This window comes from uncultured Winogradskyella sp. (assembly GCF_947501905.1).
Lineage (GTDB): Bacteria > Bacteroidota > Bacteroidia > Flavobacteriales > Flavobacteriaceae > Winogradskyella.
The window spans coordinates 346,027-403,697 of record NZ_CANMXL010000003.1 but is presented as its reverse complement, the minus strand read 5'-3'; the positions used below and the strand labels follow the sequence as shown (position 1 = coordinate 403,697).

48 protein-coding genes (1 of these 48 running past the window's edge) are annotated in these 57,671 nt (G+C 33.6%); 22 read left to right on the top strand and 26 right to left on the bottom strand.

From position 1 onward, the window contains the following. The 4 genes in view from Q0770_RS08690 to Q0770_RS08675 are tightly spaced (at most 21 nt apart) and all read right to left on the bottom strand, a layout consistent with a single transcriptional unit that may run on beyond the window. On the bottom strand, positions 1–1,009 hold the 5' portion of the coding sequence (locus Q0770_RS08690) for a carboxypeptidase-like regulatory domain-containing protein (protein WP_299116026.1). It extends 395 nt beyond the left edge of the window; the window shows 1,009 of its 1,404 coding nt (coding positions 1–1,009); it begins with the start codon at positions 1,007–1,009; the stop codon falls past the left edge of the window. After that, positions 999–2,828 carry a lysophospholipid acyltransferase family protein gene (locus tag Q0770_RS08685; protein WP_299116024.1) on the bottom strand — a complete coding sequence of 610 codons (1,830 nt, stop codon included), beginning with the start codon at positions 2,826–2,828 and terminating at the stop codon, positions 999–1,001. The genes Q0770_RS08690 and Q0770_RS08685 overlap by 11 nt, the downstream gene beginning before the upstream one ends. A 21-nt stretch (positions 2,829–2,849) precedes the next feature. Beyond that, positions 2,850–4,100: an aspartate kinase gene (locus Q0770_RS08680; RefSeq protein WP_299116022.1), complete on the bottom strand. Its 1,251-nt coding sequence runs from the start codon at positions 4,098–4,100 to the stop codon at positions 2,850–2,852. Next, positions 4,101–4,577, bottom strand: coding sequence for a GNAT family N-acetyltransferase (locus tag Q0770_RS08675; RefSeq protein WP_299116020.1), 477 nt, complete (start codon positions 4,575–4,577; stop codon positions 4,101–4,103). 127 nt (positions 4,578–4,704) lie between these two features. On the opposite strand from Q0770_RS08675, the gene fbp reads away from it, so the two are divergent. Next, positions 4,705–5,709, top strand: coding sequence for a class 1 fructose-bisphosphatase (fbp, locus tag Q0770_RS08670; protein WP_299116018.1), 1,005 nt, complete (start codon positions 4,705–4,707; stop codon positions 5,707–5,709). A 48-nt stretch (positions 5,710–5,757) separates the two neighbouring features. On the opposite strand, the gene Q0770_RS08665 is transcribed toward fbp, so the two are convergent. Further along, positions 5,758–6,189, bottom strand: coding sequence for a TerB family tellurite resistance protein (locus Q0770_RS08665; protein WP_299116016.1), 432 nt, complete (start codon positions 6,187–6,189; stop codon positions 5,758–5,760). 102 nt (positions 6,190–6,291) lie between these two features. Between Q0770_RS08665 and mfd the strand changes: the two genes are divergently transcribed. The 5 genes from mfd to Q0770_RS08640 are packed head-to-tail and all read left to right on the top strand — an operon-like array spanning position 6,292 to position 13,039. Beyond that, the gene (gene mfd, locus Q0770_RS08660; RefSeq protein ID WP_299116014.1) at positions 6,292–9,621 is read left to right on the top strand and encodes a transcription-repair coupling factor; all 3,330 of its coding nucleotides are present in this window, start codon (positions 6,292–6,294) and stop codon (positions 9,619–9,621) included. Between the two features lie 36 nt (positions 9,622–9,657). Continuing rightward, a complete protein-coding gene (locus Q0770_RS08655) occupies positions 9,658–10,197 on the top strand; it encodes an ASCH domain-containing protein (protein ID WP_299116012.1) in 540 nt (179 codons plus the stop codon). Positions 10,198–10,203: 6 nt separating this feature from the next. Continuing rightward, the gene (locus Q0770_RS08650; protein ID WP_299116010.1) at positions 10,204–11,067 is read left to right on the top strand and encodes a DMT family transporter; all 864 of its coding nucleotides are present in this window, start codon (positions 10,204–10,206) and stop codon (positions 11,065–11,067) included. Positions 11,068–11,123: 56 nt separating this feature from the next. Beyond that, the gene (locus tag Q0770_RS08645; RefSeq protein ID WP_299116008.1) at positions 11,124–12,422 is read left to right on the top strand and encodes a thioredoxin-like domain-containing protein; all 1,299 of its coding nucleotides are present in this window, start codon (positions 11,124–11,126) and stop codon (positions 12,420–12,422) included. Between the two features lie 8 nt (positions 12,423–12,430). After that, positions 12,431–13,039 carry a hypothetical protein gene (locus tag Q0770_RS08640; RefSeq protein WP_299116006.1) on the top strand — a complete coding sequence of 203 codons (609 nt, stop codon included), beginning with the start codon at positions 12,431–12,433 and terminating at the stop codon, positions 13,037–13,039. A 159-nt stretch (positions 13,040–13,198) separates the two neighbouring features. Here the strand turns inward: Q0770_RS08640 and Q0770_RS08635 are convergent, their stop codons facing one another. Beyond that, positions 13,199–14,149 carry a nicotinic acid mononucleotide adenyltransferase gene (locus Q0770_RS08635; protein ID WP_299116004.1) on the bottom strand — a complete coding sequence of 317 codons (951 nt, stop codon included), beginning with the start codon at positions 14,147–14,149 and terminating at the stop codon, positions 13,199–13,201. Positions 14,150–14,282: 133 nt separating this feature from the next. Here Q0770_RS08635 and Q0770_RS08630 point away from each other — a divergent pair, with 133 nt between their 5' ends. Next, positions 14,283–15,284 carry an NAD(P)H-dependent glycerol-3-phosphate dehydrogenase gene (locus Q0770_RS08630; RefSeq protein WP_299116002.1) on the top strand — a complete coding sequence of 334 codons (1,002 nt, stop codon included), beginning with the start codon at positions 14,283–14,285 and terminating at the stop codon, positions 15,282–15,284. 17 nt (positions 15,285–15,301) lie between these two features. Here Q0770_RS08630 and Q0770_RS08625 read toward each other — a convergent pair whose 3' ends face one another. Continuing rightward, positions 15,302–15,697 carry a hypothetical protein gene (locus Q0770_RS08625; protein ID WP_299116000.1) on the bottom strand — a complete coding sequence of 132 codons (396 nt, stop codon included), beginning with the start codon at positions 15,695–15,697 and terminating at the stop codon, positions 15,302–15,304. A 115-nt stretch (positions 15,698–15,812) separates the two neighbouring features. On the opposite strand from Q0770_RS08625, the gene Q0770_RS08620 reads away from it, so the two are divergent. Then, a complete protein-coding gene (locus tag Q0770_RS08620) occupies positions 15,813–16,211 on the top strand; it encodes a hypothetical protein (RefSeq protein WP_299115998.1) in 399 nt (132 codons plus the stop codon). Here the strand turns inward: Q0770_RS08620 and pheS are convergent, their stop codons facing one another. After that, positions 16,212–17,231 carry a phenylalanine--tRNA ligase subunit alpha gene (gene pheS / locus Q0770_RS08615; RefSeq protein WP_299115996.1) on the bottom strand — a complete coding sequence of 340 codons (1,020 nt, stop codon included), beginning with the start codon at positions 17,229–17,231 and terminating at the stop codon, positions 16,212–16,214. Between the two features lie 92 nt (positions 17,232–17,323). Next, positions 17,324–17,680 (bottom strand): hypothetical protein, encoded by a 357-nt coding sequence (locus Q0770_RS08610; RefSeq protein ID WP_087492461.1) that lies wholly within the window; start codon positions 17,678–17,680, stop codon positions 17,324–17,326. Positions 17,681–17,804: 124 nt separating this feature from the next. On the opposite strand from Q0770_RS08610, the gene Q0770_RS08605 reads away from it, so the two are divergent. After that, positions 17,805–18,317, top strand: a complete 513-nt coding sequence (locus Q0770_RS08605; RefSeq protein ID WP_299115994.1) for a CvpA family protein — start codon at positions 17,805–17,807, stop codon at positions 18,315–18,317. Positions 18,318–18,367: 50 nt separating this feature from the next. Here the strand turns inward: Q0770_RS08605 and Q0770_RS08600 are convergent, their stop codons facing one another. The 12 genes from Q0770_RS08600 to Q0770_RS08545 all read right to left on the bottom strand — a co-directional run bounded on the left by Q0770_RS08600 (position 18,368) and on the right by Q0770_RS08545 (position 32,015). Then, complete coding sequence (locus Q0770_RS08600) at positions 18,368–18,997, bottom strand: carbonic anhydrase family protein (RefSeq protein ID WP_299115992.1); 630 nt, start codon at positions 18,995–18,997, stop codon at positions 18,368–18,370. A 13-nt stretch (positions 18,998–19,010) separates the two neighbouring features. Next, on the bottom strand, positions 19,011–20,882 hold the full coding sequence (locus Q0770_RS08595; RefSeq protein WP_299115991.1) for a SulP family inorganic anion transporter: 1,872 nt from the start codon (positions 20,880–20,882) through the stop codon (positions 19,011–19,013). Positions 20,883–20,888: 6 nt separating this feature from the next. Next, positions 20,889–22,472 carry a SulP family inorganic anion transporter gene (locus Q0770_RS08590; protein ID WP_299115989.1) on the bottom strand — a complete coding sequence of 528 codons (1,584 nt, stop codon included), beginning with the start codon at positions 22,470–22,472 and terminating at the stop codon, positions 20,889–20,891. Between the two features lie 76 nt (positions 22,473–22,548). Beyond that, positions 22,549–22,845 (bottom strand): hypothetical protein, encoded by a 297-nt coding sequence (locus tag Q0770_RS08585; RefSeq protein ID WP_299115987.1) that lies wholly within the window; start codon positions 22,843–22,845, stop codon positions 22,549–22,551. 53 nt (positions 22,846–22,898) lie between these two features. Beyond that, the gene (locus tag Q0770_RS08580; protein WP_299115985.1) at positions 22,899–23,657 is read right to left on the bottom strand and encodes a tetratricopeptide repeat protein; all 759 of its coding nucleotides are present in this window, start codon (positions 23,655–23,657) and stop codon (positions 22,899–22,901) included. A 1-nt stretch (position 23,658) separates the two neighbouring features. Then, positions 23,659–25,428 (bottom strand): BatD family protein, encoded by a 1,770-nt coding sequence (locus tag Q0770_RS08575; RefSeq protein ID WP_299115983.1) that lies wholly within the window; start codon positions 25,426–25,428, stop codon positions 23,659–23,661. A 15-nt stretch (positions 25,429–25,443) separates the two neighbouring features. Then, a complete protein-coding gene (locus Q0770_RS08570) occupies positions 25,444–26,274 on the bottom strand; it encodes a tetratricopeptide repeat protein (RefSeq protein ID WP_299115981.1) in 831 nt (276 codons plus the stop codon). A gap of 59 nt (positions 26,275–26,333) precedes the next feature. After that, positions 26,334–27,371: a VWA domain-containing protein gene (locus Q0770_RS08565; protein ID WP_299115979.1), complete on the bottom strand. Its 1,038-nt coding sequence runs from the start codon at positions 27,369–27,371 to the stop codon at positions 26,334–26,336. After that, positions 27,364–28,368 carry a VWA domain-containing protein gene (locus Q0770_RS08560; protein ID WP_299115977.1) on the bottom strand — a complete coding sequence of 335 codons (1,005 nt, stop codon included), beginning with the start codon at positions 28,366–28,368 and terminating at the stop codon, positions 27,364–27,366. The genes Q0770_RS08565 and Q0770_RS08560 overlap by 8 nt, the downstream gene beginning before the upstream one ends. Then, positions 28,368–30,068, bottom strand: coding sequence for a hypothetical protein (locus Q0770_RS08555; RefSeq protein ID WP_299115975.1), 1,701 nt, complete (start codon positions 30,066–30,068; stop codon positions 28,368–28,370). The genes Q0770_RS08560 and Q0770_RS08555 overlap by 1 nt, the downstream gene beginning before the upstream one ends. A gap of 4 nt (positions 30,069–30,072) precedes the next feature. After that, positions 30,073–30,939 (bottom strand): DUF58 domain-containing protein, encoded by an 867-nt coding sequence (locus tag Q0770_RS08550; RefSeq protein ID WP_299115972.1) that lies wholly within the window; start codon positions 30,937–30,939, stop codon positions 30,073–30,075. A 74-nt stretch (positions 30,940–31,013) separates the two neighbouring features. Continuing rightward, complete coding sequence (locus tag Q0770_RS08545) at positions 31,014–32,015, bottom strand: MoxR family ATPase (RefSeq protein WP_299115970.1); 1,002 nt, start codon at positions 32,013–32,015, stop codon at positions 31,014–31,016. Between the two features lie 195 nt (positions 32,016–32,210). Here Q0770_RS08545 and Q0770_RS08540 point away from each other — a divergent pair, with 195 nt between their 5' ends. Genes Q0770_RS08540 through Q0770_RS08525 form a run of 4 tightly spaced genes read left to right on the top strand, consistent with a single transcriptional unit; the run spans position 32,211 to position 35,634 of the window. After that, positions 32,211–33,077 carry an aldo/keto reductase family oxidoreductase gene (locus Q0770_RS08540; RefSeq protein ID WP_299115968.1) on the top strand — a complete coding sequence of 289 codons (867 nt, stop codon included), beginning with the start codon at positions 32,211–32,213 and terminating at the stop codon, positions 33,075–33,077. A gap of 13 nt (positions 33,078–33,090) precedes the next feature. After that, positions 33,091–33,840 carry an SDR family NAD(P)-dependent oxidoreductase gene (locus tag Q0770_RS08535; RefSeq protein WP_299115965.1) on the top strand — a complete coding sequence of 250 codons (750 nt, stop codon included), beginning with the start codon at positions 33,091–33,093 and terminating at the stop codon, positions 33,838–33,840. Beyond that, positions 33,837–34,469 (top strand): hypothetical protein, encoded by a 633-nt coding sequence (locus Q0770_RS08530; protein ID WP_299115963.1) that lies wholly within the window; start codon positions 33,837–33,839, stop codon positions 34,467–34,469. Before Q0770_RS08535 ends, Q0770_RS08530 begins: the two co-directional genes overlap by 4 nt. 31 nt (positions 34,470–34,500) lie before the next feature. Beyond that, entirely contained in the window at positions 34,501–35,634 is a 1,134-nt protein-coding gene (locus Q0770_RS08525; RefSeq protein ID WP_299115961.1) for an ATP-binding protein, read from the top strand. Positions 35,635–35,824: 190 nt separating this feature from the next. On the opposite strand, the gene Q0770_RS08520 is transcribed toward Q0770_RS08525, so the two are convergent. The 3 genes from Q0770_RS08520 to Q0770_RS08510 all read right to left on the bottom strand — a co-directional run bounded on the left by Q0770_RS08520 (position 35,825) and on the right by Q0770_RS08510 (position 40,060). Then, positions 35,825–37,012: a DUF1501 domain-containing protein gene (locus Q0770_RS08520; RefSeq protein ID WP_299115959.1), complete on the bottom strand. Its 1,188-nt coding sequence runs from the start codon at positions 37,010–37,012 to the stop codon at positions 35,825–35,827. A 2-nt stretch (positions 37,013–37,014) separates the two neighbouring features. Next, positions 37,015–38,382, bottom strand: coding sequence for a DUF1800 family protein (locus Q0770_RS08515; protein ID WP_299115956.1), 1,368 nt, complete (start codon positions 38,380–38,382; stop codon positions 37,015–37,017). Between the two features lie 124 nt (positions 38,383–38,506). Next, positions 38,507–40,060: an aldehyde dehydrogenase family protein gene (locus Q0770_RS08510; RefSeq protein WP_299115954.1), complete on the bottom strand. Its 1,554-nt coding sequence runs from the start codon at positions 40,058–40,060 to the stop codon at positions 38,507–38,509. Positions 40,061–40,293: 233 nt separating this feature from the next. Here Q0770_RS08510 and Q0770_RS08505 point away from each other — a divergent pair, with 233 nt between their 5' ends. The 5 genes from Q0770_RS08505 (at position 40,294) to Q0770_RS08485 (ending at position 49,960) form a co-directional block, all read left to right on the top strand. Next, positions 40,294–41,124 (top strand): SH3 domain-containing protein, encoded by an 831-nt coding sequence (locus tag Q0770_RS08505; protein WP_299115952.1) that lies wholly within the window; start codon positions 40,294–40,296, stop codon positions 41,122–41,124. Between the two features lie 29 nt (positions 41,125–41,153). Next, entirely contained in the window at positions 41,154–46,727 is a 5,574-nt protein-coding gene (locus Q0770_RS08500) for an alpha-2-macroglobulin (protein WP_299115950.1), read from the top strand. Positions 46,728–46,730: 3 nt separating this feature from the next. Then, on the top strand, positions 46,731–47,036 hold the full coding sequence (locus tag Q0770_RS08495) for an antibiotic biosynthesis monooxygenase (RefSeq protein WP_299115948.1): 306 nt from the start codon (positions 46,731–46,733) through the stop codon (positions 47,034–47,036). A gap of 85 nt (positions 47,037–47,121) precedes the next feature. Then, positions 47,122–49,470: a penicillin-binding protein 1C gene (gene pbpC / locus Q0770_RS08490; RefSeq protein WP_299115946.1), complete on the top strand. Its 2,349-nt coding sequence runs from the start codon at positions 47,122–47,124 to the stop codon at positions 49,468–49,470. A gap of 52 nt (positions 49,471–49,522) precedes the next feature. After that, positions 49,523–49,960, top strand: coding sequence for a hypothetical protein (locus tag Q0770_RS08485; protein WP_299115945.1), 438 nt, complete (start codon positions 49,523–49,525; stop codon positions 49,958–49,960). Between the two features lie 67 nt (positions 49,961–50,027). Here Q0770_RS08485 and Q0770_RS08480 read toward each other — a convergent pair whose 3' ends face one another. Continuing rightward, a complete protein-coding gene (locus Q0770_RS08480) occupies positions 50,028–51,089 on the bottom strand; it encodes an endonuclease/exonuclease/phosphatase family protein (RefSeq protein WP_299115943.1) in 1,062 nt (353 codons plus the stop codon). A gap of 136 nt (positions 51,090–51,225) precedes the next feature. Between Q0770_RS08480 and Q0770_RS08475 the strand changes: the two genes are divergently transcribed. The 3 genes from Q0770_RS08475 to Q0770_RS08465 all read left to right on the top strand — a co-directional run bounded on the left by Q0770_RS08475 (position 51,226) and on the right by Q0770_RS08465 (position 55,945). Next, positions 51,226–54,087 carry a TonB-dependent receptor gene (locus tag Q0770_RS08475; RefSeq protein ID WP_299115941.1) on the top strand — a complete coding sequence of 954 codons (2,862 nt, stop codon included), beginning with the start codon at positions 51,226–51,228 and terminating at the stop codon, positions 54,085–54,087. A 31-nt stretch (positions 54,088–54,118) separates the two neighbouring features. After that, positions 54,119–55,519: a DUF5689 domain-containing protein gene (locus Q0770_RS08470; protein WP_299115939.1), complete on the top strand. Its 1,401-nt coding sequence runs from the start codon at positions 54,119–54,121 to the stop codon at positions 55,517–55,519. Positions 55,520–55,582: 63 nt separating this feature from the next. Continuing rightward, entirely contained in the window at positions 55,583–55,945 is a 363-nt protein-coding gene (locus tag Q0770_RS08465; protein WP_299115937.1) for a hypothetical protein, read from the top strand. 120 nt (positions 55,946–56,065) lie between these two features. Here Q0770_RS08465 and Q0770_RS08460 read toward each other — a convergent pair whose 3' ends face one another. Further along, positions 56,066–56,590: a cation transporter gene (locus Q0770_RS08460; RefSeq protein WP_299115935.1), complete on the bottom strand. Its 525-nt coding sequence runs from the start codon at positions 56,588–56,590 to the stop codon at positions 56,066–56,068. A 178-nt stretch (positions 56,591–56,768) separates the two neighbouring features. Here Q0770_RS08460 and Q0770_RS08455 point away from each other — a divergent pair, with 178 nt between their 5' ends. Beyond that, on the top strand, positions 56,769–57,647 hold the full coding sequence (locus Q0770_RS08455) for a DMT family transporter (RefSeq protein ID WP_299115933.1): 879 nt from the start codon (positions 56,769–56,771) through the stop codon (positions 57,645–57,647). Positions 57,648–57,671: the final 24 nt, after the last annotated feature.

The following is a 57,671-nucleotide window of genomic DNA, read 5'->3' as shown; positions in this document are numbered from 1 at the left end:
TATCTAAACCATAATCCAAAGGCAAAGTATCACCTATGCGTTGATTACCCATAGCGCCATTAAAAAACAGAGCTTGTACTGGAACAAAATTTCCAAATTCATCAACGTAAAATTTATCTGTTTTTGGTATTAAATCCGATTGTGATTTTCCTCTATGAGTAACCGTTAATTTTCCAGATAATTTTACTTCTTTAAAATTTGTACTATCTAAGTCTTTTACAACAATATGTTCGGGAGTTTTAACTCCAAAACCTCGCTTAAAGATTTTATATTTTTCTTTCTTTAAATCACCTCGAAAAATTGAACGCATAAAATGTTGTATAGAACCTCTATATACTTTTTCTCTTTGTTTAAGAATAGACTCTTTATTCTTGATATTTTCATCTTTATATAATGATGACCCTGAATAAAATGTAGAGTAAACATTAAAATCATTTCTAAAAAGATCTATGTAATTAAACACAACTTCGAAGTCCACAAGTTCGTATGTAATATGATACTTTAAAGCTCTATTTTCAATCTCAAGAGGCGCTTTTGCGCTTACAGTAAGTTGTTTCCCTCTTTTATCATATCGTAAAATTAAGTCGTCTTCATTAATAATTTTACAGGTTTTTCCATACTTAGAAGTGCCCAAAAATTGGTCTCTGAAAATTTTTAATTTTTGCTTTCGTGTTAAACCATCATCTGCTTTAATTACAACTTCATCTAGTTGATTAGAAGCTTCCTTTAATTCGACATTTAACAATGAGAGGTTTCTATAATCCGAAATAACGACTTTCTCATACCCAAGGTAAGAAATGATTAGTGGTGATTGTACCGCATCATTATAATCTATAGAAAAATCGCCTTTGGCATTCGTAGTAGTTCCAATGGTCGTATTATTAAAATACACCGAAACCATTTCTAGAGGTTCTTTGGTAGTGACATCAATAACTTTACCCTTTAAAGTTTGAGCATGAGTAACAAGGCAAGAAAAAAGAAGTAAAACAAACGTAATTCTACTTGTCATTGTTATCCATAAATTTACGTTCTAGCTCTGCTTGGAATTCTTCCATCACTGGTCTCACAGTACTTTCTGGCAGGTCTGCAATCTTAATATACATCAACCCGTCAACAGCATTATTAAACAAAGGATCTACGTTAAAGCCTATAAGTTTGCAATTTTGTTTGATGTATTTTTTTAGCAATACAGGTAGTCTTAATGCGCCTGGTTCAACCTCATCAATGATCTTATCAAATTTATTTAAATCGGCTTCTGTAGCATCAAAAACAAAATCTTTGTCTGCGTCTTTAAGTTTTACTTTAAATTCTTTTTTAGGATGAACATATTGAGCTACATAAGGATCATAATAATGCGATTTCATAAACTCAATCATCAGACTCTTAGAAAAGTTAGAAAACTGATTACTTATACTTACACCTCCAATTAAATATTTGTGTTCAGGATAGCGTAATGTGGTATGTACAATACCTTTCCAAAGTAAAAACAAAGGCATTGGTTTTTGCTGATACTCTTTAATGATAAATGCCCTTCCTAATTCTAATGCCTGACTCATCATTTTATACAACTCAGGCTCAAAACGAAACAGGTCCTGGAGATAAAATCCATCAATACCATGCGCTTCAAAAATCTTCGAGCCTAAACCCATTCTATATGCCCCAGCAACTTTTTTAGCATTATTATCCCAAAGAAACATATGGTGATAATAGGTGTCAAAATTATCTAAATCTATAGATTCATTAGTCCCTTCTCCGACTTCCCTAAAGGTAATCTCCCTTAGTCTTCCTAGTTCTCTTAAAATATTTGGAATATCAACTGCTGAAGCTAAATAGACTTCATAATTTTTACTAGTTAATAATCTGCAATCTTTTTCTTTTAGAAGCTCAACTTCATTAATCATAACCTCAGAATCTACTGGTGTTACTATACGTTTAGCTTGTTTTGGGACTTTTAATTGCGACTGAATATTATCTAAAATCTTAGGCTTGTCTTCAAAAGCACGAGATAACATGTATGTTTTTTGACGTATAAAATCAGAAAAGTCTTTTAAAGTGCTATGCTCTTTTTGAGCTTTTACAGAGATTTGTCTCCCAATCCTCACTTTAATTACACGACGTTTTTGAGTTAGCAATTCCGAGGGTAATTTTGCTGTACGAAGCGTATCACTGATTTTAGAGAGTCTATAAAATAATCTACTGTTTTTAGCATGAAAATAAATAGGGACAACTGGTACTTCTGCTTTTTGTATAAGTTTCATTGCCGCATCTTCCCAAGGTTTATCTACAACAAGCTTACCGTCTTTATATGTTGATACTTCTCCTGCAGGGAAAACACCTAACGGATGACCATTTCTTAAATGCATTATTGCATTTTTAAAACCTGTAATACTACTCGCTGCATCCTTTCGGTCTTCAAAAGGATTGACAGGCATGATGTAAGGTTTTAATGGTTCTATCCTATGTAACAAAAAATTAGCGATGATTTTAAAATCGCTTCGTTGTTCTATCATTAATTTCAACAACAAAATACCATCAATCCCTCCAAGTGGGTGATTAGAAACTGTGATGTATGGCCCTTCTTTCGGTAAGCGTTTAAGGTCTTCCTCAGGGATTTCGAACTTAATCTGAAAATCATCCAAAAGGCCATCTAAAAATTCAAGATCCGTTAAATGCTTGTTACGATTATAAATACGATTTAATGAAGATATTTTTAAGACTTTCATCAAAATCCAACCCGCAAAAGTTCCTAAGAGGCCATACTTGTCTGCATTAATAGCTTTTGCAACTTCTTTGGCGGACACAAGTCCTGTATTTGATGATTTACTCATATAAACAAATGTAATAAATGTTTAGGTAGTTACTATTTGAACGGTTTCTTGAGTTAATTGTTTCAGCAACACGGTTTTATCTTTTTCAAGTGATGAAATAGCATCCTCTGTAAAATGTCTAATAGTATATAGACTCACATTTTTATGACATGTTACATTGAATTTTGCCTTTAAATGCTGTAATAATTTTTCGAGATTATCATACGTGTTTTCTAAACATACTGAAAAACTAATTGCAGAATTCTGAATGACATCTACCTTCATTTTATACAAATGTAACAAGCTGAAAATCTCACTGATATTTTCCTCGACGATGTATGAAAAATCTAATGATGATAACGAAATTAAAACTTGATTTTTCTTAACTATAAAACAGGGGATTTCTGGCTCTAGTGTTTTGCCTTTACTCACACTAGTTCCTGACGCTTCTGGGTTTAAAAACGATTTTACATATAACGGAATTTCCTTACGTTGTAATGGTTGAAGCGTTTTTGGATGAATCACTGAAGCTCCATAAAAAGCCAACTCAATAGCTTCTCTGTAGGATATTTGATTGAGTAACTGAGCATTTTCAAAATAACGTGGGTCTGCATTTAAAACACCAGGTACATCTTTCCAAATAGTAACATTTGTAGCATTAAGACAATAGGCAAAAATTGCAGCAGTATAATCACTTCCTTCGCGCCCCAAAGTTGTCGTAAAATTATTAGCATCACTTGCTAAAAATCCTTGCGTTATATTCAGTATACTTCTATCAAACCTTTTAGATATTTGATCTTGGGTAGTATTCCAATCTATATTAGCTCTTCGATAATAACTATCCGTTTTAATAAATGACCGTACATCTAGCCAATTATTTTTCAATCCTATTTCATTGAGATAATAGCTAATTATCGTTGTTGATATTAGCTCTCCAAAACCAATAGTTTGGTCATAAACAAAGTTGTAATCTGGAGATTTATTGATTTTAAAGAAGCTATCTAATTCAGAAAACAGTGACTTTATTTTATCAAAAACTGGGTGTCTTTCGTTATCAAAAAGGTCGAGGAGAATCTGGTTATGAAACTTTTTTACGTCTTGTAAAGCACTTTGCAATTCGGGTTTATTTTCAAAATAGTTTTTAACAACTAACTCCATAGCATTAGTTGTTTTCCCCATAGCAGAAACTATGATAAGTGTATTCTCATAACCAACTGTTTTTAATACAGTAGCTACATTTTTTACACCTTCAGCATCTTTTACTGATGCGCCACCAAATTTGAAAATTTTCATTTATAATTTACTGATATAATTATCAATCGCAGCTTCGTCCATCTGCACCACATCCCAATCTCTCATCACATTTGCGCCTTTTTTCTCATAAAATGTAATAGCCGACTCATTCCAATCCAATACTTCCCAAGAGATACGTTTTACACCTTTTTGTTTTCCGTATTTAACAACTTCATCAAGCAAAATAGTTCCTAAGCCTTTTCCACGTAAAGCCTGACTGACAATTAAATCTTCAAGGTGTATAACCTCGCCTTTCCATGACGAATATCGTGGATATATCATTGCAATGCCTTCGACTTTATCATCAACTTCAACGACAAAGCAGACAAATTTTTGTTGTTTTCCATAACCGTCTTTTATGAGTTGTTCAACGGTTACCTCAACGGCATCGGGTTCTTTTTCGAAGATGGCCAATTCTTTAATAAGCTCGTAAACTCTTGGCATATCCTCTTGAGTGGCTAATCTAGGTTGATACATATACTTTTGAATAGGTTTCCAAATATAACTGAAAGTCTGTAGAATTTTCAATTTATTTACTCTACGAAAACGTTATAGTTAGTTAAAAAATCCGATATTTGCGGCAAATAAATCAATTTTCTAGTTCATGTCGCAACGTAACCAGACCTTAGGTGAGTTTATTATTGAAAATCAATCGTCTTTTAAATACACCTCTGGAGAATTATCTCGTCTAATTAACTCTATAAGGTTAGCCGCAAAAGTTGTAAACCATGAGGTAAATAAAGCAGGTTTAGTAGATATTATTGGTGCTGCAGGAGACACAAATATCCAAGGCGAAGATCAACAAAAACTTGATGTTTATGCTAACGACACTTTTATAAAAACTATGACCAAACGTAATATTGTTTGTGGTATTGCAAGTGAAGAAGAAGACGATTTTATTGCTATTAATAGTCAAGATGAAAATCACCAAAATAAATACGTGGTTTTAATCGATCCACTTGATGGTTCATCAAACATAGATGTTAATGTTTCTGTAGGTACAATCTTTTCGATTTACAGACGTGTAACTCCGGTTGGGACACCTGTCACTATAGATGATTTTTTACAAAAAGGAAATCAACAAGTTGCTGCAGGTTATGTTGTTTATGGCACATCTACTATGCTAGTGTATACAACTGGACATGGTGTTAATGGCTTTACATTAAACCCAGCCATTGGTACATTCTACCTATCTCATCCTAATATGCAATTTCCTGAAAATGGAAGAATCTACTCGGTTAACGAAGGTAATTATATTCACTTCCCAAAAGGCATAAAAGATTACATAAAATACTGCCAAATGGAAGAAGGTGACCGGCCTTATACATCACGATATATTGGGTCACTGGTTTCTGACTTTCATAGAAATATGATTAAAGGTGGTGTATACATGTATCCAAAAAGTTCTAAAAATGCAAAAGGAAAATTGCGTTTGTTATACGAATGCAATCCTATGGCGTTTTTGGCAGAACAAGCCAATGGTAAAGCTAGTGATGGTTTTACAAGAATTATGGATATTGACCCAACGGAACTTCACGAACGTGTACCTTTTATCTGTGGTAGTAAAAACATGGTAGAAAAGGCAGAAGAATTTATGCGTAATGCATAAAAAAAGCGAACATATCTGTTCGCTTTAAGTATATTTTAGAATCAATAATTACTGATTCATATTTTTCATTTTTTCAATAAAATCTTCTAAGTCTACTTTATAATGTACAAGTGTCAATGCTTTATCAGCAATATACTTTACATTTTCGTGGTTAAACCCTAAGCCTACACAAAGTTTTTCTAGTAAAGAAACTTGGTCTGACCCTTCTATATCATCTGCCCAAACCATACGCGCTAAATCATACAAACGCTCCAAACGTGTCTTGTAAGAATGTGGTGCATTTATTGGATGCGAATTATAGTCTTTAAGAATATCTTTATAATCGTGTTCTGTAATATCTAAGCGTGTAGCTAATCTATCTAAAAAAGCTTTTTCTGCATCATTAATAACACCATCGCTCATAGCTATTCTAACTATTGCTGCAAAGTGGTCTTGATTACGCTTTTGAAATCCGCTTTCGAATAAATCTGAAAATGACATATATCTTGTTTTTTTAAGTCGGCACAAATATAATTCTAATAAAAGATTTTCAATATAGATAGGCTTAAAAAATTTTATATTTGCACACTCAAAATAAGGACATTGAGTAAAGCAACAATTACCCAAACCTATGCACAGGCTTTGCAAACGCAAAATCTGCAAAATATTATTGCCAATTCTGAAGGAAACACTCACTTAAAAGGCTTAGTTGGCTCTTCGTTATCAATAGTAATTTCTGAAGCTTTTAAAACTACCGAAAAGCCATTTTTATTGGTTTTTGATGATAAAGAAGAAGCTGCATATTACTTAAATGATTTAGAGCAGTTAGTTAATAGTAAAGATGTATTATTCTATCCTGGTAGTTATCGCCGACCATATCAAATAGAAGAAACAAACAACGCTAATGTATTGTTACGTGCCGAAGTTTTAAACCGAATAAATTCAAGAAAAAAACCTTGTATAATTGTCACATATCCTGATGCGCTTTTTGAAAAAGTAGTCACAAAAAAGGAGCTTGAAAAAAATACACTTAAGATTGCCGTTGGTAATGAGCTAAGCATTGATTTTGTAAATGAAGTCTTATTCGAATACAAATTTAAGCGCGTTGATTTTGTTACTGAGCCAGGTGATTTTTCTGTTAGAGGAGGTATTGTTGATGTCTTTTCTTTTTCTCATGATGAGCCTTACCGCATTGAATTTTTTGGAGATGAAGTTGATAGTATCAGAACCTTTGATGTAGAGACACAATTATCTACAGAGCGTATTAAAAAAGTTAGTATTATTCCTAATGTTGCAAATAAGTTTATAGAAGAAAAACGTGAAAGCTTTCTAAAATACATTTCTTCTAAAACAGTTGTTTTCTCTAAAAATTCGTCTTTATTGTTCTCAAGAATTGATAGTTTTTACGAAAAAGCCATTGAAACATTTAATGCGCTTTCTGAAGACATAAAACACGCTTCTCCTGATGAATTGTTTTGTAATTCTGAATTACTAAAGCGCCAGTTTTTGGATTATAATTTAGTTGAATTTGGTAGTTCTGCTGTTTTTAGCAGTGACACCATTCAATGCAATACCAAGCCTCAACCCTCATTTAATAAGCAATTCAATCTACTAATTGATGACTTAAATGAAAACCACAGCAATGGTCTAACCAACTACATTGCATGTGTCAGCGAGCAGCAAGCCAAGCGTTTTCATGACATTTTTGAAGATTCTGAAAGAGAAGTCAATTACAAAACCGTCGTGCTTTCGCTTTATCAAGGTTTTGTTGATTTAAATCATAAGATTGCTGTTTATACCGACCATCAGATTTTTGACCGCTATCATAAATTTCATTTAAAAAATGGTTATGCTAAAAAGCAAGCGATTACTTTAAAAGAATTAACTAATCTTGAAATTGGCGATTACGTCACACACATCGACCATGGTATTGGTAAGTTTGGTGGACTTCAGAAAATAGATGTCGAAGGCAAAAAACAAGAAGCTATAAAGTTGGTTTATGGTGAACGAGATGTATTATACTTAAGTATTCATTCTCTCCATAAAATTACCAAGTTTAATGGCAAAGATGGTAAGCCGCCAAAGGTTTATAAACTAGGTAGCAAAGCATGGAAAACACTTAAGCAAAAGACCAAGTCTCGCGTTAAGGAAATAGCCTTCAACCTTATAAAACTCTATGCAAAACGTAAACTAAGAAAAGGCTTTCAATATGCGCCAGATAGCCATATGCAGCATGAGTTAGAAGCTTCTTTTATTTATGAAGATACACCTGATCAAATTAGTTCTACGGCAGATATCAAAGCAGATATGGAAAGTGAACGCCCAATGGATCGCTTAGTTTGTGGCGATGTTGGTTTTGGTAAGACAGAAGTTGCTATTAGGGCCGCTTTTAAAGCAGTAGATAATGGAAAACAGGTTGCCGTTTTAGTCCCTACTACAATTTTAGCTTATCAGCATTCAAGAACATTTAGAGAACGCTTAAAAGATTTTCCTGTTACTGTAGATTATGTCAATCGTTTTAGAACAGCAAAACAAAAACGCGAAACCCTTGAAGGTCTTGAAAAAGGAAGTGTTGATATTATAATAGGGACACATCAACTTGCCAACAAAAACGTAAAATTTAAAGATTTAGGACTTCTTATTGTTGATGAAGAACAAAAGTTTGGTGTTGCAGTAAAAGAAAGGCTTAAAACTATAAAAGAAAACGTTGATGTATTGACATTAACAGCAACACCAATACCAAGAACACTTCAGTTTAGTTTAATGGCTGCTCGAGATTTGTCGGTCATTACAACGCCTCCGCCAAACCGTTATCCTATAGAAAGTCATGTCATTAGGTTTAATGAAGAAACTATTCGGGATGCCGTGAGTTATGAGATTCAACGTGGCGGACAAATATTCTTTATTCATAACCGAATCGAAAACATAAAAGAAGTCGCTGGTATGATTCAACGTCTAGTTCCTGATGCTAAAATTGGCATTGGTCATGGGCAGTTAGATGGTAAGAAGTTAGAAGAATTGATGCTTGCTTTTATGAATGGCGAATTTGATGTTTTGGTAAGTACAACCATTGTCGAAAGTGGTTTGGATGTGCCTAACGCAAATACCATTTTTATAAATAATGCTAATAATTTTGGATTAAGTGACCTACACCAAATGCGTGGTCGTGTTGGCCGAAGTAATAAAAAAGCATTCTGCTATTTCATTACACCAGAATATTCTGCAATGACTACTGATGCTAGAAAACGTATTACAGCTTTAGAGCAATTTACGGAACTAGGTAGCGGATTTAATATTGCTATGAAGGATTTAGAAATTCGTGGAGCAGGTGATTTATTAGGTGGCGAACAAAGTGGATTTATTAATGATATTGGCTTTGACACCTACCAGAAAATACTAAACGAAGCTATTGAAGAGCTTAAAGAATCTGAATTTGCAGATTTATATAAAGACGATGGTAAGCCAAAAACCTACGTTAAAGATGTAACCATTGACACTGATTTTGAATTGCTTTTCCCAGATGATTACGTTAATAATATTACAGAACGTCTTAACCTATATACCAAGCTCAACGAGATTAAAACTGAAGAAACCTTACAAAAATTTGAATCTGAAATTATTGACCGTTTTGGAGAAATGCCTACTCAAGTTTCAGATTTATTAGATAGTGTACGTTTAAAATGGATAGCTACAGAAATAGGCTTAGAAAAACTAATTATGAAACAAGGGAAGCTTATTGGTTACTTTATCCAAGACCAACAAAGTGCATTCTATCAAAGTGATGGTTTTACCAAAGTATTGCAATTTGTACAAGAGAATGCACGGAGCTGCAAAATGAAAGAAAAAGAAACCCGTAATGGTTTACGTTTACTCTTAACTTTTGAAAATATCAAATCGACTTCACAAGCACTAACAACCTTATCCAAAATTTAAACTATTAATACTATCTTCAGAAGAAAATTGAAATCTATGAGAAATGTAGTAATTATACTTCTATTGGCTTTATTAAGCTGTAAAGGAGAGACTGAAAGTGAGATCGACCAAAGTGTTTACAATATGTGGGATGATTTTACCAAAGCTAACCCTGAATTTAAGCAAGAAGAACTTCCTGAGTCATGGTTTTTTCATAATAATAAAATAGATGCCAATAGATTGGCGCAATTAGTGGTCAGTGGCAAAAAACAAGCTGATTCAGGTTTGTATGCTTGGTACAAAGCCGCTAATGCAGACTTGCCATCGGTAGGCGCCAAACATATTATTACCAATTTTGAAGGTAAAGCACAAGCTATTATTCAAATCAAAAAAGTTGATACTATTCCATTTAATAAAATATCAGAAACTTATGCGAAGATGGATATGGGCACAAACATTTCTGCTCTTAAAAAATGGAAAAAAGCACATTGGGATTTCTTCTCTCAAACACTAGAAGAAAGTGGAAATAAGCCTACTGAAAATATGCTTGTCGTTTGCGAAAGCTTTGAAACTATTTGGAGTATAAATCATCAATAAATTTAATTGAAACAAAACACTCATACTAATCACTTGTTATGGCTCACAGTAGCCACAATTTTTATAAGTACATCTGGTAGTTTAGGCAAATTTATAGACATGCCAACGCCTGTACTTATCTGGTGGCGTTCTGGATTGGCAGCAGTTTTTCTGTTTTTATTCTGCAAATACAAAAGCATATCCCTGAAAATTGAATCAAAAAAAGACCGATGGACTTTTCTATTTGCTGCTTTATTTATGGCTGCACATTGGATCACCTATTTCTATGCCTTAAAATTGTCTAATGTAGCTATAGGTATGCTAACGCTATTTACATTTCCAGTTATTACTGCACTATTAGAAGCTGTTTTTACTAAGGTGAAGTTAGACCCAATACATATCTTACTTGGTATTCTTGTAATTATTGGCATATACATTTTAGCACCAGATTTTAATTTAGAAAGTGCTCAACTACAAGGCATTATATTAGGGCTATTATCTGCTTTGTGTTATGCCATAAGACTTCTTTTATTAAAAAATGAAGTCAAAAAATACAATGGCACTATGCTTATGTTTTATCAAGTAGTTATTATGACTATTGTTTTGATACCTGCTTTATTGTTTATGGATTCGTCTAATATCGGCTCGCAATATCCGTATGTATTAGTATTGGCCTTGTTAACTACAGCTATTGGGCATACTATGTTTATTAATAGCCTAAAATATTTTAAAGTAAGTACAGCTAGTATTATAGCAAGTACACAACCTGTTTTTGGAATTATTATTGCCTACTTTTTTCTAAATGAAATCCCTGCTTCAAATACTTTTATTGGTGGAAGTCTCATCTTAGCAACAGTAATTAATGAAAGTATTCGCTCTAAGAAAACATAAAATGTTATAAATTGGCGTGATAGTTGCGCATGCAACTGTATTCAAAATAAGTTTTCATGAAAAAATTAATATTCGCTTTTATACTACTCCCAACCTTACTCATTGCACAGCATAAAATCAGCGGTACATTTTCTCCTGCTGAAGACTATACCTATGCTTTTTTATATGAAGCGACACCGGATGGTGCTAATTATGTAAATCGTGCCCAATTAGATAGTTTAGGCAATTTTTCACTTTCCTTAGATGAAACTGCAAAAGCAGGTATTTATAAAATAGTATATGCGATTCCGCCAGAGGAAAATAATTTTGATTTGGTATACAACGGCAAGGAAGATGTCAACTTTACCTTTAGCCTTGATAAAGGCGTAGATTTCACGGAATCTTCAGAAAATAAATTATGGGATTCTTACCTTAATAGTATGGATGTCGTCAACCAAACTATTAGTAATTTTTATACTAAAGGCGGCACAGATAAAACTGCTTTTGCTTCTATTTTTAAAACCCTAAAAGAAACACAGCAGTCCTATGAAGATTTAGCAAAAGGAAAACTTGTAGAAGCGTTTATAAAAGCTAACAAACCCTACATTCCTGAGGCTTATGAAGACTTGCCAACCTACTCTAAAAGCTTAAAGGCTAACTTCTTTAAAAACGTAGATTTTAATGATTCTTTTTTACAAAGCTCTAGTTTAATTACAGACCGTATTAGTGGTTTTGTTTTTGGGATGTCAGCTAATCCTGATAACAAAACATATATGTCTCATGTTGATATTGTAGCCGATGCTATAAAAGATAGCGATGCAAAAGTACAATCGCCATTATTAGAGTTATTATGGCAAGAGTTTAAGCGTCGTGAAAATCATGATATGGCCAATTACATATCTGACAAGTACCTATTAGCTATAGCCAAATCGACAGAAAACAAAATTTTAGAACAGCAATTAACAAGTTATAAAAACACATCTATTGGTGCTATTGCTCCAGATTTTGAGATTAAACCTAACTTAAAACTCTCTGAGCTTAAAGGCGATAACTTTTATGTGCTTATTTTTTGGAGTAGCGGTTGCGGACATTGCCTTAACGAGTTACCAAAAGTAAAAACATTGTTCGACAATATATCTGGCACTAAAGTGATAGCTTATGGTTTAGAGAATGACAGTGTTAATTGGTCTGAAGAAATTAAAAAATACCCTGATTTTATTCACGGTATTGGCTTAGGTAAATGGGAAAACCCTTTAGTACAAACGTTTGCCATAGCGGCAACACCAACGTATTTTGTGTTAGATGCCAACAAAAAAATTATTGCTAAGCCTTATGATTTTGAGGGTTTGGAAGCTTTTTTTAACTCATCAAATTAATTTAAGTTATGAAAAAAGCTTTATTTCTTTTCTCAATACTAATGTTGAGTGGCTCACTATATTGTCAAGATTATATTCCTGCTGATAATTTTAAATTCAAATTCTTAAAAGCTAATAAAGCTAGAGGCGGAACTTATTATTACACAATTAAGGCCTCTAAAGAGGATAAAAAAATACAAGTTAGATTTAAAATGAAATCTATTTCTGGAGGAAAAGAAGATTTTGATCCTAATAAATTCTATTTAGTTTCTGACGAGTATAAAGTTAGAATGCGACCTTTGGATATTCGGCATAATTATGCCACAGGTTGGATTTTTATTGGGTTTGACCATTTAACAGATTTTCAACCGACAGATAAAAAATTAAAAGAGTGGATTTGTTACAAACCAGAAGTAAGAGATACCTTTAGAGATTATAAAATTGAAGGTTATGAAGATGTTTATCCTAGTATAAACTTTGGCACCAAAAGAAAGCCAAAAGTAGCTTCTCCTTATTTTGACCTAAGAGAGCTAAAATCTTGTAAAGTAGATCTATATTTTTCTGCACCAAAGAGTATGAAAAAATTCAGAATATATTATGGCGAAAAGCTTTTAGCTGATACAGCTATAAAAAAATAAAACGCCCAATCAACAGATGTCGACTGAGCGTTTTGAAACTAAATAACCAACCAAAATTTAGCTTCGTGTGTTCCTAGTTATTGTTTTCTAAATGTCACACGGAACATCTAGATTCATTTTTCTTTGATTCATCTATATACTTAGATGTTTCATTTGTATTTATTTACTTCGAGTATTTTCTCTTGGGTTATCTTTCTTAACCGTTTTTTGCTTACGTTTTTTAGGCGTATTTGCTTCTTGTACCATTCGGCCTTGTGCATTTTCAGTTCTTAAGAACTCAATATAACCTCGACCTTTAAACTCATATACAGTACCAGAATCTGCATGAAGCAATTCTATAGTTCCGTCATCTATAACGCTTAGATTGAAGAATTCATTGCTGAAAAAGTCATAATCAAGTGTTAAAGTTTTATCGTACAACGTACCTGGAACATCATTCACATTATATACGCCTGTATAATCCCAGAAAATGTTATTGGGGTTTGAGACATTTGCGTCTTGAGAGCTTCTAAACTCAGAATCGTTACCTGCTGATAAAAACTGTAAATAGTTTTCGTTATCAAATTCATTTAAAGCACCGAACTCACTTGTGTATGTTTTTTCCCAAGCTTCGTATTCCTGCAAGAAATAATGAATGTTATCATAGAATACAAAGTCATAATCAAAATTAGACCTTTGGTAACCATCCAAAAAGTATGATGTGTCTGTAAAAGGATTGTACAACTCAATGGTGTTGTTATCTATTTGATAGACATCAAAAGAATCATACCCATCCAAATCATGGTTGACATCTAATATCATATCATAAGTATTATAATTACCTATTGGTATTCCAAATCCGCTACCTTGACTGCCTATACCAACCAAATTATTATTGGCGTATAATGTACCATTTCTAAACGATAATGTAAATGCTATTTGCATAAACGGCACTTCTCCAAATCCTTGTGTGGCATTAACATCTACATACCATAACTCATAAGAGTTTAGTAACTGGTTTAAAGATATTGTTTGCGGGTTATTATCTGTAATAATTACCTCGTCCACAACACAAGATGTTAATAATGTTGCACTTAGTACAAATCCTAAAAGTAGTTTTACTGTCTTCATAATCACACGGTTTTAAAGTTTATACTAAAAGAATTTCAAAACGCGTGCCAAACTCTGTATCCTAGAACTGGCCTAGGTTTGAAAGCCTTATTATTTTATGTACTTTTGAAATAATAAGATGAATTAACTATCCATGGATAAAACCACAAAATATGCCGTATTTGGCGCAGGAAGTTGGGCTACCGCCATCGTAAAAATGCTTTGCGAAAACCTTGATGAAGTAGGTTGGTATATGCGAAGTGTTTATGCCAAAGAACATATTTTAAAAGAAAAGCACAACCCAAGTTACTTGAGCTCTGTTGAGTTTCATACAGAGCAATTAAAACTAAGCAACGATATAAATGAAATCGCAGATTGGGCAGATGTGCTCATTTTTGTTATTCCATCAGCTTTTATACATTCCGAATTACAAAAGTTAACCTCAGATATTAGTGATAAAGTTGTGGTCTCTGCAGTAAAAGGCATCATCCCTGAAACTGGATTATTAGTAGGTGAGCATTTTCATGATGTCTATAATATCTCTTTCGAAAACATTGCAGTCATTGCCGGGCCATGTCATGCTGAAGAGGTAGCTCTTGAACGTCTATCTTACCTAACGATTTCTTGTGCAGATGCAGATAAAGCGCAACATATTGCCAATGCCTTATCAAGCAGATACATAAAAACTAAAATTAGTGACGATATTATAGGTACTGAATATGCTGTAATGTTGAAGAATATCTATGCTATTGCAGCTGGTATTGCTCATGGTTTGGGTTATGGTGATAATTTTCAGAGTGTTTTGATGAGTAATGCCATACGCGAAATGAAACGTTTCATTAAAAAAATGCACAAGATGAAACGAAACATCAACAACTCGGCCTATTTAGGTGATTTACTGGTTACTGGATATTCAGTGTTTTCACGTAATCGTATGTTTGGCAATATGATTGGTAAAGGCTACACCGTAAAATCTGCACAACTAGAAATGAATATGGTTGCTGAAGGTTACTACGCTACAAAAAGTGCCTATTTATTAAACGAAAAGAACGTAAAGAAAACCCGACTTCCTATAATTAATGCAGTCTACACTATTTTGTATGAAGGGAAAAACCCTAAAAAGGTATTTAAAAAACTGACTGATAAGTTGGATTAGCGAATAGTTGTTACTATTTATTTCTTTAAAATCCCTTTCAATTGCATTAAAGGTAATTTCTGAAGTGCTTTTAGATTAATCGTGTTTTTTCTGAAAGTATATGTTTTATCAAACATTTGGTTACCTTCAAAAAAAGTGACTTTAAACACGTTGTTAAGCTCTAAAACCTTTTCTTGTAAATATTCAATCTTAGCGTAACTTCTTGCAGGTAGTTTTGCAATAGTATGACGCATTGGTGGTGTCATTTTATCATCATTATAACCTTGAGATACAATAAGTACCGTTTCTAAATCTTTGTCAGTATTATTGATGATGTAGGCATTCCAATCCAGAGTTTTGTATTCTAAATGTTGCTCTTGCACAACAGCAATGTGTACATCTATGACTTCTGGTATTTTAATGTCTTTTTTCACAATTCAAATATTATTTTAAGCTGCAAAGCTAAAAAACAGAACGTTAATTATACTATAAATAGATTTTTAGAAAAATCATAATTGCTAATTTAGAATCTCAATCAAATCAATCTTTATGAGACGCTTTTTTATTATTTCCTTTTTTGCGCTTACCATTTTTAGTTGTAACACTAAAACAGAAACTATAACCACTACGGAAAACGTAGAAATCTTAAACAATAATAAAGCTGAAGCACTTTTCTATTTTGAAAATAATTGGAAGGCTTTAAGAGAAAAAGCAATAACCAAAGACTACATTCTAGGTTTTGATATTATTGAAACTGAATTTTCTACAACCAATCCTTATCATATTAAGCTTGTAACTATTTATAAAAACAAAGCGCAATATGATGAGCGAGAAGCACATTTTCAAGAACTCATTAAAGAAGGTGGTCCTCTAAAATTACTTAACGATAAAAAACCAACTGAATTTAGAAAATCAGTATCTAGTTTTATTGAGCCTAAACAGGACTAATTATAACGCCGACTTAAACTGCTCTAAGAAACGTACATCATTTTCGCTTAGTAAACGGATATCGCTTATTTGATGTAGTAATAAAGCAATACGGTCAATACCCATACCAAAAGCAAAGCCTGAATACTCTTTAGAGTCAATACCGCAGTTGTCTAGCACATTTGGGTCTACCATACCACAACCCATAATTTCTAACCAACCTGTACCCTTTGTCATTTTGTAATCAGTTTCGGTTTCTAACCCCCAATACACATCTACTTCAGCACTCGGCTCAGTAAACGGGAAATACGATGGACGTAGTCTAATCTTAGATTTACCAAACATCTCTGTTGTAAAATATTGAAGTGTTTGCTTTAAATCTGCAAAGCTTACATCCTTATCTATATACAATCCTTCAACCTGATGGAAAAAACAATGCGAACGTGCAGAAATAGCCTCATTACGATATACACGACCAGGAGATATAGTACGTATTGGCGGTTTGTTTTCTTCCATGTAACGTACTTGCACAGAACTTGTATGTGTACGTAATAAAATATCTGGATTGGTTTGCACAAAAAACGTATCCTGCATATCACGTGCTGGGTGGTATTCTGGTAAATTTAATGCTGTAAAATTATGCCAATCGTCTTCAATCTCGGGACCTTCGCTGACATTAAAACCTATACGCGAAAAGATATCTATAATCTGATTTTTTACAATAGATATGGGATGACGAGCACCAAGAGCTATAGGTTCTCCAGGGCGAGATAAATCTCCATAAAGTCCATTATCTTCTTCTTGGCTTTCAAGAGCATCTTTAAGTGCATTAACTTTATCTTCAGCAGTTTTCTTTAACTGATTTATAGTTTGCCCAAACTCTTTCTTTTGCTCATTAGCTACATTTTTGAACTCTGCAAAGTACTCTTTCAATAGGCCTTTAGAGCCTAAATACTTAATACGAAACTGCTCTACTTCGTCTTTTGACTGTGCTGTGAATGCTTCAGCTTCTGCAATGAGTTCTTTTAACTTATCTATCATAGTTCCATCAATTGAATCCGCAAATTTAGGTTTTTTTTGCAAGTTACGGTAACTGAGTGCAATCGTTTTTTGGTAGCTGAGCGCAGTCGAAGCTATTCGATATAGTCCGTTTCTACAAAATAGTTGACAATAGCTTCTTTCATTAATACGCTTTGCTCTCCAGCCTTAAGGTGAGGCAGTTGTGCTTTTACCTTGTAATGTGGCCAACCGTCATCATCTACAAAATCAAATTCATAAAAACCATAAGGCTCTAAAAGCTTACAAATGGCAATGTGCATGAGGTCTAACTTATGGTCTTTTTTATAGTCACGATGAATCTGACCAAGTTCTTGAACGCCTATAAGATATATTATAGAATCGAGGTCCAAAGCATCACCATCTGCAAATTGGGTAGAGAGTTTTTCTACCACTAAATCCCAGCGTTCCTTTAATTGTTCATCTCTTGCCATAATTTATACCTCTATAATTGCGTTATAGAATTAGCAAAGTTAATCTATATTTGAATTTTCTCATTCTTTTTTTGAAGAATAGAGTCTAAAAAATTCAATTACTTTTGTTTAAACCGCTAGTATTATGAGTATCATTGATATTGTTTTGGGAGCTCTATTATTGTTTGGATTAATTAGAGGTGCCATGAAAGGTCTTTTTGTTGAAATTGCATCACTTTGTGCTTTAGTTTTAGGTGTTTGGGGTGCTATTCATTTTAGTTATTTTGCTGCCGACGTATTAGAGCCCAAAGTTGATTGGGATGAAAAAACCATAAATATCGTTGCTTTTGCAATCACTTTTGTAATTATTGTTTTAGCTATAAGCTTGGCTGGAAAAGCATTAACTAAACTTGCAGATTTTGCAGCACTTGGTGTACTTAACAAGTTACTTGGAGGTGTTTTTGGTGCTCTAAAAATTGGACTGATATTAAGTGTATTGCTTATTGTTTTTAATAAGTTGAATAACACATTACCTTTTATGGATGAAGAAGATTTAGAAGAAAGCATTCTTTATGAGCCTGTAAAATCATTGGCGCCAATGATTTTTCCGACTTTGATAAAAAGCGGAGAGGAATTAGTTATTGAAGAAAAAGCATAAAAAAGGTCGCTAAATAAGCGACCTTTTGATTTTTAATCAGTTGTTCTTTTCTACAACATATTAACCTTTCCAGTCTGTAAGCTATAAACACCTCCAACAATAGAAATTTCTCCGTTGTCTTCCATCTCGGCTAAGATTTGACTTTTCTCACGGATACGTTCAATGGTCAATTTTACATTATTCTCAACCGTTTGTGCAACAAAGGCACTGTTTGAAGAATTTGCTTCACCTTCAACCTCAACAGCAGATTTTTTTACTGCAGGCATTATCTTATCTAACATCTCCGTGATGTTTCCTAATTCAACACCATCACATGCAGCTTTTACTGCGCCGCAGCTTTCATGACCTAAAACTAGTATAAGTTTACTTCCTGCAACTTTACATGAATATTCAAGACTTCCTAAAATGTCTACATTCTCAAAATTTCCTGCAACACGTGCCACAAAAATATCTCCAATAGCTTGGTCTAAAACTGTTTCAACAGGCACACGAGAATCTATACAAGAAAGCACTACTGCTTTAGGAAATTGTCCTCCTGTTGTCTGACTCACTAATGCCGAATTATCTGTTGCTTGAGAGTTTCCTCCAACAAATCTTGAATTACCATCTAATAAGTCTTGTAAAACACCATTAGGTGTTAATCCGCTTTGTACGTCTTTTGTTATTGCTATATTTTTCATATTCGTTTGTTTTTTAATATTCGTCTTTTACGTTTTCTTTTATCCAATTAAGACATGTTTCAAAATCTTTGAAAATATACTCTGTTGGAATTAAATCTGGTATAATATCTATTCGCTCCATTAAAAGTTTTGGTTGCTTTAATATACCGGTCATCAGAATTTTTACATCCTGTTTTCTCAAATCAAAAAGTACATCCTCCATAGCGTATAGTCCTGATTGATCCATATAAGTTAACTTTTCCATACGAATAACAACTGTTTTAGCTGTCATTGGAATTTGCTTTGCTAAATGTTGAAATCCTGAAGTAGAACCAAAAAATAATGGTCCTTCAATATGCTTAATAACAACTTCTTCTTTTAAAGTTGAAGGCACTCCTGACTCATCTGCCCAAGGTTTTTCATGAAGTGGTTTTATTACTGACTTATTAGATGTAATGTCTCCTATCTTTTTCATAAAAAATAATGAGGCTAATACTAATCCAATACCAACTGCATATACCAAGTCCCATAAAGAAGATAAGACTAATACAACTATCATTATTAATACTTCTGAGCTCAATTTTAATGGACCAATATTGAGGTCTTTAGGTAAAGAAGGAATTGCTTTCAAGCCTTTATAATCTATAACACCAATACCAACTGTGATTAAAATTCCTGCTAAAACTGCAGCTGGGATTTTTGATGCTAGTGGCGCTAAAGCTAAAAGAATGATAAACAATAAAACTCCAGCTATCATTCCTGATAACTTCGTTTTTCCTCCTGAATTAATATTAACAACAGTACGTATAGTTGCACCTGCTCCTGGTATACCTCCAAATAATGAAGCTATACTATTTCCTATACCTTGACCTACTAACTCTTTATTAGGCTTATGCTTGGTCTTAGTCATGTTATCTGCTACAACGCTCGTTAGCAAAGAGTCTATAGACCCTAATAATGCTAATGTCAGCGCTGTGAAAAAATATGGTGTTAAACTACCCAAAGAAAAACCAGTGAAAATTTCGGATTTAAACTCTGGTAGTCCAGCAGGTATCTCAGGAATAGATATATAATCTAATCCAAAGCCTATAGCGATAGCTGTCATTACAACAAGAGCAACCAATGTGCTTGGGACTTTTGTGGTTATCCGCTTAAAGCCATAGATAATGAATACTGTAGACAGCGCCAATATAAGTTCTAACCAATTGATGTCTTTTAAAGCTCTTGGCAGCACTTTAATAGTCCCTAAAACTCCTGATGAATTTTTGCCAGCTATAGTTTTGGACTCATCAAATCGTTGAGATTCGGTTAAAGATTTACCGTGATTTACAGAAGCTTCATAATCACTAAGATTTAATATTCCGTTTTCTTTAGTGTCTTTTGTGTTATTTAAATATCTGGTTATTACCACTTCTTCAACATTGGGTTGAAACTCCTCTACAAATGCCTTATCTTCTTTTGGATAATATCCAATTGCTGGCAAGATTTGAGTTATTAAAATAATAACACCAATTGCCGTCATAAAGCCTGAAACTACAGGATAAGGAATATATCTTATATATTTTCCTAAACCCAATATACCAAACCCAATTTGTAATAACCCTGCAAATAAAAACACAGTTAAAATTGCAGGTAGAGCTTTTTCAAGACTGCCATTATTTGCGGCAATAATGCTTGCAATAACCACCATACTTACCGCAGTCATTGGGGCAGTAGGCCCAGATATTTGAGTATTGGTGCCTCCAAATAAGGCTGCAAAGAAACTTATAAATATGGCTCCGTAAATACCTGCGCTTGGCCCTAAACCTGATGACACACCAAATGCTAATGCCAATGGTAATGCAACAATACCAGCAGTTATACCTCCAAATGCATCGCCTTTAATATTTCCAAATAGGTTTTTCATCAATAGTTAATCAAAGAATTGTACTGATTTTTTTTCTAATTTAAAAAACTCAATAAAACTCTCTGGGTTTTCAACTATACCACGCTCAGAAACTAGCTTTATTGTAATGTTACGCTCTCTAGCTTTATATGCAAAGTCTTCGAGTATTTCAATGACATCATAATCTAGATATGTTGTTTTTCTAACATCTAATTCTAGGTAAGTATTTTCTGGAAGTGCATCTAATTCTCTTAAAATTGTAGCTTTATTAAAGAATGTTACTTCTTCAGCTAATGTCATTTTCATCTTACCATCATCAACATCTTCTCCTTCTTTATGTAAAAAGTGAGAATTTTTAAAACTGTGGTATAATGTAACAACGATTCCAATAGCTAAACCTATACCTATTCCCCATAATAAATCTTTAAATACGATAATTAGAACTGTAGCTATAAACGGAACAAACTGTTTCCATCCTGAAGACCACATGGCTTTAAAAGTCGATGGCTTTGCTAATTTATACCCAACAATAAATAAGACAGCAGCTAAAACAGACAACGGAATCATATTTAATACATCAGGAATAATAATCACAGAAATTAACAAGAAGAAACCATGAATTATAGCACTCATCTTAGTTCTGTTTCCAGACTGAATGTTAGCAGAACTTCTTACAATAACCTGAGTAATAGGAATACCTCCAACTAAACCAGAAAGTATATTACCAGAACCTTGAGCTAAAAGTTCGCGGTTGGTTGGTGTTACACGCTTTTCTGGGTCTAACTTATCTGTAGCTTCAACACAAAGCAGTGTCTCTAAACTGGCTACTAAAGCAATTGTAAACGCAGTAATCCAAACTTCTGGAGAACCAATTACGCTAAAATCTGGTGTTGTAAATTGCCCTAAAAAGCTATCAAAACTATTTGGAACAGGAACTTTTACCAAGTGCGAACCCGCAATTTCCATTGACGTGCCTTGCGCAACGATAAAGAAAACTACCCCAGCAACAACTGCTACTAATGGCCCTTGTACTAGTTTAAAAAACTGATGTTTATGTACTAACACCATTGACCATAGAATTAGTATACCCATAGCCACCAAAGCAATTATAGTAGAGCCAGCGCCCAAGTTTCCTGGAATACTTATAATATCCATAAATACATTACTGTCATTTCCAAACAATACAAAATTTCCTTCAGGGTCTTTATCTATACCAAAGAAATGAGGTATTTGCTTTAAAATTATAATAATACCAATACCAGTAAGCATACCTTTGATAACGGATGACGGAAAATAGTAACCAATGATTCCTAATTTAAGGATACTAAATACAATTTGAATTACACCTCCAAGTACAACAGCGACTAAAAAGGCTTCATATCCTAGAGATGCTATTGCAGCAAGTACTATTGCAGCAAGCCCGGCTGCTGGACCACTAACCCCAACTTGAGAACCAGAGATTGCACCAACAACAATACCTCCAATAATTCCAGCTATTAAACCTGCAAATGGAGGAGCATCACTTGCCACTGCAATTCCTAAACATAATGGCAATGCTACGAAGAAGACGACAATACTCGCTGGTAAGTCGTTTTTTAAATATTTAAACATAAAATAAAATTGAGAATCTTAGTTAAACTAAGAATGTTAAAATTGTGACCTTTTAAGGTCTTGATAATATTAGAATCTAAAGTGTAATTATCCAATCTGGGGGTGGAGAGATTAGATTTTTATGAGGCTTTTGATAGCTTTTAAAAAAATAACTATCATTCATTTTTAAAGCATCTGATATTGATTGCTGTTCTTCATTTACAACAGTTATATCAAAAAGCAATTTTAGGTTTTCCTTTTCTTCTTCTTCATTTTCCCCAAAAAAAACCGCAACATCTGCTGTGTCATCAATAGACAAAATTAAAGTTGGTGCTGATACTATTGCTATGAAAAGAAATGCAAAGAAAATGGCGGTTGTATGTCTGAATCTCATATTCATGAAAAAACGAAGATACCACATAGTAAAAACTTTTTTGTTAAAGTTTTTTAAAAAATGTTAAACAATTTTATATCCTCCGCTGGAATCCAACCTGAAGTCTTATCGGCAATTTCTATCTTATACCAATCTTCATAGCTTTCTAAAACCTGAACCTTAGTGCCTTCATGAAGTCTAAATATTTCTTCACTAGATTTATTAGGGTCTGCTTTTACACGACTTTCAGGTGCAAAAACTATAGCAGGATTATCTTTACTTTCTATAGCGTTTTTTTGAAATGCCATCACAACAGAAAATCCTGTGATAAAAAGCCCTAAAACACTAACAACAAATGCCATACGCTTTTGACTTGTAGCATAGGTAAAATGATATAACAAAAACAGTACTACAAAAATAAACACGCCACAAACTGCAATTACAGACCATATATCAGCAGAAAAGGTATTTACCATATTTTTAAAAATCCTTGAAAAACCAACATCGGGTACTTTATCTATGGCATCAATAGTCATATTCTGAGCAAACCCTAGGTTGTTTTTTATGTCTTGGTCATTAGGTCTAAGTTGCAATGCTTTTTCAAAATAAAAAATACTCGGTGCTACATTATTAAGCTTATAATGTGCGTTTCCTAAATTAAAATACAAATCAGCGGAATGCTCATCTGTTTTTAAAATAGTTTCATATTTCTTTATAGCCTCAGCATATTTCCCTTTATTATATAAAGCATTTCCTTCACTAAAAAGTGTATCATTTTGAGCATTAATAAAAACACTAAGGCAACATAATAATAGAACTAAAGTTACTCTCATACTATCTTATTTGCTTGTCTATTGCTCCAATGGTCTTGACCGATTTATCATAATCGTTTTGCATTGTAACCTGAGTTATAGGTGTGTATCTTGCCAATTCGCAATTTTCTAATATGGAAATAAATTCTGAAACAACAGATTGCTCAACATGACGCTCTAACAACAAATCTTGAATTTTTTCTTTATTAAAATCACTTGTTTCTATATGCAATTTTGCTTTTAAGTAATTATGAAATGCTTTTTCTAAAGCAATATAAAAAGCCTCTTTTTGTCCTAATGCTTTTTTAGCTTCACTTAAATATTTCTTAGCTAAACGATCTGCTTTTCTTCTTTTGTTACCTATAACATCTGCATTACGCTTTTCTCTATTATTTCTTAATAAAATAGCAATAGGAATTAATAAAAGCGGCAGCAATAGTAAAGACCAGAATAAGCTAGATTTAAAAAATGATTTTTTATTAGTAGCTACCCAATCAGAATTTGTTTTAATAAAAGCAAATGTATTGGAATTTGTAGTTACAGTTTGTTTGATGCTATTATCCGTTGAACTCTCTGATGTTGTTACAGATGACGGACCGTTAACCACATCTATAATTATCTCATTTGAAGTTAATCTTTTATAGGTTTTTGAGTTTACATCAAAATATGAAAATGACACTTGAGGTATTGGATATTTGCCTTTGTACTGAGGAACAATAGTATAAATGTCAGAAATACGACCTTGCATTCCACCTAAATTTGTTCTTACATTTTCAGCATGTTCTGGCTCATAAACCTCTAAAGAGCTAGGTACAGATAATTTTGGCAATTCGAATAACTTAAGATTTCCTTTGCCTGAAACTTCAACTTTAGCCTGAAGTGATTCTCCCGCATCAAGGCTCATTTTTGTGGAAGATACGTTTAATGTAAAATTACCAACAGCCCCATTAAAATCAGCTGGCTTGCCTTCTTCTGGTAATGGTTTTACATTTATAGTTCTACTCCCAGATGTAATACTTTGTGGTACTTTTCTAACTATTCTATTACCAAAAATATCATAACGACTTGTAGGTACTTCAACATTTAAATCTAGTACATAAGGCTCTAACTTAAGCTTCCCTGTTTTTTGAGGATATAACACCACCTTTTTAAGAACTACATATCTATAATCTTCATCATTATACTTTCCGTTTTCCGGCCTAAAGGCTTTTACTTCAATATTTTGATTCCAGAAATCTTTGTATTGTGGTGTTTGTTTATCTCCAACAATATTAGCCGCAACAGTTGGTGCAACATAGAGTTTGTAGATTACAGTAATTGCTTCATTGAGATAAGGATTAGCTTTAGATACCTCAGCAACTAAATGAATATTCTTTGAAGCAATATAAGCTGGGTCATTAGGGTTTTTTGGCTTTTCTATTGCTTTGGTAACTTTGATAGTTACAGGGAATGTTTTGTAGATTTTATTATCTATCTCAATTTTTGCCTGCTTTATTGTAAAGCTACCTTGCTTTTTTGGTGCTAAAAAATAGCTATATGTTTTTGTATATAAGCGTTTTCCGTTTGACCAAAAATTACTTACTGATGTATTAGGTCCGCCAACTACCTGAAAGTCTTTAAAGTCTGGCGGCACAAAGTTGTCACCATCTTTATTCATTTCAAAATCAATTCTTAAACGCTCATTGACACCAAGTTTTTTCTTGCTTACTTTAGCTTCAAACTTTATTTGCGCCATTGACAAGCTTGATACAAGCAAGAGAATTAATATAGATATGTTTTTGATGAATTTCATTAAACCAAACTAAGCTTACCAGTCTTTTTCTGTTTTTACTCTAGCGCCTTTCTGCTTTCTTGCATTTATTTTCTCTTGAACCTTCTGTTCTTGATTATTCATAGCTTCTAGAATGTTTTTTATTTGCTGAGGAGACATTTTTCCTGGTTGAGGCTTTGGCTTATTTTGTTTGTTTTTTTCCTTATCTCCTTTTCCTTCATCTTTTTTATCTTCTTTTGGCTTTCCATCTTCATCTTTTTCATCATCACCTTTCTTTTTGTCTTTATCGCCTTCCTCTTCTTTTTTATCTTTTTCTTTTTGTTCGTCGTCTTTCTTTTTGTCTTTATCTTTTTCTTTGTCCTCTTTCTTATCTTCTTTTTCATCATCGCCGCCACCATCTTGATCTTGCTGCTGTTTAGCACAGTCTTGAGCTAGAGCAAAATTATAACGGGTTTCTTCGTCAGTAGGATTATTCCTGAGTGCATTCTTAAAAGCTTCAACAGCTTCTTTACACTTTTTATTTTGCATTAAAATATTACCAATATTATGGTAAGCTCTATGTTTCTCTTCTTTGGTAGTTGCATTATTAGCTGCCTCTTGATTTCTATATAATGCTTCTCCAAAATTTCCTTTTTTGTAATACGAATGTGCTAAATTATAAGCACCAACAACATTCTTTTCTTGCTCTGAAATAGCCTTACGATACTCCATCTCAGCAGCAACAAAATCATCTTTTTCTATTAAAGAATTAGCCTCGTAAACCAAATCTTTTGCTTTACGTTCTGCTTTTTGCCTTTGCTTTTCGAAATCTTGTGAGAATCCAAAAAACGAAACTAGCAAAGCAAGAATTAGACTGTATGTTTTCATTGTATTATTCATTAATCCTAAATTACTAAAGCTCTTTTTTTGATTGCGTTAAAATAGTACTAAAACTGCTCATTAAACAAATTCAGCTTTTTTAACCATTCTGTTTTTCGTTCTAATAAAAATATGTCTACAAATAAAAAGAAAATACCAAAACCTAAAAACCATTGAAACTGGTCCTTGAAATCTGCAATCTGTTTAGATTCAAATTCTTTTTTATCCATCTTATCAAGCAAATCTTTTATGGTATCTACTACTTTTTCGGTATTAGACCCATTAATATAAACACCGTTTGCTTCGTCCGCAATATCTCTCAGAGTTTCTTCATTAAGCTTGGTAATGACCGTTTCTCCGTTTTTATCTTTCTTATAATTTAATACAATCCCATTTCTCTTAATTGGTATTGGTCCGCCTTTTTCATTACCAACACCAATTGTGAAAATACGGATGCCTTGCTCATTAGCTTCTTCGGCTATATCTGCTGCATCACCTTCATGATCTTCGCCATCAGAAATGATAACCAAAACACGATTGGTTTGTTCTTCATCATCGTAATACGTTTTTGCAAGTTCAATAGCTTCTTTTATGGCTGTTCCTTGAGAGGTCATCATGTCCGTATTCATGTTTTGCAAAAACATCTTTGAAGCTGCATAATCTGTTGTTATTGGCAACTGCGGAAACGCTTTACCTGCATAAGCAATTATACCAACACGATCACTACCTAAACTATTAATAATCTGTGTTACTAATTGCTTAGATTTTTCTATACGGTTTGGTGCAATATCTTCGGCTAGCATACTTTTAGAGACATCAACTGCAAACACAATATCGACGCCTTGACTACGAACGGTTTCCATTTTAGTGCCAATTTTCGGATTCACTAATGCTAGTGACAAACATGCAAAGGCTGCACAAAGCATAACAAGCTTTAAAACACTTTTAAATAAAGACTGATTAGGACTTAAACGCTTCAATAATTTAGAATCGGCAAACTTGCGCTGTGCTGATTTTTTCCATAGTTGTACACCTATAAATAACAGTACAAGTACTGGAATTATCAGTAAGGTCCAAAACCATATTTTCTCGTCTAATCTAAACAAAGCTTCTAAAAATTGTGTGTTTTAAAATCAGTTCTAATAGCAATAAAAATGCTGCCAGCAATACTATTGGTCTATATTTTTCTTCGTAATTATAATACTTACGCTCTTCTACTTCAGTAGTTTCTAGCTTATTAATTTCTGAATAGATCTCAGCTAATTTTTTATTATTGGTCGCTCTAAAATATTTTCCACCTGTTGCATCTGCAATTTCTTTGAGTAATTTTTCATCAATCTCTACTGGAGCTCTACCATATCTGAACGATCTGTCAGGATTAATACTTATTGGAGATAATGCCATGCCATTTGTTCCCAAACCAATAGTATATGTTTTAATACCATATTCTACAGCTAATTCGCTTGCAGTTTTAGGGTCTATAAATCCGCCATTATTTACACCATCTGTTAATAGAATAATAACTTTGCTCTTTGCTTTGCTATCTTTTAATCGGTTAACAGATGTTGCTAAACCCATACCGATTGCTGTTCCTTGTTGGATAATAGTATTGTACTTTATATCTCTTAAAGAACGTAACACAATATTTTTATCACTAGTGATTGGTGTTTTGGTAAATGCTTCACCCGCATATTCTACTAAGCCGATGCGGTCATTAGGTCTTCCGTTTATAAAATCAGCAGCTACTTTTTTAAGTGCCTCCAAACGGTCTGGGACTAAATCTTTTGCCAACATACTTGCTGAAACATCAATAGCCATAACAATATCTATGCCTCGTGTAGTTTTTGTTTTAGTTGACACATCAACAGTTCTTGGTCTAGCTAAAGCTGTGATTAATAGTCCTAAAGCAATTAGTCTAAGTGCAAACAATAAATGCTTAAATCTTGTCCAAAACGAGCCTGATGTTTTAAAGCCTTGAACAGTAGATATTTTCAACTCTGCTGTTTGTCTTTTTGATTTTAAAATGTACCAAACCAATGCTAATGGCAAAAGCAGTAGCAACCAGAAAAATTCTTTATTTAAAAACTCTATATTCTCTAACATTATTCGGTTTCTTCTTCGCGGTTAACATTTGGGTTTAATTCTACAGAATCAACCACTCTTTTCACTATATCATCTGCATAACTATCATTAACTCTCCAAACAATAGTAATTTGTTGTACAACTTGTTCGGTTGTAAAACTCAAAAGCATATACTCCGCTTCATAGAACTCATCTTCTTCGTCTGTTGGGAATTCAGCAGTACCAAATGTCTTAATCCCTTGTGCTTCATTAGGTGTTAAAAACTCTTCGTTTTTTGTAATGATATTACGTACACCGCTATCTTCCCATTTTTTGAGATTTTGTTCAATGATATTATTTAAATTAATCGCTTTCTGTACATCTGCGTCTTCTTCCTTTTGCTTACCAATTATTGATGTTTGCGTAGCAATATTAAACTCATCATCTTTACTTGTGTAATTAAAAATTGAGGTTTTTACTTTCCCTTCAGCTTCTTCAGGTAATTCAACCTCAACACGCTTTAAAACTTTAGGTGTTTCGATATAAATTGGCGGGAAACCATAAGCACTTTTTACCCAATTACCTTCTAATAATTCTATACTGTTATGGCCAAGAATTTTGTCTTTCACATATCCAAAACCATAGGTTGCACCAAAACCTACAAAAGTTGCAATAAGAATAAATAGTGAGATTGCAGTAGTTAACAAAATCTTCTTACGCTTCTCCTTTCGTTCTTGAGCTTCTTTGTATTGCTGGTTGAGTAATTTTTCTTCTTCGCTTGGTTCAGGAAGTGTCGCTTTTACAGCATCTAACTCATTACTTATTGTTTGCTTATCTAATTCTGCTAATGCAATATCTGGTTGAGATTTTGCAAATTTCACTAAATCAGCGCGCTTAAAAATGGTTTCAATATTAGAAATCGTATCCTTTTGAAAGTTAAATTGATTACCATCTTTTAAAAGTTGAAGACGTTCTATCAATTGATCTGTTGTACTTTCTAAAGAACGGTCATAGACTTTTTCATCTAAAAATTTTCTGATGATAAACGTTAATTCTGAATAAAACCCTTTTAAATCCGAGCGTTCTAGATAATTCTGATTTTCTAATTTTGATAATGCCAATTTAGCTCGGTCATATGGTGGTAATAATGCAATTTCTTCTTCCTCAGTTAATGGTTTTTTTCGCCATATAAACCAATACAAAAGAAATCCTATTAAAGCGATTGCTGCAAGTACAATGAGTAAATACAACCACCATTTACTTGAGCTTTTATCTACTTCTATAATAGGCTTAATATCATAGAGTCCTTGTTTAGTGGTATCAATCTCTATAGTATTGACATCTACTTTAAGTGAATCTGTAAAAAACGGTTTATCGCCTACAATAATTTTTTGTCTTGGAATATAATACGAGCCGGAATCAAACTGAGTGAGTTTATATTCGCGAAGTAGCTGAAACTTCGAAGTCTTTTTAGTCGTATCTATTTTTAAAGCTTCAACAACTTCTAGCGGCATAAACGTTTGACCTTCTGGAAAAACCACCAATTTAGTTGAGTCTGTTTCGACTTTTATTTTATAAGAGATTTGTTCGCCAATTCTGATATTAGTAGTATCAACCTCGGTCGTAACTTGTGAGAACGTGAAATTAGAAAAAAGAAAAAAGAAAATAAACAAGAAGCTCGAAGCGATAAGCTCGAAACTAGTGTTTTGTTTATTCGTAATTCGTAATTCGTAATTATTCATTTGTTTATCCTCTTCGTTTAAAGTAGCCTAACAGCTTTTTTACATAACTTTCATCCACACGACAATCTATGGTTCCTGCACCAGATTTGGTAAAAGCATCTTTGTAATAGTCTACTTTTTCGTTATAAAACTTGCCATAGTCATTTCGTACCTTTTTAGATGCGGTATTGACAAGAAGTAATTCTCCTGTTTCTTCGTCTTGCATTTGCACCATTCCAATATTAGGGATTTCAGCTTCATGTTTATCAAAAATTCTAATCCCAGTAATATCATGTTTCCCAGCAGTAATTTTAAGCGTTTGCTTGTAATCGTCTGCTACAAAATCTGAAAGCATAAAAACAATGGCTTTTTTCTTCATCACATTAGACAAGAATTTTAAGGCTTCAGAAATATTGGTCTTCTTACTCTTTGGCTTAAACTCTAATAACTCACGAATAATCCTTAATACGTGAGAACGTCCTTTTTTAGGCGGAATAAATAATTCTATTTCATCTGAAAATAGAATCAACCCTATTTTATCATTATTCTGAGTTGCAGAAAAGGCTAAGGTTGCAGCAATCTCTGTTACAATTTCATCTTTAAACTGATTTTGCGTCCCAAATAATTTACTTCCAGAAACATCCGCCATGAGCATCATGGTTAATTCTCGTTCTTCTTCAAAAACTTTAACGTGTGGCTCATTTGTACGGGCTGTAACATTCCAATCGATATTACGTACATCGTCACCAAATTGATATTGGCGTACTTCAGAAAAAGTCATACCGCGACCTTTGAAAGTCGAGTGGTATTCGCCTCCAAAAATATGATCAGACAGTCGACGTGTCTTAATCTCTATTTTTCTTACTTTTTTAAGAAGTTCTTTAGTATCCATTTTTCAATTTACGATTGAAGATTGTTGATTTACGATTTCTGAAATCGTTATTCGTAATTCTAAAATCTAAAATTCTATGGCACTTCGATTTGATTCACAATCTTATTGATAATATCTTCTGACGTAACATTTTCTGCCTCAGCTTCGTATGTGATACCAATTCTGTGGCGTAACACATCATGAACTACAGCTCTTACATCTTCAGGAATTACATAACCTCGACGCTTAATAAAAGCATAGCACTTTGCCGCAATGGCAAGGTTAATACTACCACGAGGAGAAGCTCCAAAAGAAATCAATGCTTTTAAATCTGAAAGGCTATAGTTTTCTGGATAACGTGTCGCAAAAATGATATCTAGAATATATTTTTCAATCTTCTCATCCATGTATACTTCACGAACTGCCTCTTGAGCTTTTAGAATCTGCTCAACAGAAACCACCGGATTTACTTTGTCCCATGTCCCTTTTAAATTGGCTCGCATTATCAATTGTTCTTCGGCTTGCTTTGGATAATCAATCACTGTTTTTAACATAAAACGATCTACCTGAGCTTCTGGAAGAGGATAAGTTCCTTCTTGTTCTACCGGATTTTGTGTTGCCATTACTAAAAACGGCTTATCTAAAATAAATGTTTCATCACCAATAGTCACTTGCTTTTCTTGCATGGCTTCTAACAATGCCGATTGTACTTTTGCTGGTGCTCTATTAATCTCATCTGCTAATACAAAATTGGCAAATATTGGTCCTTTTTTTATCGAGAAATCATTTTCTTTAATATTATAAATTAAAGTACCAACCACATCTGCTGGTAATAAATCTGGTGTAAACTGAATACGACTAAAACTCCCTGAAACTGCTCTAGACAGTGTGTTAATAGCTAAAGTTTTTGCCAATCCTGGAACACCTTCTAACAAAATGTGTCCTTGACCTAAAAGACCAATTAGCAATCGTTCTACCATGTGTTTTTGTCCGACAATAACCTTGTTCATTTCTAAGGTTAATAAATCTACAAATGCACTTTCTTTTTCTATCTTTTCATTAATTGATTTTATATCAATTGTATTGGTTTCTTCCATGTTTTATAAGTTTTTCAACCGTTTAATCCGTCTTGTAATATCAGTTTCGCAAATTGTTAAAATTATTCTACCTATGCTGTTAACGATTGGTTAAAAATACTACGCTTTTTTATAATTAGTGTTAACCTCATTCTGAAGGTTATTTTTACATATAAATTGGATATTTTTACTGTAACTAAAAACTAGCATTATAAAGTGTCAAACTATTCTAAAATAATTAGCGGAACAATGACTTGGGGCGTTTGGGGAAAACAATTTTCAACACCCGAAATGGAAGCCATGATACAACATTGCCTCTCTGTTGGCATAACCACCTTTGATCATGCTGATATTTATGGCGGTTATACTACCGAAGCCGACTTTGGAAAAGCATTTACAGCTTCTGGAGTGAAACGGGAAGATATTCAGCTGATTTCGAAATGTGGCATTCAGTACATGAGTGATAATCGAAGTAATAAAGTGAAACACTACGATTACAGTAAAGACTATATTATTTGGTCTGTTGAAGAATCTCTAAAATATCTACAGACAGAATATCTGGACTTACTTTTACTACATCGCCCAAGTCCTTTAATGCAACCTAACGAAATTGCTGAAGCCATTACAATTTTAAAAAAGCAAGGGAAAATTAGAGACTTTGGTGTTTCAAATTTTACAGCCCCGCAAATGGACATGATTGGTTTACGAATGGATATCGATGTTAATCAAATAGAATTTTCATTAACTGCTCACCAAGCTATGCATGATGGTACCTTAAATTATATGTTAACTAATGGCATACAACCTATGGCGTGGTCTCCTTTAGGTTCTGTTTTTAGAGAAGATACTGAGCAAACTAGACGTATACACAAACAATTGGGGGCTCTAATGGATAAATATAATGCAACAGAAGATCAACTTTTATTAGCGTGGTTATTAAAGCATCCATCTGGCATTACACCAGTTGTTGGCACGACAAACAAAACAAGATTACAACAAGCTGTGGAAGCGACTAAAATAGGTCTAGAACTAGAAGATTGGTTCTTGATTTTAGTAGCAGCCCAAGGGCATAAAGTGCCATGATAAGTGATAGGATATGAAAAAAACAGCATTAATAACAGGCGCTACTAGCGGTATAGGTAGAGCAACAGCTCATGAATTTGCTAAACATGGTATTGATTTAATATTGTGTGGAAGACGTCAAGAGCGTTTAGATATTGTACAAAAAGCTTTATCTCGAGAAACTGATGTGCATACTTTAAATTTTGATGTCCGTGATAAAGACAACACTTTTGAAGCCATAAACTCGCTACCAGATAGGTTTAAAAATATTGATATTTTAATCAATAACGCTGGGAATGCCCATGGCCTTGACCCAATAGAAACAGGAAATACTGATGATTGGGATGCTATGATGGATATTAATGTCAAAGGTTTACTTTATGTAAGTAAAGCCATTATTCCTGGAATGACTGAACGAAAATCTGGACATATTATTAATATTGGTTCCTCTGCTGGGAAAGAAGTCTACCCAAAAGGCAATGTCTATTGTGCAAGTAAGCATGCTGTTTTAGCAATTACAGAAGGCATGCGTATTGACCTTAATCCTTATGGTATTAAAGTAAGTGCAGTTAACCCTGGTTTGGTAGAAACTGAATTTTCTCAAGTGCGTTTTAAAGGTGGAAGCCAAGCCAATAATGTTTACAACGGATATAAAGCACTACAGCCAGAAGATGTTGCAGAGGTTATTCATTTTGCAATTAGCAGGCCTTCACATGTTAATCTTGCTGATATTTTAATGTTTTGTACGGCACAAGCGAGTTCAACTATTGTTAAGAAATCTTGATTCTTTCTGAATTAAAATCTCAATGGGTTAATCTAGCTTCAAAATATAGTGAAGATAATGTTCTAATTAACACTTTATGGAATAATATTTCAGTTAATTATTCTAAAAAGAACAGATACTATCATAATCTATATCATATTAACAGCATGCTTCTTCAAGCCAAAGAAAATCAAAGTAAATTTGATGATTATGAAGCTGTTAATTTTGCTATCTGGTATCATGATATAATTTATAAATCAACAAAAAAAGACAACGAAGAGAAAAGTGCAATATTTGCCAAAAAATGCTTAAACTCATTAAATTTTGGAGGAAAAAGAACAAAAATCATTCAAAATCTGATTATTTCGACAAAAAAGCATGAAGTTGTTTTAAATGAAAATCTTGATAATTCTTACTTATTAGATTTTGATTTGTCTATTTTAGGAACAAATTGGGAGAGCTATCTAATTTACATACAGAGTATACGTAAAGAATATAAAATCTATCCAAGTTTTATATATAACCCTGGACGAAAAAAGGTCTTATTACATTTTTTAGAAAGAGAACATTTATACTTTACAGAAGAATACAAATATAAGTTTGAATCTCAAGCAAGAATAAACATTAAAAAAGAAATTGAATCACTATAAATATCAGACTCCTCTTCACAAGAACTAAATTATGATAAACAAACGCCTTTTAATAAAAAACCTACTCGCTCATAATGACGAGAACAGTTTTTATGACAAAAAGCGAAAATTGAATCTTAGTTATAAAGAAGGCAAAGCAAAATTTTTAAAGCACATTTGTGCACTTTCTAATAGCAACCCAAAAAACAACTCTTACATCGTCATTGGTGTTGATGATGCTGATAATAAGATTATTGGTGTGGATTTTTTTGATGATAGTAAAATTCAGAATTTAATCAATGCATATCTCACACATCCTCCAATTGTTCAATACGAAAACATTCCTTTTCCGCATTTAGCTGATGACAAAGTTGTTGGTTTGGTAACTATTAGACCCAACAACCAAATAACATCTCTAAGAAAAAACATCTGGAAGTACTATTGCGGTGCCGTCTTTTTTAGAGATGGTAGTATGAGTATGCCTAAGGTGTTTGATATTGAAATTAAAGATGTGAATTCTGAAATTGTTTCGGCAATTGAAAACCATGCCTTAAATAATATTGAACTCACTTTAGATGGCGTTTTTGATTTCATGAAAAAACGTGAAGATTTTAATCCAAATTATAAAGTCTTCAAAGAATATTTTGTGCTATGTTGGGCTGGGCAAAAAAAGGAAGTCAAAGATGAAATTTTTTATTCTCGCGTGGATATTGAATTAATAAATGAGCAAAAACGTCTATTTTATTCTGCTTTAGATGAAGTTTCTATTTCTTATTCAGATCACTTTTTTACTATCGTTGAATATGTAAAGTTAGGACTTCATAATAACAATAAATACTACAAGTTAGAAGAGACAGTCATCGATTTTGGTCCTAATGGGAACTATTCTATTGAAACCAAATTACTGTTTGAGCCCCCACAATTTGATAAAAAAGTACTACATCACATCTACAACTCAAACAACTCTTTACTAGAAAAGCTGAAAAAGAATTTACCGTTAAACCCAAATGAAATTACAGATTTAAAAAACCTATCGGCAACTTACCTTATTTGTTACCTCAATAATTTTGAAAATGCTATAGATAAATTAGAAGAAGCTAAGCCTCTTTTAAAATCTTACAGTAAAACAATCTATGAGGGTTATAAGTTAACCATGCGAATTTTAAGGAAAGTAAAATACAATTAGAAACCTTCACTGTAGATCCTTTCGTCGATTATTTTTACCAACAAAAACAAATCCTCTAATTTTCTTGTAATTAGTCTATAATAATCTGAATTTCAGTCATGTGTTATTAACTTTACCTAGCTATTAAAGCAACAACATATATAACCTTACTTCTCCCAATAAAATTTTGGCATTGAAGTAAGGTTTCTATTTATATAAAATTCAACTTTTCTTGTGGCACACCAATAATACCTTCTGTAGAAGTACCTAACCAGTTTTCTATAATTGTCGAATATACTTGTCTAAAGTCTACAGTGAATTTTAAATCGCCATTGTCATCTAAATCAGATAATGATGATAGCTTATTATAGATTCCTGCAGTTTTCAAATTTTTACCAATGACAAATACATTATTTGCCGAGCCATGATCCGTACCATTAGCAGCATTCTGTTTTACGCGTCTTCCAAATTCAGAAAATGTGAGAATTAACGTGTCTTCGAAAGTGCCGTTACGTTTTAAATCTCTAATAAACGCTGATAATGATTCTGCATATATAGACAATAACCTTTTTTGAGGATTTTGCTGATTGGCATGTGTATCAAAACCATCTAAAGCATTGTAAAACACTTTCGTCTCTAAACCAGAATTGATAAATCGTGCTGTATTCTTTAATTGCTTTGCAAACTTATTTTGTGGGTATTCTTCTTGAGACAGCTTCACTTTAGTTGTTTCATAAATATATTTTGCCGAAGATTTAGCATCTATCATATTCTTATACAAATAGCCTAAGTTGTGCTCAGATAAATGCTGGTCATTGTAATGATTTAATACCTTCTGAAAATACGGATCTCTCGCTGTTTTATATAGTGTTTGATAGTCGTTTGTAGCTATGCCATTAAAATGCTCCCCCTTTAAGGCAAGACTTAATGTTTCATCGAGTTCAATAGCATTATAGGGTTGTTTTCCTTGTTTGTCTAAGAAGCGACCAATCCAACCACTTTGTAAATATTCATCACTAGAACTACCAGACTGCCAAATATCCATAGACCTAAAGTGAGAACGAACAGGGTTTGGATAGCCCACATTATTTATAATCGATAACTCGCCATTATCATAAAGGTGCTGCAATGGTTTCAAACTAGGATGAAGTGCCAAGTCGTCATTTAATTTTACGACACCATCTTTAATGGCTATAGTTGGTCTCGCATTGTAATACAAATCGTTATTGTATGGAATAATAGTATTTAACCCATCATTACCTCCAGATAATTGAATAATAACTAGACGCTTGTAACCAATCGATTGGGCATCAAAATCTTCAAATGCTCTAACAAAATTAGGAACAAAAAAGAGGCTACTTGCCAATGCCGAATTTTTTAAAAAATCTCTTCTTTCCATAACTAACACATTTGATATTCTGGTAAAGACATTAACTGAATACAAAACTTTTGTTTTGAATCTTTGTCCATAGATGCTATATAAGACATCATCCCTTTATTAATTTCTCCATTAATTAAAACAGAACTTAAATCTTCACTAGCTACACTTTTAAAATCCTTTTGAAACTTATCCCAATTCGGTGAAGTTTTCATTGGTAATTGCCCTTTGTTTTTATTAAAAAATTGACGCCGCATACGGTCTTTCTCATCGTCTAAAGCAATCATTCCGCCATTTAATAAAATTGATGCTAGTTTTAACCGTACCATAATTGTATTAGCATCTATCCATGCCTTATGTCCCTTCCAACCGGCAACATTTGGAGGGTCTAACAAGGTTTGGCCTAATACTTTTTGGAGCTTAATTAAGCCCTTTTTATTCTCGTAATTTACAGGAACAGTTCTAGATAAACCTACCAAAAAATCTACTGGTGATTTTATTTTAGCACCAATATTTCTATCCTCATAAAACCAGTCTTGAGTAAACACAAAATGCATTAATTTTTTAATGTTATAATCCTTGTAAAATATATCAGTCATTCCCTCTACGTGAAGCTCACTAATCGTTTCATTAACAAAATAGCTATAGACTTTCTTGCAGATAAATTTTGCGCATTGACGCTTTTTTAGAATAATATCTATGATAGCATCTCCATCAAAATTTCCTGTTTCTCCAAAAAAGGTTTTTGAGCCATAATCATGCTGAAATTTTCTTAACCTAAAACTACCATCAAAACGATTAAAATATCCTGTAAATGCTCTTGCACTTTCTTTAATATCTTTTTCTGTATAATTATCTGCTCCCAACGTAAAAAGCTCCATTAATTCTCGAGCAAAATTCTCATTAGGCTCTGCCTTCTTGTTTTGTTTTAGATTAAGGTATTTTATCATGGCTGCTTCTTTAGAAATCGCTTTTACAAAATCTCCAAAATTGCCAAGAGCATGTTCCCTTAACGTATTATTATATTGCTGTAAGTGCACGACACTTTTATCTCCACAAACAAAATGGTTTGACCAAAATAAGGTCATCCGTTCTCGTAATACATCTTCCGAAGAAACCAATTTATCAATCCAAGCCGTATTTAAATCTAAAATTCGTTTTCTGCTTTTTACTGCTAACTCTTTAAGTAATTTTGGTTTAGACTTTAGCGTCATTACATCTAAATTCTTAAACTCTGAAAGGTCAATTTTTAGCGGATTAATACTTTCAGAAGTCCGAAACAAATTATCCACAACTTCAACTCTGGATTTATTGGAGGCTTCCATTAACTGCTCAGGATGTATTCCAAAACCTGCTCGCCAGTAGAGATGTTTGATATGTTGTTGATTCATGATATTAAGACTTGATGAATCCCCGAAAGTTTAATTTTATGATTTACAAGGCATAAAAAAACCGCTTCTCCCGATAGTTATCGGGACTGAAGCGGTTTTTCTTTTATTCTATTTTAATTGCTTTCTACAAATCAAACTTAATGCCTTGCGCTAAAGGCAATTCATCAGAATAGTTAACTGTATTAGTTTGTCTGCGCATATACACTTTCCACGCATCAGAACCAGACTCACGTCCACCACCAGTTTCTTTTTCACCACCAAATGCACCTCCGATTTCTGCACCAGAAGTTCCTATGTTTACGTTTGCAATACCACAATCAGAACCTGCATATGATAAGAATTTTTCGGCTTCCTTCATTTCGTTAGTCATAATTGCTGAAGATAATCCTTGAGCCACACCATTTTGTTTTTCGATAGCGTTTTCTACTTCGCCAGAATATTTCATTAAATATAATATTGGTGCAAAAGTTTCGTGTTGAACAATTTCAAAATGATTTTCAGCTTCAATAATGGCTGGTTTTACATAGCATCCAGACTCATAACCTTCACCTTCTAAAACACCACCTTCAACTAACACATTTCCGCCTTCAGCTTTTGCTTTTTCAATAGCAGATAAATAGGTGTTTACTGCATCTTTATCTATTAATGGTCCAATATGATTGGTTTCGTCTAAAGGATTACCAATTGTCAATTGTCCATATGCACCAACAATAGCATCGCGTACTTTATCGTAAACAGATTCGTGAATAATCAATCGTCTTGTAGATGTACAGCGTTGACCACATGTACCAACAGCACCAAATACAGCACCAGGAACAACCACTTTTAAATCTGCAGATGGCGTAATGATAATGGCATTATTTCCACCTAGCTCTAGTAATGATTTTCCAAAACGCTCTGCAACTGTTGCTCCAACAATACGCCCCATTCTAGTAGAACCAGTAGCAGAAACTAAAGGGATTCTAGCATCAGTTGTCATAAATTCACCAACTTTATAATCTCCGTTGATGATACAAGAAATTCCTTCTGGATAGTTGTTTTCTTTTAAGATATCTGCAATAATATTTTGACAAGCTACTGAACATAAAGGTGCTTTTTCTGACGCTTTCCAAACACAAACATCACCACAAATCCATGCTAAAGCTGTGTTCCAAGCCCAAACCGCAACAGGAAAATTAAAAGCAGAGATAATACCAACAACACCTATTGGATGCCATTGCTCTCTCATCACGTGACCAGGACGCTCAGATGGAATGGTTTGTCCGTTTAACTGTCTAGATAAGCCCACAGCAAAATCACAGATATCAATCATTTCTTGCACTTCACCATAACCTTCTTGTAATGATTTACCCATTTCATAAGAGACTAATTTACCTAAAGGCTCTTTTAATTCTCTTAATCTATTCCCAAACTGTCTCACCACTTCTCCACGAACAGGTGCAGGCACATCTCTCCAAGACTTAAAGGCTTTTGTAGCAGCATCCATAACTCTATCGTAATCTGCCCTCGTTGTTGTTTTAACTTTTCCGATTAACTGACCATCTACTGGTGAGTATGATTCAATTATGTCTCCGTTAGAAAAGTTTTCAGAACCTGTAGAAGTTCCATCATTTATGGCTTTAACACCTAATTGCTCAAGAGCATCTTTTATTCCGAAATCAGTAGCTACTGTTCCCATATTATATTGATTTTAGTCTAATTATTTTCGGCGAAGATAACAATAAATTGTTGCTTTAAAGTGGTCTTCTGTTTTGATAAAGCTCAACAAAATTTAAGAACAGTTTAACAACAGGCTAAAATCTAAATGTTAAAATAGCAACGTAACTATATTAACAAGAATAGGCCTACATCTTGATTTTAAGAAATTCTCATACACGATGAGAATCAGTATTAATTAAAATCCAAAATATTATGTTTTTAAGAATTTTAGCAGTGGTTTGCTTTGCGGTTAGCATAGCACAAGCCCAAGACATCCAGTACGTATCCGCAGAAAATGGATTAGTAATTAGAGAACAACCTAATCAAGGTGCCGCTAAAATAGGTATATTAGATTATGGTACAGCAGTAGAAATTATCGAACAGACCAATTTACACTTAGATGTAAAGGATAGCAACAAAAAAGTATCAGGCAAATGGGTTAAAATAAAAGGACCTGCAGTAGGCGAATACTTTGAAGGTGGTTATGTTTTTAATGGTTTCTTAACCAATGAAAAAATAGAGCAACCACTAAAAATAGCTGGCGATGCATTTACCATTTATATTGATAAGCTACACGCCAATGCAGAATTACAAATGTCAGTTGTAGATAACGAGAATGCAACACCTTCGTTCAAAATTAACAATGATGAATCTCTAGAAAACAGATACCTAAAAGTGAAACACCATCAAAATTACAGAACTATTGAAGTATTGCAACGTCACAGAAATAGTATTGCTGTAAAGACAAAAGAGGGCGATGTTTCGCTAGCAGATTTTCAACATTACACATCAAGTTGGAAACCATTGCAACTAGAATTCTCAAAAGGTAATATCTTCAAAACAGCGGCCTTGTCCAAAAAAGACTCAAAACGTTTCGGAACTATCGATGAAGCAAAATTATATTCAACTTTAAACCTTGAAAAAAAGTCGTCCTACACTATTGTTCCAAGCCAAATTGAGCTTAAAGTTGTCATGACAGACATTGATGGTTATAAAACTGAAAAAATTATAATCTTTGAATTACCTTTAAGCAAAGAGTCGTAAGTTATAGTAACATAGAAATCTATTAAATCATGAAAATCAATAAAGTCTTCGCCCTTATAATCTTCGCTTTTTTAGCTGTCTCTTGTAAAGACAAATCAACAGAAACCAATAATATCTTTAAGTTTAAAGACTACATAAGTTACACAACTTCTGGTCGTGTATCAGTAATTGAACCCATAAAGATTTTCTTGGCAGATGAAGTTAGCGGCTGGGAAATAGGGCAAGACTTAGATGTTGATTTGGTAAAAATAAAGCCATTCGTTCAAGGCAAATTACAAGCGCTCAATAAAACAACATTGCTATTTACGCCTGACGAACCTTTAGAGCCAGACACAGAATATTCTGTAACAATTAAGCTTGGCGATATTATTAAAGAAGTGCCAAAAGAATTTAATTCATATACCTTTCAGTTTAAAACCATAACCCCAGGCTTTAATATTAATACTGCTGATTTACAATCCTATAGTAAAGAATGGCAATACCTATCAGGATATTTACGCTCTTCAGATGTAATACCTTTAGAAAATGCGAAAGAATTAGTTGAAGCTTCTCAAAATGGAAATGATTTAAAACTAGTATGGAATGAAGCCGCAGAAAATTCGAAATATTTTGAATTTAAAATTGACAGTATAAAACGTTTAGTAGAAGATAGTAAGATAGATATTAAATGGGACGGTGGTGCTATTGATGCAGAAAATGAAGGTGAAAATTCTATTGTAATTCCTGGAAAAAACAACTTCACAATTATTAATACCGAAGTATTTCAGTCTCCTGAACAATACTTGTCCATTAATTTTTCTGACCCATTAAAAAAGCAACAAAATTTTTCAGGATTAGTAAGCATACAAAATGCCAAAAATCCAAAATATGTAGTTAATGGTAATGTTTTAAAAGTTTACCCTGACACAAAATTGGTTGGTGACATTCAGGTCGATGTCTTTACTGGAATAATAAACACGGATGGTTTTAAATTAAAAAACAGCTTCTCAGAGCGTCTTACTTTTGAATCCCTAAAACCAGAAGTTCGTCTGTTAAGTAACGGTACTATTCTCCCAAATTCTAAAGAACTAAAATTTAATTTTGAGGCTGTTAATTTAAACAAAGTTGATGTACGAATTATTAAGATTTATGAAGATAACGTGCTTCAATTTCTACAAACAAATAACATAAATAGTAACAATAAATATGGTATAAGAAATGTCGGTCGACGTATTGCAAAACAAACCATTACGTTAATTGAAGAAGATGCTCAAAACACAGGAAAGTGGAAAGCCTACAGCATCGATTTATCAAACTATTTTACGGCTGACGTAGGTGCCATTTATCGTGTAGAGTTAAGCTTTAAAAAAGAGTATTCATTATACGATTGTGAGGCAAATTTGCAATCGGAGTCATCTGAAGAAGATGACTACTATGACGATTATTATGAAGACGATTACTACGCTTCAGAGGATATTTCAGAAGAAGACCAAAACCGCTTAGAAGAAGAGTATTGGGATAATATCACCTACAATTACAGAAGTAATAATTACCGTTGGAGAGATAAAGACAATCCATGCACAGATTCTTATTACAATTATTCAAATCGTGTGGTCTCGCAAAATTTAATAGGCTCTAATCTAGGTGTTATTGCCAAAAAAGGAAATGCTAATAATTACTTGCTTGCCGTTACAGATATTTTAAATACTGAGCCGGAAGCAGGTGTTAATGTTAGCCTATATAATTTTCAACAACAATTGCTTGCAAAAGGAATTACAAACCCTAATGGTATTGCAGAAATTAAAACTGAAAAACGTGCTGCGTTTGCTATTGTTTCAAAAGGCACAAGTACGAGTTACGTAAAGCTTTTAGACGGAAATTCTTTATCTCTTAGTAAGTTTGATGTCTCTGGAAAACGTTTGCAACGCGGACTCAAAGGTTATATTTATGGCGAGCGTGGTGTTTGGCGACCTGGAGATAGTTTGTTTCTAACTTTTGTGCTAAATGATAATGCCAATAAACTACCAAAACGTCACCCGGTAAAACTAGAAATCACTGATCCAGTTGGCAAATTAGTACATCGTCACGTGTCAATAGACAATGTGAATCATTTCTACAATTTTACAGTACCTACGTCATCAGATTACAAAACCGGAAATTACTATGCTAAAGTATCTGTTGGTGGTGCTACATTTACTAAAACATTAAAAATTGAAACTGTAAAGCCTAATCGACTAAAGATTAAAATAGATTTTGAAGATGAAATTCTAACCAACAATACACCGCTTAAAGGTGATCTAAATGTAGCTTGGTTACATGGTGCTCCAGCAAAAAATATTAAAGCTGAAGTAAAAGCCAAATTCACCACAAAAAACACAAGTTTTGATGGGTATAAAAATTATGTTTTTAACGACCCTACTCGAAATTTTACTAGTGAGGAAACGATAGTTTTTGAGGGTAATCTTGATGCAAAAGGCAATACAAAAATTAATAGCAAACTTAATATTGGTAAGAATGCTCCAGGCATGCTTAATGCGCAATTTCTTGTAAGGGCTTTTGAAAATGGTGGTGATTTTTCACTTGATGCTTTTACAATGCCTTATGCGCCTTACGAAAGCTTTGTAGGACTTCAGTCTCCAGAAGGTAATAATTACGGTTCCTATTTTACTGATGAAAACCATACGTTTGATATCGCAACTGTCAATTCAGATGGGAAACCTATTGAACGTAAAAATCTTGAAGTGAAGGTTTACAAAGTTGAATGGCGTTGGTGGTGGAATTCTTCTTACGATAATCTATCGAGTTATGTGTCTAGTAATTATCACAGGCCAATTCAGCAGTTTAATATTAATACAGATAAAAAGGGTAAAGCTAACTTTAAACTCAATATTCCTGATAATCAACGCGGTCGCTATTTAATCAGAATTTTAGACCCTAAAAGTGGTCATGCTACAGGTCGCACAGCATATTTCTATAAAAATTGGTGGCAAAGTGCACCATCTTCAGATAAGGATGCCGCAAAAATGCTAGTATTCTCAACAGATAAAGACAATTACAATGTTGGTGAAACTGCAAAATTAACCTTCCCTTCTGGAAGTGAAGGTCGTGCTTTGGTAAGTATTGAAAACGGCACAGAAGTTATCGACTACCAATGGGTAACGACCAAACCTGGAGAAACAACAATAGACATTCCTGTAACGGAAGCTATGGCGCCAAATGTGTTTATTAATATTTCGTTATTGCAACCTCATGATGTAACATCTAATGATTTGCCAATTAGATTATATGGCGTTATTCCAATGCTAGTTGAAAATCCTGAAACACGAATAACCCCAGAAATTTCGATGCCAAACGAAATTAGACCAGAGGCATCTTATGAAATAAAAGTATCAGAAAAGAACAACAAACCTATGACTTATACGATTGCAGTTGTGGAAGAAGGTTTGTTAGATTTAACCCGTTTTAAAACACCCAATGTGTGGGATAGCTTTTATGCTCATGAAGCTTTAGGAGTTAAGACTTGGGATATTTTTGATGACGTCATCGGTGCCTATTCTGGAAGTATTGACCAAGTATTTGCTATTGGCGGTGATGGCAGTGCTGCAAAAGGAAAAAACAAAAAAGCTAATCGTTTTAAACCCGTAGTCACCTATTTAGGGCCATTTATTTTAGATGCTAAAGAAACTAAAACGCATCAACTAAAAATGCCAAACTATGTTGGTTCTGTTCGTACCATGGTTATTGCAGGTAATAATGCTGAAGAAGCGTATGGAAATGCAGAAAAGACAGTTCCTGTTAAGCAACCCTTAATGGTTTTAGCAACCTTACCTCGCAAGCTAAGTCCAGGTGAAAAAGTGACGCTACCAGTTACTGTTTTTGCTATGGAAGACAAAATGAAAAATGTCAACTTAGAGGTGAAACTAAGTGATGGCATTTCAGTAAAAGGGAATACATCACAAACGCTTCGCTTTAATAATCCTGATGAAAAAATGGCGTATTTTGAATTGGATGTCTCTAAAGCAAAAGGCATAAATACTATTGAAGTCATAGCTTCTGGTCATGGCGAAAAATCAACTTATAAAGTTGAAATTGATGTCGAAAATCCAAATCCTATTTCTTCAAAAATTATTGATAGCGAGTTGCAGGCAAACGCAACTCAAAAAGTGTCATTCAATACCTTTGGTGTGCCAGGAACAAATACTGCAACAGTAGAGTTTTCGACACTGCCTCCGATGGATTTTACGAAACGCTTGGCATACTTAATTCGTTATCCTCATGGTTGTGTAGAACAAACAACATCTAGTGTATTTCCACAATTATTCTTGGCAGACATTTTTGATTTAGATTCAAAAAAGAAGAAAGAAATTCAGAGTAATATCAAAAATGGCATCAACAGGTTATCTCATTTTCAACAAACCAATGGCGGAATGAGTTATTGGATTGGCGAAAATACTGCTAACGATTGGGGCACGAGCTACTCTGGTCATTTTATGATAGAAGCTGAGAAAAAAGGCTTCGTTCTTCCGCTTACTTTTAAGAGCAATTGGTTGGCTTATCAAAAACAAGCCGCTAGAAATTGGAGACCAAGCTATAGAAATTATAATAGTGATTTAGCACAGGCCTATAGATTATATACATTGGCTTTAGCTGGTAATCCGGACTTAGCAAGTATGAATAGACTTAGAGAATTTACCGAAATTTCTAACGAAGCCAAGTGGCGACTAGCAGCAGCTTATGCTTTAGCCGGACAAAAAGAAGCTAGTAATGCCATTTCTAAAACAGCAAATATCGATTTTCAGCCTCCAAAGTCTAACTATTACACCTATGGTTCTTTAAATAGAAATCGTGCAATGGCCTTAGAAACAATGCTCATTACAGACAATCCTAAAGCCGTTGATTTAGCAAAGGCTATTGGAAAATCATTGTCTAGTAACGACTGGATGAGTACACAAACCACAGCTTATAGCTTATTATCTATCGGAAAATTAATCTCTAAAAATGGAGGTAAAGATTTAAATTTAAGCTATTCTGTAAATGGAATGTCTGAAACAATAACTACTAAAAACGGAATTTCACAACGCGAAATTCCAGTTGTAGATGGATTAAACCAAATTACTATGGAAAATAAAGATGGTAATTTAGTTTATGTTCGCCTTTTAAATTCTGGTAAGTTAAAATTAGGACAAGAGCTTTCTGTAAAACGAGGTTTCTCAATTTCTACAATTTTCAAAGACTTACAAGGCAACAAAATCGATGTTTCAAAATTACAGCAAGGTCAAGATTTTGTGGCAACGGTTAGTGTTACAAATCTTAATAATGAAATTGTAAAAAATGTGGCATTGACTCAAATTTTTCCATCGGGTTGGGATATTGTAAATACACGATTCACAGATTTTGGAGACACAACAGTGAGCCAAGCGAGATACACAGATATTAGGGACGACCGTGTTAATTTCTATTTTGATATGAATAGAAGAGGTAAGCATGGCACAAAAACATTTACTGTTTTATTGAATGCGTCATACTTAGGCACCTACTATTTGCCTGGTGCGCAAGCTGAAGCCATGTACGATAACGATTATTTAGTGCGACATAAAGGCCGTTGGGTAACGGTAGAAAAATAAACTATGAATAAGAAACCATATTACGCCGTCATTTTTACCTCAACTCAAACTGAAGACATTGAGGGTTATTCTGAAATGGCAAATCAAATGGAAACGTTAGCCAAAGCGCAAAAAGGGTATTTGGGTATAGAAAGTGCTCGAAACTCTGTTGGAATAACAGTAAGTTATTGGGAAAGTTTAGAAGCTATTAAACGGTGGAAACAAAACTCTGAACATTTATTTGCACAACAAAAGGGACGTGAACAATGGTACAACTGGTATAAGGTACGCATTTGCAAAGTAGAACGTGAATATGATTTTGAAAAATAACTTATTATGTTTCTGTCATTTCGAACCTAGTCGAGAAATCTCCTTTAAGACACTTCGACTGCGCTCAGTGTACATTCTCTAAAAAATGAAAATAATAGCCTACATAAAGCGCAATAAAATTAAGAGCACTACTGTGTTCATTTTATTAATTGCCTATTATTTCTGCCTACCTAAGCAACTATTTAAGGACCCAACAGCAACTGTAATCACTAGTAATTCTAATGACTTAATTGGCGCATTAATTGCAGATGATGGCCAATGGCGGTTCCCAAAAACCGATAGTATTCCGAAGAAATTTAAAACTTGTATTCTTCTGTTTGAAGACGATTATTTTTACAAACATCCCGGTTTTAATCCTATTTCAATTTTTAAAGCCTTAAAACAGAATATTAGTTCTGGAAAAGTAAAACGTGGTGGAAGTACCATTACGCAACAAGTGATTCGCTTATCTCGAAAAGGGCAAAAACGCACGTATTTTGAAAAGTTGAAAGAATTGATTTTAGCTACCAGACTAGAGTTTCGACATTCAAAAGAAGACATCCTAAATCTCTATGTTAGTCATGCGCCTTTTGGTGGAAATGTCGTTGGCATAGATGCCGCATCATGGCGTTATTTTAATAGAAATGCTTCTGATTTATCCTGGGCAGAAAGTGCTACGCTCGCGGTTTTACCAAATTCGCCAGGTCTTATTTATCCTGGAAAAAATCAAGAACGCTTGCTCAAAAAGCGTAACCGATTACTTAAAAAACTATTTGATAATGGCACAATTGATAAACTAACCTATCAATTATCAATTTCGGAAGGGTTACCTCAAAAACCATATCCTTTACCTCAAATAACACCACATTTACTCCAAAAAATTGCTAAGACTCAAAAAGGGGAACGAGTTAAAACAACTTTAGATATTGCATTACAAGAACAATCAAATACCATAGTAAAACAACATTACAACCAACTAAAACAAAATGAAATTTATAATATTTCCGTCTTAGTATTAGATGTTAAAACCCGAAAGGTATTGACCTATATTGGTAATTCACCAACCGACAAAGCGCATCAAAATCAAGTAGACATTATTGATAAACCTCGAAGTACAGGCAGTATTCTTAAACCCTTTCTATATGCATCAATGCTTGATGCTGGTGACTTATTACCAAATACATTAGTGCCTGATGTCCCAACACAATTTGGAAGTTACCAGCCCGAAAATTTCAATAAAGAATATGATGGTGCCGTTTCTGCAAAAAGGGCTTTGTCACGGTCATTGAATGTGCCAGCTGTGAGAATGCTTAAAGACTTTGGTTTAGACCGTTTTTATCAATATCTAAAACAACTAGAGCTTAAAGATTTAAAATACAATGCCAATCATTATGGGTTGTCTTTAGTATTAGGTGGCGCTGAGAGTAATCTCTGGGACTTGTGCAAAAGTTATGCGGCTATGGCTTCAACATTGAATCATTTTAATGAAAATAGTAGTCAATATTTTACCAACGAATTTTGCGAACCAATAATTATAGACAACAGCATTGTTAATTTTGGAAAGCTCTCACAAGAAAAAACCATTTTCGATGCGGCTTCGACTTACCTCACTTTTGAAAGCATGAAACAAGTTAACAGACCAGAAGAAGATGACAGTTGGGAATTTTACGATTCTGCTCAAGAAATAGCATGGAAAACAGGAACAAGTTTTGGATTTAGAGACGCTTGGGCAATTGGTACAACCTCAGATTATGTAGTAGGTGTTTGGGTTGGCAATGCTGATGGAGTAGGACGCCCTGGTTTGGTTGGTGTGCAAACCGCTGCACCAATTCTATTTGATGTTTTTGATTTATTACCAAAAAGCCAATGGTTTGCAAAACCCTTTGACGAAATGCTAGAAGTCGATATTTGTAAAAAAAGTGGCTATCGTGCATCTTCTGTATGTGATGATATAATTACAGAATATATTCAATTGAGTGGACAAAAAACTGAGCCTTGTCCGTTCCATAAATTGGTGCATTTAGATGCTTCTGGACGTTATCAAATCAATTCTTCTTGTGAGGATATTTCAAACATTAAAAGCCAAGCTTGGTTTACGCTTCCGCCTTTACAAGCCTATTATTACAAGTCCAAAAATCCGTTTTATAAAGAACTACCAGCTTATAGAACTGATTGTGTGGAATCTTCTTCGGCTTCAATGGAATTTATCTATCCTAGTCAACAAAGCACTGTTTTTTTACCTAAAGATTTTGATGGTAATACTAACGATTTAATATTGAAAGTTGCACACTCAAAACCAGAGTTAGAATTGTTTTGGTATGTTGATGCTAAATATGTTGGCGTGACAAAAGATATTCATGATATGGCTATTTTACCTCAACCTGGCGAACATCTTATTACCGTTGTTGATGCACTCGGAAACGAGCTGAAACATAAAATAACTATTTCGGAATAATTACTTATAACTCGTAATGTGTATTTTTGCTACTCAATATAAATACATACTTATGGAAGTTGTTCAGTTTATCCACTCTTATTGGGCCTATTTGGTATTAATCGTTTTAGTTTTAGCAACGTTTAATGCACTTATTAAGTTTTTTGGTGATAAGGAATTTGATGCAAAAGATTTTAGAATTTCTCTTTTTGCGTTGATTACCATGCATATTCAATTATTAATCGGTATCATCTTATTTTTCATGAAAGATTACTTTTCTACGATAAGTGAAGTTGGAGGCATGGGAGAAGTTATGAAAAATTCTGCACTCAGAAACCTTATTGTTGAGCATCCTACAACAATGATTATAGCTGTTGCTTTAGTGACAATAGGTTATTCTAAGCATAAAAAGAAATTAGTCTCTAAACCAAAATTTAAGATGCTAGCAATATTTTACACACTTGCTCTCATATTAGTTTTAGCCAAAATTCCTTGGAATCTTTGGTTTTAGAAATACACAATAAAAAAAGGCTTCAATTAATATTGAAGCCTTTTTCATGTTTTAAAACTAAAAAAATTTATTCTTCTACTTCTTTTATAAGATATACATAAACAGGGAAGTGATCACTAAATCCACCCGTATAACTACCATTAGAGAAACTTCTAAAAGGATAACCTTTATACCTTCCGCGTTTATTAGTTAAATATTGCTTGTTATAAATACCTGCTTTATAAAATCTAAAAGAAGAATAATCTTTTTCTAAAAGCGGTTTAGTTACCATAATTTGGTCAAATAAGCTCCATGCATCACGATATGCAGTTGTACCATAACCTTTGTCTTTAAACATACTTTCAAAAGGGTTATATATCCCTTTTAATCCAACTCTATTCTTTTTAGCTTTTGCTTTTAGCACTTTTTTTACGCTCTCATTTGTTGGGTCATCATTAAGGTCACCCATCGTAAAAATCTTTGCATAAGGGTCATTTGACTGTAAAGAATCTATTATACGCTTGTTCACTTTTGCTGCTGCAACACGCTTAGGTCTGCTTCTTGCTTCACCACCACTACGTGATGGCCAGTGATTAACAATAAGATGAATTAAATCGCCATCCAATTTTCCGCTAACTAGCAACTGATCTCTAGTATATTTACGTTTTCTGGTTTGGTCATCAAATATTTTTAACTCGTGAGAACTAGTTGTTATAGGTTGAAATAACGCTTTTTGATAAAGTAATGCTACATCTATACTTCTTGCATCTGGACCATCAAAGTGTATAATACCGTAGTCCTTACCTAATAGTAATGGGTCATTTACCACATCTTCTAAAACTTTACGATTTTCAATTTCACAAACTCCAATGATTGCAGGTGAATTTTTACTTTGGTCACGACCAATATCAGCAATAACCCTAGCCATTCCTTTTACTTTCTTTTTGTATACTTCTCCTCTATTAGAAGCTGCCATTTCCATCATTGGACTAGCCTCATCATACTTTAAAGGGTCATTAATGGTATCGAAAAGATTTTCTAAATTATAGAACGCAATGGTATGTATTTTAAAACGTTTTTCTTTTTGGGCAGTTGCAGTAAATGTTAAAGAAAATGTAACTAAAACTAATAGTAATTTTATTGGTCTCATTTGTTTATATTATCTAATTGTAAAGTTTATAGCAATTTAGATGCCAAAAGTATGTAATTATTAGAAATAATGTAACTTTGTGCGCCTTTAAAAAATCGTTAAGGGTATCTTAAATTAAATCAATATTAAATTAAGCATGAAAAAAAGTTTTTTACTATTTCTGTTTGGAATCGCTTTTTCGCTTACAAGTTTTGCACAGCAAACACTTGTAAAAGGTAGCGTTTTGGATGGAACAACAGGAGAACCTATTCCTGATGTGACTGTAACTATCGAAGGTACAGATTTAAGTACAACTACTGATGCAAAAGGCGAATTTAGCTTTTCGGCAAATGTTCCTCTTGGAGAGCAAGTACTTAAAATTGAAAAAATAGGTTACGAAACTAAGCGCTATCCTATTGTTGTAAACGAGGGTCAAACTGTTGATATAGCGGGCATGACCTTAGATTATGACCCAACGGACAAAAAAGATTTGTACACCATTTCTATTTCTGATGACAACTTAAATAGTGAAGATGATGGTCTTACGGATAATATTTCTGGGCTTTTACAAGCTTCTAGAGATGTATTTTTAAGCGCAGCAGCTTTTGACTTTAGTGCAACATTTTTTAGACCAAGAGGTTTGGACAATGCTAATGGTAAAGTTCTTATCAACGGCATTGAAATGAATAAGCAGTTTAACGGTCGTCCTCAATGGGGTAACTGGGGTGGTTTAAATGATATGCAACGTAACCAAGAATTCACAATGGGTATGTCTGCAAACGATTATAATTTTGGTGATCTTGCAGGTACCAATAACATTGTAATGCGTGCCTCTCAATACAGAAAGGGTGGTCGTATATCTTACGCTTCTGCGAACAGAAGTTATACAGGTAGAGTTATGGCAAGTTACAGTTCGGGTTTAGTAAAAAATGGCTGGTCTTATTCTGTTTTAGCATCTAGACGTTTTGGAGACGAAGGTTTTATAGATGGTACACTTTACGATTCTAATTCGTTTTTTGCAGCTGTTGAAAAGCGTATCAATGATAAACATAGTATTAACTTTACTGGTATTTATGCTCAAAACAGACGTGGTCGTTCTACAGCTGTAACTAACGAGGTAAATAGACTAAAAGGAAGAGAATATAACCCATTTTGGGGAGAATTAAACGGCGAACAACGCAACTCTAGAATTAGAGAGATTGAAGAGCCTATTTTAATGCTTAATCACTTTTGGGATATCTCAGATAAAGTCCGTTTAAATACAAATGTAGCATACCAATTTGGTGAAATCGCAAATACTCGTATAGATAATGGAGGTACAAGACTCGTAACTATTGGAGGTGAGAGCTCTTATCTTGGTGGCGCACGTAACCCAACACCTGAGTATTATCAAAATTTACCAAGTTTCTTTTTACAAGACCCAAACCCAACAGCTTTTGATTTTCAAAACGCATTTATAGCTCAAGAGGCTTTTGTAAATGATGGACAATTGAACTGGAATCAATTATACGAAGCTAATGCAACTTTACGTAATCAAGGAGGTAATGCTCTTTATGCTATACAAGCAGATGTTATAGAAGATAAGCAGTTAAGTTTCAATACAATTTTAGATGCTGACTTAGCTGAGAACATTCGCTTAAACGCTGCTTTAAACTATAGAAATTTAAATAGTCAAAACTATGCTCGTATTGAGGATTTATTAGGTGGTACTGGGTATTTAGATGTAGATTTCTTTGCTGAAGAAACACCAAATACTGCTGGTGCAACACTAGAAGAAGTTGCGCAAAGTGATTTACGTAATCCAAACCGAATTGTTGGAGAAGGTGATCGTTACAAGTACAACTATGAGATTGATGCAGAAGTAGCTAGTGCTTTTACGCAAGTACAATTCAAATACAATAAAATAGATTTTTACTTAGGTGGAAATATTTCTAAAACATCATACCAAAGAAATGGTCTTTACGAAAATGGTAATTTCCAAGGTGGTGGAAATGACGGTTCTTTTGGAAAAAGTGATGAGTTAGATTTCACAAATTATGGTGTTAAAGCTGGATTTACTTATAAGATTACTGGTAAGCATTTAGTAGATGTTAACGGAAGTCTATTTAGTAAAGCTCCTGGCATTAGAAGCTCTTTTAGTAATGCCAGACAAACCAATGCTAAAGTTATTGGTTTAGAAAGTGAAGACATACAATCTGTAGATGTCAGTTACATTTACCGTTCTCCAATATTAAAAGCTAGAGTTACTGGTTTTTATTCAGGATTTAAAAACGGAACTGATATAGGTTTTTACTTTACAGAAGACTTAGCTGGTCTGGGAGTTGACAATGGAGATGCTTTTGTTCAAGAAATTTTAACTAATGTTGAGAGACGTCATGTAGGTGTTGAAGTTGGTATAGAAGCTCAAGTAACACCAACAATTAAACTTAAAGGTGCTGCTTCTGTAGGTCAGTATACATTTCAGAATAATCCAAACTTATACCTGACAAGTGTTGATATTAATGGTCCTTTAACTTTCGGTGATGGCACCACAAACCTTAAAGATGTTCATGTTGCAGGTGGTCCAGAACGCGCTTTCCAATTAGGTTTCGAGTATAGAGATCCTGATTTCTGGAACATTGGTGTAACAAGTAACTTCTTTTCTAATGCATATATAGATGTTAGTAATTTAGCAAGATCTGCTAACTTTACTTCAGACTTTGATGGTAATACGTTTAATGATTATGACCCAGTACTTGCAAAAGAGTTATTAAAGCAAGAACAGTTCGACGATTATATGTTAGTAAACATTATAGGTGGTAAATCTTGGAGAGTTGATGATTATTTTATCGGTTTCTTTGCGACTATAAATAATGTGTTTAATCAAGATTATAGAACTGGTGGTTTTGAGCAATCAAGATTAGCTAACTTTAGACGTATTAGAGAGGATAAAGCAAGAGATAATGGTCCTATTTTTGGCTCTCGTTATTTCTTTGGTAACGGTACAACGTATTACTTAAATGTTTACGTAAGATTTTAATTGAAAAAGAAAAAATAAAATTTACAACAAAATGAAAACTTTAAAAATTAATAAAATAATACTTCTACTAATAGGTTTAGTAGCTTTTAATAGCTGTGTAGAAGACGACGATTTTAGTGTTCCTAATACAACTATTGTTGAACCTGTTTTAACTGGTACGACCATAGAAATTTCATCTGTAGCAGGACAATTGGCTCAAGAGCAAGGGAACGGCATGTTAGATTATTCTGATGATGATACGTTTTTTACTTATCCAACTGATAGTGCTGATCAATTTGTAACTGGTTATGTAATTTCCTCTGATGAGGGCGGAAATTATTTTGAAGAATTAATCCTTCAAGATGCTCCTGAGAACCCAACATTAGGTCTTAGAGTACTTATAGATGTTAACCCATTATTTATTCGTTACGAAGTAGGTCGTAAAGTATATGTAAAAGTAAACGGTTTAAGTGTTGGTATTTCAAATGGCGTTCTAACTTTAGGTCCATTAGACGGTGATCGTATTGGTAAAATTCCTGCTCCATCAGAAAATGACTTTATCCAAAGATCAGCTGAAGTTGCTACAATGGTACCTTTAGAAATGGGTGTAGCGGATTTTACAGATGATAAAACAAACTTACTTATACAGTTAAATGATGTTCAGTTTTTAAAATCTCAAGCTGTTGGCCCAACTGCATTAAGTTATGCTTCAGAAAGTTTTGATCAATTTGATGGTGAGCGTACATTAGAAGATTGTTCTACTGCTACATCTACTGTATTTGCAACAAGTACTTTTGCAGACTTTAAAGGGTTATCATTACCTGAGGGTAGAGGCTCTATGGTAGCTGTATTACAGAAAAACTTTTTTGGAGACGAGTTTAATGTTGTGATAAATACTCCTGAAACTATTGATATGACAGGTCAGCGTTGTGATCCAGTATTTGGTGCTGATTTCCAAGAAGCTACTGACAATACTACTTTTGATACTCCAGGCTGGATTAATTTTGCTGAAGCGGGATCTAGATTATGGTCTGAAGATGTATTTAGCGGAAACGGAACTGCAAGATTCTCTGCATTTAGTTCTGGTGATGCTTCAAACATTGGTTGGTTAATTACACCTAGTATTGATATGGATGCTCAAACCGGAGAAGTACTTACTTTCGAAATGCAGCATGCTTTCCCAGATTCTGGTCACGATCCAATGGAAGTTTTATATTCTACAGACTTTGATGGAACTGAAGCTGGCGTATTAACTGCAACATGGACGTCTATACCATTTACTAAGAGTTATATCGTTGATCCAGGTAACTGGTTTAACTTTGTAAACTCTGGAGCTCTAGACTTATCGGCTGTTACTGGTACAGCTTATATCGCATTTAGATATACTGGTAGTGATACTGCCAACCAAAACATGACTATTGATATTGATGATGTAAAAATCAGCGTACAATAAGTATATTATAAAATATGATACAAAAACCGCGCCTAATGGGTGCGGTTTTTTATTTTTACAATTATGCTTGATAACTTCTATATTTCCTTTTTAAATCTTACCAAACCCAAATGGGGTAAAAAAGCAATGCTACTGTCATTACATTATATCTCTTTAGTTGAGATAGCTTTTTACGGCCTTATAGCATGTTTCTTTGCGGCTTTTTCTAGTCAGCTTAATATTGGTAAAATAAGCTCAGAAAAAGCCATAATACTCTCTGTATTATGTGTGCTTTTTATTTACTTAAAAAACTGGATGCGTTACAATGGAAAACGAAGAAATATTCTAAATGCTAAATCAAAACGACAAAAGCTACAACCATGGAAATTAATCGTTCTTCCGTTAACTTGTATGTTATTAGCATTAGTATTTTTTCAAGCGATATAATGCTTAGACTAAGCACTTCTTCAGGCTCAGTGTGATACTCTCCAATCTACTCTATGATTTTTTGTAACAAAAAAACGCCATCCAAAAGGATAGCGTTTAAAATAATTTATTTTTTAAGTGTTAAGCTTTTTCAGCTTTGCAACAGTCTTTCTTACAATCTTTAGCGCAAGCCTTTTTATCTTTAGTAGCTTTATCCTTACAGCATGCCATTTTACAATCAGCTTTACAAACTTTTTTGGTTTCTGGTTTTTTCTCTGATGAAAACTCGTCTACTGTTTTAATCTCTTTTACTTCGTAGATATCACTAACTTTAGCAACAGCTTCTTCTAAAGACTTAGGGGTCACTTTAGCTTCATCAAATTCTACCATAGCTAGTTCTTTATCAAAATCTACTTTAGCCATTTTCACTCCTTCCATCTTTGCCATTTTCTTTTCAATAGTTTTGGCACATCCGACAGCACATGTCATTCCTTTGATATTGAACTCGACCTTTGCATAAGTAGCATTTGGGTCTAATGTAGGTTTTACATCTTTTTTACTAACCTCAACTTCAACAGTTTTTACTTCTGGTTCAGCATTATTTTTACATGCGACAACAACTAGTGTTAAAACTGAAATTGTGATTATGTTTTTAAATATTTTCATGTGTTTATATTTATTGTTTTTATTGGTCAAATGGAACATCCTTACAATTATTTCCTTGTGTGATTATATTTTAACCATGGATATTTCATGAGTCAAAAATCTTATTTTGAACAAATCTAATAAATACGAGGTTTCTTGAAAAATAATTAACGAATTTTGTGACCGCTAACCTGTCTTTATGAAGAACATCAACATTAAGTGGCTTTATCTCGTTATTTTATCAGTGATTTGGGGCAGTTCATTCATCCTCATTAAAAAAGCCTTAATTGGATTAACCCCTTTTCAGATAGGAAGTTTACGTAATGTGCTAACAGGAATTATCCTATTAGTTTTCGGATATAGTAGTTTAAAAAACATTAAAAAAACACAGTGGAAATGGATTGCTATTTCTGGTTTTTTAGGGTCATTTTTTCCAGCATTTTTATTTGCTATCGCAGAAACCGAAATAGATAGCGCTATTACCTCCATTTTAAACTCTCTTGTGCCGCTTAATACTATTCTAATGGGTGCTGCAGTTTTTAAGATTGCTTCAACTAAACGGCAAGTTGTCGGTGTTATTATTGGTTTTATTGGTACGGCATTACTTATTCTAAAAGGCGCAGAAATTAACCCTAATCAGAATTACTTATACGCTAGTTTTATAATTATCTCTACATTGATGTATGCGGCCAATGTCAATATAATTAAGCGTTATTTACAGGATGTAAAACCATTAACAATTGCTGCAGGTAATTATGTGTTTATTATTATTCCTGCATTTGTTGCTTTGTTATTTACAAACTTCTTTTCTTCTGAAACATTCAATTCTGAAACCATATGGAATGCTATTATCTGTGTCGCTATATTATCAATCTTCGGAACTGCTTTAGCTAAAGTTTTATTCAATAAATTAATTCAAATATCAACGCCAGTTTTTGCAACTTCTGTCACCTATTTAATGCCCATTGTAGCCTTAATTTGGGGATTGCTTGATCGCGAGAATTTTACACCACTACAAGGTATTGCGACTCTAATTATATTAGCAGGTGTCTATATTGCCAATAGGAAAAAGACATAAAAAAACCGAAGCCTAATGACTTCG

What these genes read in the sequence shown, in the direction of transcription:
- Q0770_RS08685 (WP_299116024.1), bottom strand. Translation starts at nt 2,828, where the DNA reads ATGAGTAAATCATCAAATACAGGACTTGTGTCCGCCAAAGAAGTTGCA.
- Q0770_RS08680 (WP_299116022.1), bottom strand. Translation starts at nt 4,100, where the DNA reads ATGAAAATTTTCAAATTTGGTGGCGCATCAGTAAAAGATGCTGAAGGT.
- Q0770_RS08675 (WP_299116020.1), bottom strand. Translation starts at nt 4,577, where the DNA reads ATGTATCAACCTAGATTAGCCACTCAAGAGGATATGCCAAGAGTTTAC.
- fbp (WP_299116018.1), top strand. Translation starts at nt 4,705, where the DNA reads ATGTCGCAACGTAACCAGACCTTAGGTGAGTTTATTATTGAAAATCAA.
- Q0770_RS08665 (WP_299116016.1), bottom strand. Translation starts at nt 6,189, where the DNA reads ATGTCATTTTCAGATTTATTCGAAAGCGGATTTCAAAAGCGTAATCAA.
- Q0770_RS08655 (WP_299116012.1), top strand. Translation starts at nt 9,658, where the DNA reads ATGAGAAATGTAGTAATTATACTTCTATTGGCTTTATTAAGCTGTAAA.
- Q0770_RS08645 (WP_299116008.1), top strand. Translation starts at nt 11,124, where the DNA reads ATGAAAAAATTAATATTCGCTTTTATACTACTCCCAACCTTACTCATT.
- Q0770_RS08640 (WP_299116006.1), top strand. Translation starts at nt 12,431, where the DNA reads ATGAAAAAAGCTTTATTTCTTTTCTCAATACTAATGTTGAGTGGCTCA.
- Q0770_RS08635 (WP_299116004.1), bottom strand. Translation starts at nt 14,149, where the DNA reads ATGAAGACAGTAAAACTACTTTTAGGATTTGTACTAAGTGCAACATTA.
- Q0770_RS08630 (WP_299116002.1), top strand. Translation starts at nt 14,283, where the DNA reads ATGGATAAAACCACAAAATATGCCGTATTTGGCGCAGGAAGTTGGGCT.
- Q0770_RS08620 (WP_299115998.1), top strand. Translation starts at nt 15,813, where the DNA reads ATGAGACGCTTTTTTATTATTTCCTTTTTTGCGCTTACCATTTTTAGT.
- pheS (WP_299115996.1), bottom strand. Translation starts at nt 17,231, where the DNA reads ATGATAGATAAGTTAAAAGAACTCATTGCAGAAGCTGAAGCATTCACA.
- Q0770_RS08610 (WP_087492461.1), bottom strand. Translation starts at nt 17,680, where the DNA reads ATGGCAAGAGATGAACAATTAAAGGAACGCTGGGATTTAGTGGTAGAA.
- Q0770_RS08605 (WP_299115994.1), top strand. Translation starts at nt 17,805, where the DNA reads ATGAGTATCATTGATATTGTTTTGGGAGCTCTATTATTGTTTGGATTA.
- Q0770_RS08600 (WP_299115992.1), bottom strand. Translation starts at nt 18,997, where the DNA reads ATGAAAAATATAGCAATAACAAAAGACGTACAAAGCGGATTAACACCT.
- Q0770_RS08595 (WP_299115991.1), bottom strand. Translation starts at nt 20,882, where the DNA reads ATGAAAAACCTATTTGGAAATATTAAAGGCGATGCATTTGGAGGTATA.
- Q0770_RS08590 (WP_299115989.1), bottom strand. Translation starts at nt 22,472, where the DNA reads ATGTTTAAATATTTAAAAAACGACTTACCAGCGAGTATTGTCGTCTTC.
- Q0770_RS08585 (WP_299115987.1), bottom strand. Translation starts at nt 22,845, where the DNA reads ATGAGATTCAGACATACAACCGCCATTTTCTTTGCATTTCTTTTCATA.
- Q0770_RS08580 (WP_299115985.1), bottom strand. Translation starts at nt 23,657, where the DNA reads ATGAGAGTAACTTTAGTTCTATTATTATGTTGCCTTAGTGTTTTTATT.
- Q0770_RS08575 (WP_299115983.1), bottom strand. Translation starts at nt 25,428, where the DNA reads ATGAAATTCATCAAAAACATATCTATATTAATTCTCTTGCTTGTATCA.
- Q0770_RS08570 (WP_299115981.1), bottom strand. Translation starts at nt 26,274, where the DNA reads ATGAAAACATACAGTCTAATTCTTGCTTTGCTAGTTTCGTTTTTTGGA.
- Q0770_RS08560 (WP_299115977.1), bottom strand. Translation starts at nt 28,368, where the DNA reads ATGTTAGAGAATATAGAGTTTTTAAATAAAGAATTTTTCTGGTTGCTA.
- Q0770_RS08555 (WP_299115975.1), bottom strand. Translation starts at nt 30,068, where the DNA reads ATGAATAATTACGAATTACGAATTACGAATAAACAAAACACTAGTTTC.
- Q0770_RS08550 (WP_299115972.1), bottom strand. Translation starts at nt 30,939, where the DNA reads ATGGATACTAAAGAACTTCTTAAAAAAGTAAGAAAAATAGAGATTAAG.
- Q0770_RS08545 (WP_299115970.1), bottom strand. Translation starts at nt 32,015, where the DNA reads ATGGAAGAAACCAATACAATTGATATAAAATCAATTAATGAAAAGATA.
- Q0770_RS08535 (WP_299115965.1), top strand. Translation starts at nt 33,091, where the DNA reads ATGAAAAAAACAGCATTAATAACAGGCGCTACTAGCGGTATAGGTAGA.
- Q0770_RS08525 (WP_299115961.1), top strand. Translation starts at nt 34,501, where the DNA reads ATGATAAACAAACGCCTTTTAATAAAAAACCTACTCGCTCATAATGAC.
- Q0770_RS08520 (WP_299115959.1), bottom strand. Translation starts at nt 37,012, where the DNA reads ATGGAAAGAAGAGATTTTTTAAAAAATTCGGCATTGGCAAGTAGCCTC.
- Q0770_RS08515 (WP_299115956.1), bottom strand. Translation starts at nt 38,382, where the DNA reads ATGAATCAACAACATATCAAACATCTCTACTGGCGAGCAGGTTTTGGA.
- Q0770_RS08510 (WP_299115954.1), bottom strand. Translation starts at nt 40,060, where the DNA reads ATGGGAACAGTAGCTACTGATTTCGGAATAAAAGATGCTCTTGAGCAA.
- Q0770_RS08505 (WP_299115952.1), top strand. Translation starts at nt 40,294, where the DNA reads ATGTTTTTAAGAATTTTAGCAGTGGTTTGCTTTGCGGTTAGCATAGCA.
- Q0770_RS08500 (WP_299115950.1), top strand. Translation starts at nt 41,154, where the DNA reads ATGAAAATCAATAAAGTCTTCGCCCTTATAATCTTCGCTTTTTTAGCT.
- Q0770_RS08495 (WP_299115948.1), top strand. Translation starts at nt 46,731, where the DNA reads ATGAATAAGAAACCATATTACGCCGTCATTTTTACCTCAACTCAAACT.
- pbpC (WP_299115946.1), top strand. Translation starts at nt 47,122, where the DNA reads ATGAAAATAATAGCCTACATAAAGCGCAATAAAATTAAGAGCACTACT.
- Q0770_RS08485 (WP_299115945.1), top strand. Translation starts at nt 49,523, where the DNA reads ATGGAAGTTGTTCAGTTTATCCACTCTTATTGGGCCTATTTGGTATTA.
- Q0770_RS08480 (WP_299115943.1), bottom strand. Translation starts at nt 51,089, where the DNA reads ATGAGACCAATAAAATTACTATTAGTTTTAGTTACATTTTCTTTAACA.
- Q0770_RS08475 (WP_299115941.1), top strand. Translation starts at nt 51,226, where the DNA reads ATGAAAAAAAGTTTTTTACTATTTCTGTTTGGAATCGCTTTTTCGCTT.
- Q0770_RS08470 (WP_299115939.1), top strand. Translation starts at nt 54,119, where the DNA reads ATGAAAACTTTAAAAATTAATAAAATAATACTTCTACTAATAGGTTTA.
- Q0770_RS08465 (WP_299115937.1), top strand. Translation starts at nt 55,583, where the DNA reads ATGCTTGATAACTTCTATATTTCCTTTTTAAATCTTACCAAACCCAAA.
- Q0770_RS08460 (WP_299115935.1), bottom strand. Translation starts at nt 56,590, where the DNA reads ATGAAAATATTTAAAAACATAATCACAATTTCAGTTTTAACACTAGTT.
- Q0770_RS08455 (WP_299115933.1), top strand. Translation starts at nt 56,769, where the DNA reads ATGAAGAACATCAACATTAAGTGGCTTTATCTCGTTATTTTATCAGTG.